Raw genomic sequence first — 57,671 nt, 5'->3', positions numbered from 1 at the left:
ACGAACTGCTGCCTCGCCTCTAGAAAAAGAATATGTATTTGCTCAAGGAGGAGGCAGCAGGCTGGCAGAGGAAATGAATGTGCCGCTTTTAGGCCAATTGCCTATAGTTCAACCTTATTGGGATGAAGAAAATTTCGCTCCTTCTATTTATCAAGAAGATCACGTGGCAGGCATTAAATATAAGGAGATAGTAGAAAAAATAATAAAAGAACTAGATTAATAGGTTGAGAAATTATCTTAAAATTGCAACAATTAATCAACTGAATGTATGTTAAAATTAACCAAAAAGAGAAAGGGAGTTTTGGCAAATGGAAAAGACAAGCGTTGACTGGGAAAACCTTGGATTTGCTTATAGAAAAACAAATCAGCGATATGTTTCTAATTTTAAAGACGGAAAATGGGATGAAGGCATCTTAACAGAGGATAGCAATATTGTAATCAATGAATGTGCTGGTGTTCTTCAGTATGCTCAGACATGTTTTGAAGGGATGAAAGCATATACCACGGAAGATGGAAAAATTGTTATTTTTCGACCGGAACTAAATGCACAGCGATTGGAATATTCTGCAAATAGACTACATATGGCTCCATTTCCAAAAGATAGATTTGTTGATGCTGTTGTACAGACAGTAAAAGCTAACGCTGAATATGTACCGCCTTATGGCTCTGGAGCTTCATTATATATACGTCCTTATCTATTTGGAACCAATCCAACCATTGGAGTTAAACCAGCTGAAGAATTCCAGTTTAGAATATTTACTACACCGGTTGGTCCTTATTTTAAGGGAGGTGCAAAGCCAATTACCATTTGTGTTAGTGATTTTGACCGAGCTGCCCCACATGGCACTGGAAATGCTAAGTTAGGACTGAACTATGCCATGAGTCTTCATGCTCTTATTACAGCACATGAAAATGGATTTGATGAAAATATGTATTTGGATTCTGCAACGAGAACGAAAGTAGAAGAAACAGGCGGCGCCAATTTCATATTTGTTACAAAGGACAACAAAGTGGTTACACCTAAGTCAGAAACAATTCTTCCTTCTATTACCCGCCGCTCACTGATGGTAATTGCGAAAGAATATCTTGGGCTTGAAGTAGAGGAAAGAGAAATATACTTTGAGGAAGTGAAAGATTTTGCAGAATGTGGTTTGTGTGGAACAGCAGCTGTTATTTCACCAGTCGGGAAAATAAACGACCATGGGAACGAAATATGCTTCCCAAGCGGCATGTCAGAAATGGGACCTATTTTGAAAAAGTTATATGATACACTTACTGGAATCCAGGTGGGACGCATTAAAGCACCTGAAGATTGGATAAAAGTGATTGAATAGTCAATACAGGCTGTCGACAAACACTCGCTTTCTTCGTTGTTCGCTTGCTCAGATGCTCATTACTGGGTAACAGAGGATGAATGACTAACTACGCCACGTCCTGTGGCAACGTCGTTCTGACCAACATCCTGTTGCCCGCCGCTCCTCCCAAGGCTTCACGCTGTGATGCGACAAACGTTTTCGATCAGCCTGAAGTTACTGCAAAAATGGGTTTGTCTACAATCTGAAAGGTGAATAATTTTTAGTAGCTTTTATACTTTGGATGATGGACAAAGGAGTCTGTCATCCATTTTTTTGCTAAATAAAATGAAAATATTTCACTCGACGCAATAATAGTTCCCTGTATATCTTCTATTTTAAAAACTTTCACCTAGATACTTGTTAATTAATACAAGGGGAATTGGAACCCAACCAACGGATATTTTATTTGCAAATTGGTAAAACTGTTGAATTTTTTATCTCTCTGAGAGCTAAACTTGTTTGAATTCTTGTGATGCCGAGTTTATATAATTTTCTAGTGAATATCTCTAAGTCACTTCGATTTTTGTTTACAATTTTTAAGAGATAATCAAATTCACCTGTTATACAATGACATTCCAATATCTCGGGCATAGACTCTAATGACTTTTCTAAGATTTCAAATTTCTCTTCTTGGTGTATATTTACGCTAATAAAAATGAAGCATGATAAATCAAAACCTAGATTTTGTTGGTTTAAAATAGCCACTTTCTTTTTGATAAAGCCTTCTTTTTCTAAACGTTTTACTCTTGAATGTATAGCTGGTGGAGACAAGTTGACATGCTTTGCAAGCTCTATATTACTTAATTGTGCTTGTTTTTGTAGTAAATCTAAAATTTGAATATCAATATTATCTAAAGTCTTGCTTACAATAGATTCCATGTATATCACTCCAATTAAAATTATTCAAAAAATAGCGTCCTTTTAAGAATAGAAATGAATTTAATTTTGTTTAATGATCGTAATTATTTATTTTATTTCAATTTTTAATGATTATAACGAATAATATATATCAACGTCAAACGTGATGTTAAAATAATTAAGTGGGTAATATTAAACTTCAAATGGTTGTGGTTCTAATGTGAAAAAGACTAATTTCAAATATAGTTTATTTAACATTACTAAACTTAAAACTATTTTTTTATTATTTATATTATTAATTGGAGGTAATACAAATGATCTTTAAATATGCCAGCCGTATTGAGAATGTAAAACCATCAGCAATTAGAGAGCTACTTACATTAGGTTCTCAACCTGATATTATTTCTTTTGGCGGGGGATATCCTGCTCCAGAATTATTCCCTATTGATAAACTTAATGCGGTGTTCTTGGATGTTATGAAAGAGAATGGAACAAAAGCTCTTCAATATTCGACATCCGAAGGTCTTCTATCATTGAGAGAAAAACTTGTTCAACGTATGGTGAATACAGGAATTTCTTGTGAATTAGATAATTTATTCATTGTTCAAGGCGGTCAGCAAGGATTAGATTTAGTTGCAAAATTGTTTATTAATAAAGGCGATATCGTTGTGACAGAAAATCCAACATTCTTGGGAGCTCTTATTGCTTTTAACCCTTATGAACCGGAATACAAAACAGTGCCAATGGATGAGGATGGTATGGACATGGATGCGTTAGAAGAAATATTGAAAGCTAACTCAAAAGTTAAATTTATTTATACCGTTCCTGAATTCCAAAATCCAACTGGTGTGACCATGAGTTTAGAACGACGCAAACGTTTAGTGGAATTAGCTAATAAATATAATGTCATGATACTAGAAGATAGTCCATATAGAGAGATTCGTTTTGAAGGCGAAGCTATTTTACCGATTAAAAGCTTTGATACAGAAGGACGTGTTATTCATCTAGGAAGCTTCTCGAAAATTCTCTGTCCTGGTGTGCGTTTAGGTTGGGTTGTAGCGGAAAAAGAAATTGCTTCTAAATTATGCCTGCTGAAATTGGCTGCAGATACTCAAAATAGTACGCTTAATATGTATCTGGCAGATAAATTTATGGAAAAGTATGATATTGATGAACATGTTCAATCCATTCGAGTGCTTTATAAAGAGAAAAAAGAAACCATGATTCAAGCTATTCAAGAATATCTTCCTTCATCAGTATCCTATACAAACCCTGAAGGTGGACTTTTCATCTGGATGACCTTCCCTAAGTACATGGATGCTGCAGTATTAATGCGTGATAGACTTGTTCCAGAGGCAAAAGTAGCCTATGTACCTGGTGCACCATTCTTCCCAGTGAAAGAAGAAATAAATCATTGCAGGATTAGTTATTCGAGTATGCCTAAAGAAAAGATAGTAAAAGGCATTGCCTCTTTAGGAAGAATCCTAAAGGAATATTGCTAGGTTAACCTTTAAAAAGCGGTTCAATAACGTATTGTTATGTTTAAATAAAATATTTCAAAAATAGGCTGTTTTCGTATAGATTGTTACTTTTAAATGTGCAGCCTGAATACACTTCGTCCGTTTAGCGAGCGTCGAGCCTCCTCTTCGCATACGCTTATGTGGGGTCTCGTCTTTCTCGCATTCCCACATGAGTCTACGTGTATTCAGTCTGCTGAGTACTTCTTCTCCCATTTATTTACGTAAAAAACAACAATCTTTGAGAAAACAGCAAAAAAATAAAAGAAAGACCGGTGTACAATGTCAGAAGTTCAATATTCTATTATTCAAGCGCAGAAATCAAAGCAGAAGTCTCTAATTTATATTCGATTACAAAATTTCTTTTTTTGGGCAAGTAATTGTATTATCTTATCCTATTTACCTCTTTATTTTCATGAAAATGGCTTAAACACAAAGGAAATTGGGTTTGTATTGGCCATTGGTCCACTGGTTTCCATTTTTGCTCAGCCTTTTTGGGGGATAGTTGCTGATCGTATAAATTCCATCAGACGAACGATTCTATTGTTGGCATCATGCAGTACGGTGTTATGTATAGGAGTGTTTATGGCAAATGGTTTTTATTCAATCTTTTTCTTAATGGCTCTACTTATGTTTTTCTTTACATCTATTATGCCATTGAATGATTCTATGAACGTTAAATTAAGTGTTTATCATAAGGTGAGTTATAGCACGATAAGGGCATGGGGATCCATTGGTTTTGCGGTTGCATCTTTGGGGTTAGGCTATCTGCTTATCATCATCGACCTATCCCAATTGATTTATGTGTATGTCGTCTTAATGGCACTCATTTTTTTCTCCGTCCATCGTACATTTGAACCGATGCAAAAAGGAAATAAATTTGAACTAAAAGATATTCATGCTTTACTTCATAATGGTAAATTCCTTCTATTTTTAGTTTTCGTTCTCATTATTTCCATTCCGCATCAGTTAAATCTAAACTTGCTAACCATCTACCTTTCAACATTGGGTGCATCAAAGCAGATCATTGGACTTGCTTGGATGACAGCAGCTGCGTTGGAGGGGTTTGTGTTTTTAATGTTTGGTAAAATATTAGATCGTTACAAACCACTTCCGTTATTGGTGGTTGCATCATGTTTATATTCACTAAGATGGTTATCCTATTTCTTTATGCCGGTTCCTGAAATTATTGCTATTTTGCAAATTTTTCAAGCAATTACCTTTACTCTTTTTCTTTCTGCTTCCGTTCGGTATATAGCTGATCTTATTCCTCCTAAATTGAGGGCAACAGGACAGGGATTGTTTTCAGCGGTATTCGTAGGAATTGCAGGTGTAATTGGAAATATGGTTGGTGGATGGGCAATGTATGTCTATGGTGGACCTACCGTATATAAATGGGCAGCTGTTATGTCTTTACTAGGTGGAATCTATGTTTTTCTGTATATGTTATATGTTAAGTCATCTAAGAAGACTTCATAATTTTCATGTAAAGTATTTTGTTATCGATGGTACAATTGCCTCAGGCTGTTGAAAAACGTTCGCTCTCTTCGTCACTCCCCGTTTTCTTCGGTGCTCATTACTCAAAAACGGTAACTCCGCTCCTCGAAAAGGGTTGTTCCTTGATAGACAAACGTTTTCAATCAGCCTGAAATTTTGCACCCTTCCTTTTTCGACACTCTGAGGCAAAAGACAATTGCCTTAGAAAATAAACATCAGTTTCCTTAAATAAGCATGTTTCCATTTATGAAAAATTATGCTGTAATAAGGGATAGAACAAAATGTTAATCCTGTTCTAAGTAGTGAGAGAATTGAGGGATTTGTGGTTGAAAAAGTTTAAGAAGTTTTACTTAGAGATTACTAGTGTATGTAATCTCGCATGCAGCTTCTGTCCGCCGACAGAACGACAAAAGCAATTTATTTCTGTGGAGGATTTTTCTAAGAGATTAGACCAAATTAAACCACATACAGACTATATTTATTTACACGTTAAGGGTGAGCCGCTGCTCCATCCTAAAATAGACCAATTGTTGGACTTAAGTCATGAAAAAGGGTTTAAAGTTAATATTACATCCAATGGAACATTAATTAATAAAAAAAGGCACAAATTATTAAATAAACCGGCATTAAGACAGATGAATTTTTCCCTTCACAGCTTTGATGGCCATGCTGGCTCTACTGATAAGGAAGGATATGTGAGGAGTATACTTTCCTTTATTAAAGAAGCAACGAGCCAATCAGAAATGATTGTTTCACTGAGGCTATGGAATCTCACACAAGATAATATGACGAATCTCGAAAGACAACGAAACAGACAATTGTTGGAAATTATTGAAAAAGAATTTGATTTAGACTACAAAATTGAAGAAAAGGTCACACCAGGAAGCGGCGTGAAAATTGCCGAACGCATCTTCATCAATCAAGATTACGAGTTTCAATGGCCTGCGCTGCATGAAGAAGAGGATGATGGGAAAGGCTTCTGTTATGGTCTTCGAAATCAAGCAGGTATACTAGCAAACGGAACCGTTATCCCCTGTTGCTTAGATGGAGAGGGGATAATCAACCTTGGAAATATTAATGATGTCTCCTTTTCTGATATTATCGAAGGAGATAGAGCAAAAAACATTGTAGAAGGATTTTCACGAAGAGTGGCAGTGGAAGAACTATGCAGGAAGTGCGGATATCGCAAAAGGTTTGGAAAATAGATGCGGGAATAGTTAAGGTTGAGTAGTTGGATAGATTTATTTCAACCTATAACCTGCGCTCCTGCAGTTGATATTTGCTTTTTTTGATAAGGATTAAATGGCAATTATTAATTAGTTTAGAAGTTATTAAAAGATTTTTCAATTAATGCAGGAGATCTCAATCTGCAATTGAACTTCAACAAAATGGTTGAATATTACGAACAAATACGTATAGGATTATAAACAAAAGCGATGAGAGTGGTTTCTCATCGCTTTTGTTTATCCCACTCTTAACGGGCAGTAAGACCCCCACCTCGGGGATGCTGAGAAATCGAGGAAGCTAGGTGGGGGATAATTGCCCATAAAGGTCCGATAAGTTCAACTAACAATCAGTGGGGGATGAAGAAAACCCTCACTGATAGAAAGGTTCACTTTATATGTGTATCTTAGTTGATGAAAAATAAAAAGCTTCTTTTTATTGAACCAAAAATAGTTCAGTGGCTCTTAAAAAATGCAGTTATGAATTTTAAGCACTCAAAAAGTGATGATAATATTCTTTCTCTATCTAGTCTAATTTAATGTTCTTATCCTGAATTTCAAGGGAAAGTGCTTTATTTCGATGGAAAACAAAAAAAAATTCCCCCTTATAAGGATCTATACAAAAGTAACTGTATAAATCCTTTCTTTTACCATTAATTCCTTTTTGAGTAAAAAATATTTTTTTGGTGCTTTATTTCAATTATTAAACAATAAATAAGAGGTTGATATTTTAGAGCGACAGTTACTAGAGAATAAAGTCCTTTAGTTCTCTCGCTCTATATTTTTTCTAAGAGTATTCATTCATTGAATTAATCTAGTCGTTCCCTTTTCTATAGAAAAAGAAAAGGAATTTGAGCTAAGGTCAATAGCCACGCTAGTTTATTCATCATTTAAGAATGGAAGAAAACATGTTTTTCCAATTTTGAGAGCGTGTTCAAAGAATCATAGGAATTTTTTCCGATTGTTCCAATTTGTTAGAATTGTTAATTTAAAAATGAGCCGAAGAGAACCGGTTTATTTGGGTAAAGATCGTTAGAGTGGGGGAATATAAAAAATCGATTTTGTGTTGTCGATCTAGATTTATGAGCTTGATCGTTTTTAAATCAAAATAGAGAAGGAGAGCATTTATGAAACTAACGGAAAGACCGCTAGATAAAAGCAATCTGCAAAAGCCAATGACGGTGCAAGGAATTGAAAAGCTTGATAATGGAGTTAAACTGAATTTGGGACAACAGGACGCTTATATTCGCTTGTTATCTTCTGATATGTCTAAAGTATCCATTTTAAATAAAGGCGATAAAGAATTTAACTCTGTGAGCATCGCCAAAACCAAATGGGATAATCCAAATTTCCAAATTAAAGAAGACAACAAGAAGATACTTTTGGTGTCTGACAGCTTAACCATTGATATTCAGAAGAGTCCGTTTGCGATCAAATATTTAGACAAATCTGGAAATGTGATTAATGAAGATGGGGATCAAGGTGTTGGCTACGAAAACGGAAAGCCATACATATTCAAGAAAACGGATAAGAATGAAGCTTTCTACGGCTTCGGTCAGAAAATGGACGGATTAAACCATCGAGGCCAGGACATACGAGTGTATAACCGAGAAAATGATCAGACTCCAACATCTCAATATACGTTTTCTTCCTTTCCATTTTTTATCGGTTTAAAAGGCGATAAAGCGTACGGAATGTTCTTCGACAATACATATCGTTCCTATTATAATATGGCAAAAGAAAGCGACGATTACTATTACTTCTGGGCTGATGGTGGAAAACTAACGTATTATTTTATTAATGGACCAGAGATTAAAGACGTTGTGGATCGTTATACTGATTTGACAGGAAAGATGCAAATGCCTCCAGAATGGGCAATGGGTTTCCATCAATCCGCTTGGGGCTATCATCAAAAAGACGTGGAGCAAGTAGCTAAAACGTATCGAGAAAAGAATATTCCAATCGATGGTGTAATGCTTGATATCGAATGGATGGACGATTATAAAGACTTTATGTGGGGCTCCAAATTCCCTGATCCAGATGGAATGCATAAACGATTGCACGATTCAGGATTTCATTCAACAGCAATCATCGATCCGGCTATTCGTGTACCTGATCCTGGCCAACCGGAATACTTCTATTACACGGATGGAACGAAGAAAGATCTTTGGGTTAAAAATCCTGATGGCACGGACTATTTGGGAAAAGTTTGGCCTTGGGGAGTACCATCGAAATCCGTATTCCCGAATTTCTTACAGCAGAAAACCCGCGATTGGTGGGCTCAGCAGCATTCAACGATGTTTGATAGAGGAGTGGACGGCATTTGGAATGATATGAATGAACCGGCTAATTTTAGTACGAAAGACTATTGGACTTTACCGTTAGATACGGTTTTTGAAACAGACGAAGGCGTAAAAATGACGCATGAAGAAGCTCATAACATTTATGCCCATACTGAGGCACAAGCTACAGATGAGGCATTCAACACCTTAAAGCCAAACACTCGTCCGTTTATTTTGACACGTGCTTCATTTGCAGGATCCCAGCGTTACGCAACAGCTACATGGACTGGTGATAACTGGAGCAGATGGGAATTCTTAAGAGCATCGATTTTCCAAGATATGAATGTTGGTTTGGCAGGTTTCCCAATGGTCGGAAACGATATCGGCGGATTTGCGAAAAATCCTTATATAGGAGCTGTCCCTACACCAGAATTGTTTGCACGCTGGGTTGAGGTAGGTGCTTTTTATCCATTCTCTCGCGACCACTACAATAATGATGGAAAAAGTCCAATGGAGACAGACGCTAATCATAGTTTAGCTTGGCAAAGACAAGAGCCATGGCAGTTTGGCAAAGAAGTAGAGGACATCAGCCGTAAATACATTAATATGCGTTATGAACTGATGCCTTACCTGTATAACGCGTTCCAACGTGCACATGAAGAGGCAAGCCCAATTATGCAGCCGCTTGTATACCAATTCCAAGAGGATGCAAAAACACATAATATCCAAGATCAATTCTTATTCGGCGATTCGCTTATGATGGCACCGATTGTTAATGAAGGTGCAACGTCCCGTGACGTATATTTACCAGCAGGCGTAAAATGGGTAGACTATTGGTCAGGCGAGGAGTTTGATGGTGGACAAACGATTAAAAAAGAAGCCGATCTTGCAACTCTTCCAATCTATGTGAAGAAAGACTCGATTATTCCGCGCCGAGAAGTTCAGCAGCACACTGGTGAAAAACCGCTTACGAACTTGACGCTCGACACGTATCTTGAAAATGAAGCGATGTACAGCTTCTATGAAGACGATGCCAGTACAGAGGATTACACTAAAGGCGAATTCAACGTGACAAAATTTGAAGTAGAAAAGAAACGAAACAAGATTACATTTAAACAAAAACAAGAAGTAAAGAACTACAAAGATTCTAAGATTGAGCAATATACATTGAAATTAAATAATGTAGAAAAACCTTCTAAAATTCAAGCTGGTCGCAATAAGTATCAAGAAGTTGGTTCATTAGCTGACACACAAGGGAAAACAAATACCTTCTTCTATAATGCAAACACGAAGGTACTTTATGTAAGCATCCCAGCTGATGAGAAAAAAGAAGTACAAATTCGTTAATTTACAAGCAGCATAGGTTGAAGAGGGAACTAATGGAAATATTAGTTCCTTCTTAATATGCAGTTGTAAAATTATTCTGAAGAAAAGAATTTAACAACAATAATATAGTGAAAATGTGGGGCGTATTTCAATATCATTGTAGTAAAAAACAATGTAAATATACGATTAGGAGTGTTTAATAGATGAAAAAATGGTTGGCAACCCTTGGATTAGCAGCTGGAGTTCTTTCTCTTTCGGCATGTAGCGCCAGCAACTCAGATACGATCGTTCAATCAAAGGCAGGTAACATAACGGAAGAGGAATTTTACAACGAATTAAAGGATAAGGCTGGTTCCCAGGTTTTAAAACAAATGATTGGCATGATGCTTCTTGAAAAAGAATATAAAGTGACTGATAAAGAAATTACAGACAAAATAGCAGATTATAAAAAACAATCCGGAGGGGAGGAGGGCTTTAAACAGAAACTCGAGCAAAATGGGTTTAAGGATGAAAAGGAATTGAAAAAGTATGTTAAACAAGAATTGTTGGCAGAAAAAGCAGCAATAGACGGGGTGAAAATTACCGAAGCTGATGTTAAAAAAGAATTCGAGGACAAGTATAAAGAGGATATAAAAGCAAGTCATATTCTTGTCGCAGACGAAAAAACTGCGAAGGAAGTAAAGGAAAAGCTTGTTAAAGGAGAAGACTTTGCCAGTCTTGCGAACAAATATTCCATCGATACAGGTACGAAAGCGAATGGTGGCGATCTTGGCTACTTTGTTAAAGGAAAAATGGTTCCTGAATTTGATGCAGCTGCATTTTCACTTAAAATCAATCAAATCAGTAATCCAATAAAAACACAATATGGTTATCACATTATTAAAGTAACAGATAAGAAAACAAACAAATTAGAAGACAAAAAAGCTGAAATTGAAAAGGAACTAAAATTAGCAAAAGCACAGCCGCTTGAAGCAACTATTTCAAATCTTCAAAAAGAAGCAGACGTTACAATTAAAGATAAAGAGTTAGAGGATGTATTGAAGTAACCATTTTTAATGAATGGTTATGTAAATAGGTTTAAAAAGACGAAATAGTCAAACGTGTTTTGATTTTCATCGAAATACATTGGCTATTTTTGTTTGAATTTGAGTGCCTGTCCCTTAATGCTTTAAAGAACTGAGGGACAGGTACCACAAATGGACAAGTGGTGCCAGATCCCTTTTGCAACCTTTAATTTACCATCTATTTACAAATAGAAAATAATTCCATAATACTTGTCCTTTATAGTAGAGAACGTAAATAAGTGATAGAGGAGAGGTTCACATGGAAAAAAGAAAATAATCGCGGCAACTGCAGCATTGTCCTTAGCAGCATTAACAGGATTGGGTTTTAGTTATAATAAGGATGCAACAGCATCAGCATCCAGCCAATATGGCAAAGCGAAGAATGTGATTGTTTTTGTAGGAGATGGCATGGGAGCTGCCCATCGTGAAGCGATTCGTTTAGCTACTGTTGGCCAGAATGGAGAACTTGCCATGAATGCAATGCCTGTTTCTGGTGAAGTACATACAAGCTCCACTTCTGTTGTAATCGATTCAGCAGCAGCAGCAACTGCCATGGCTTCCGGTGTGAAAACATATAACGGAGCAATTGGAGTAGATGCAAAGAAAAAATCAGTGAAAACCATCTTGGAAATGGCAGATAAAGCTGGAAAATCAACAGGATTGGTCACAACAAGCCAAATTACGGATGCGACGCCAGCGGCTTTTGGTGCACATGTAACCGACCGTTCGAAACAGAGTGATATTGCAAAACAATATTTAGAAAAGAGCAAAGTGGATGTATTGCTGGGTGGAGGCGAAGATTTCTGGTATCCTGCAGGCAAAGCTGGGAAATACGAGGATCAGCCAGCTAAGGATCCAACTGAAAAAAGCAAAGGAACACAAGGCAATCTAGTAGATAAAGCGAAGAAGCTTGGATATAACTATGTAACAAATAAAAAAGATCTTGAAAAAACGAACAGTGGCAAAATTTTAGGTTTATTTGCCAATGAAGAAATGTTTGAGCAAAGAGAAGAAGGACAAGGCGATTTATACAATCCAGTCGTTCCTTTGCCTGAAATGACGAAAAAAGCAATTGATACCCTATCAAAAAATAAAAAAGGCTTTTTCTTAATGGTAGAGGAAGAAGGAACAGATGAATTCTCCCATGAAAACAATGCCGGAAAAATGATTAAAGCAGGACAACAGCTGGACAAATCGGTAAAAATAGCAAAAGACTATGCAAAAAAACATCGTGATACATTAGTTCTCGTTGTAGCAGACCATGAATGCGGAGGCCTTGTGATAGAAGATGTAAGCAGCAGCGATGAATCGGGAGATGGAATATCCAAAGAAGACGGACCGTTCAAAGTAGCGAAAAGTAATAATCAATTTACGATTGACTGGACAACTAGCGGACACGGTGGGGTTACCGTTCCATTAACAGCAACAGGAGCAAATGCTGAATTATTGGCAGGAAGCTATGAAAATACTCATATTTTTGATGCAATGAAAAATGCAATGGGGTTAAAGAAATAAAGTAAACTAACCATCAGTGGGGGTTCCTCATCCCCCACTGATGGTTAGTTGCACTTATCGGACCTTTACGGGCAGTTATTCCCCACCTAGCTTCTTCGATTTCTCGGCATCTTGTGGTGGGGATCTTACTGCCCGTTAAGATGTGATAAAGTTTAGTGTCAGACACCGAAAGTGGATATTTATCCTTTTCCGGTGCCTGACACTTTTTGTTGTTTAAAATGTTTCATCCACAATTTGCAAATATCCGTTCTGAAAGGATGGTTGTTGAAACAAGTTTTCTTTTGGAAAAATAAAAGTCCAAGGCATACTTACATTTGGCGAAAGAAGGATGGACGGAAATGAAAATACATGTTCAGCAATAAGTGCTTCATCCTCAAAATATTTTAGTTTAGTATGATCAAAAGGTAGCTTTTGATTGTTTACATTATGAATAAGGACGGTTACGAGTAAATCTCCTTTGTGATTGATTGCTTGCCAAAGAGGAGTAAATGAAACATTAGTGGTTTGAACGATTTCTGCTCTTTGGAATATTTCTTCAATTGATTTGCGATCCTTTTGCGAGATGGTTTTGTTCCATGCAGGCTCAAAGATTAGTTTTTGCATATGATTGTCTCCTAAGTAAGATGGATGTAGTTGCGGAAGCAATTGCTTGTAAATTTGCTTTGTTACCTATTATAGATAAGTAAAAGAAATTCTTGGTTCAGAATGGACAATAACTCGTCCTTCTATTTCTTCAAGGCCAACTCGAAACGTATAAGGATTACCAGGAATCGTAATGTCTGCAACGGTTTGCAATTCAAGATCATGCTTAGTGAGAATTTTATGATGGATATACAGATGTGTACCTGCGTGAAAACGACGCAGTATTTTTTTATGCTTTTCTTCACAGAATACAGCTTCATGTAAATTTTGACTAGTCAGCTCTTTTCCAATTAACGATCTCAGTCTATCTAAAATATCTGCTTTTTTAATCATTTATAACAATCCTTTCTGATGTCTGCCTTTCTATTATAAATAGTTGGATGTTTATTTGGTAGCAGGTGAATAGTTTTCTTTAAATTAGAATGGGTTTTGAAAAGCATGTAAGTTCTCTTGCTAGCAGGATTTATCCTCTGCCTTTTGGTTAAATGTAACATAATGCAGCTAATGACAGCGCCTGTTCCTTTCGTTACAATGAAACTATAAATTTGACATGATGAAGGATGATAGAAGTGGATGTTACTAGGAAAAGAGTAGTGGAGGCCAGTTATTTAACTGCTGACTCTGCTGCACATTTTCGAACTATTTTACGATATTTTTATCACCAGCATGAAAGAATGCGTGATTTTATTGCTCCAGAGGAGATTTTCGAACATACACGATCGATTCCAGCGTTTGCCGATTATGCAGAAGAGCAGCTTCACCAACAATTGGGACAGCTTGTGAAATGGAATAATCTAATAGCGAGACAGTATATGACAAATGCGAAGACGGTGGAGGAATACAAAAAGAAGCGATTTCGTTATCAATCTACCCCTTATACGATTGAAATTGAAAGAATGCTTGTTGTTCTAGAGAAAAAATCAGCTGATAATTTCCAAGGTTCATTGGAAAAACCGCAATTCGATCGTTTATTATAAGCGTTGGTGAATTTACAACAAGATATAGAAAAAGACTTAACAAAGCATGCAGAAGAATACATGCGGATTTGGGAAGATGTTTTTCGCTATTTCCAAACAATACGTACTAGTACCGCAGACTATACTGCTTATATTAATAGCGAACAAACGGATCAACGGATGTAGACAGATGCATTCTTAATCTATAAAAATCAATTTACAACGTATTTGCGAGATTTTATTGTATCTTTACAAAAAACATCTCTTCAAATTAGAGAAAGATTAAACGAACTCACCCCAATAAAATTAGAAAGCTATTTTCAAAAATTAATAGAGTACCGTAAGTCGATTCCTCGCTTAGAGGATGTCACTTCCACAACAGAAGAGTGGAAAAAGGAGTATATAGAATATTGGGGATCGCTAAGACAATGGTTTTTAGGATCGAGCATACAGCAAAGTGAACTCGAGGTTCTTCAATGGCAAACAAATGAAATGATTAGACGAATGACTAGATATGTACAGAGAATTGGAGAGAGGCAGCAGCATTTTAGAAGCAGGAAAAATGATTATTTGAAGCTTTCACAATGGTTTGCTAATTGTAAGCGGAATACGGAATTATTCGCGATGATTTATGGAATTTTGTTACTTGCCAAGGCTTGCTTGCTGCAAATTCGAAACATTCTATCCATCCCGTTTGGAAGACGGCTGTAGAGGAAAATACCGTCTTAAATATTCCGATGAAAGAGTTGGCAAAAGTAACAGAAGCTTTGCCAGCAACAGGCAATAAAGTGTGGATTGTAGAGAACTCCAGTGTGTGCTCAACCATTATGGACACTGTCTCCGACGCGCCAATCATCTGTACACATGGACAACTTCGAGCAGCAAGCTGGAGATTATTAGACCTGTTAACAGATGCCCATTGCACCTTATACTATTCAGGCGACTTAGATCCAGAAGGCATCCTAATCGCCGACCGGTATCATGCTCCTCCTTAAGGGGGAGTTCTTCATCATATTAGCAATCAAGTTCTCTTCAAGGGAAAGTGAAGGAGCGGTTCTTTAGCTTCCAATAGATACGAGTGCCAGGCACATTATATGGACAAAAGTAGGGGATTTCTTTGGGAATACCATTAACCTTATTCATCAATCCTTTCCTTTTATTATGGTATAGTAGGTCTAGAATAAAATTAATAGGAGGCTTTTCATGACAACATTAAATGAATGGTATGACAAGGGCATAACGATTGATGCATACATAGATGCCATGACAACAAACAAAGAGAACTTGCAAAAGATTTACGAAGGATTTGAGCTTCCAAGTGATGAAGCATTCTTCGATGAGCTGCGCCGAAAAGAACTGCGTGTCATTGTGCTTACAGAAGATTGGTGCGGAGATGCAATGATGAACGTGCCGATTTTATCAAAGCTGGCAGACAAAACGGGGATTCGAGCAAGTGTGCTTTTAAGAGATAGCAACTTAGAACTTATGGATAAATACTTAACAAACGGGACGGCACGCGCTATTCCAATCTTTGTCTTTATTGATAAGGAAGGAGAAGAGCAAGCAGTGTGGGGACCACGCGCACGTGAAGTACAAGCCTTTGTAACGGAACTTCGTGCAGATCTACCTGCCAAAGATGATCCAACATTTGAAGAAAAGCAACAAGCCGTTCATAAGAAAATCGTTGACGCTTATGTGAATAACAAGGATATGTGGTCATATGTATATACAAGTCTAAAAAGTAAATTATAATGGTAAGTGGGGGCAGAGCAACGAATGGTTGCTCTGCTCTATTACGTTCCTATCATTTAATTGATGCATTCTTCAGGGGTTGGTTCCAGTGCCTGTCACCATGTTTGCCTGTCTACCCCCTTATGGACAAAAGTAGGGAAAATGTCTTTTTGAGGTGCCTGTCACTTTTTTGAGAGGATTGTTGGTAGTAGGATAAATTTATTGCTTTTCATTTAAGTATTCTAGTACACTTTGATGTTGTTTTTGAATTGTAGAAACTTGTATAATTTCACTGCTTAATTCTGTTTTTGTTTCATCCAGTTTTTTCATTATGCTTCCGTAATAGAATCCAACCTCTTTTCGCATTTCATTCTGCTCAGCCATTAGCGCTTTTTGACCTTCATCCAAAGAACCAACTTTATCTTCCAATGAATCAAACTTACTTTCCAAAGAACTAAACCGATTGTCCAATGAATTTAATTGATTTACGATTTGCTTTAAGATCTCTTCCATCATACACACCTCCTTTATTTTAGTTTATCCCACTCTTAACGGGCAGTAAGACCCCCACTGATGGAAAGGTTCACTTTATTATAATCCTCGATTTCATTTATGTCTATCATGTCCGCCTTCGCAAAACTACTATATTTTATATAAGAAAAATATGAAAAAGTTAATCGTCAATTTATCCATAAAGAGGCAAGAAACGACATAAAGTCGGCTTTTTTTTATTCGAAATTGCAAAGGAACGGCTTGAGTAGCAGCAGTTAATCTTTTTTGCAAAGTTAAGTGCTTGTTCACCCCCATATGGACCAAAAAGTAGTTGAGGGAGTCAATCATTGGATAAAAAGATTACCAGAAGAGTACAACTCTATGTCTGAAAAAGAAATTTCTAATCGACCATTACCAAATAAATGGTCTAAAAAAGAGATTTTAGGACATCTATGTGACTCTGCCATAAATAATATGGAAAGATTTATAAAAATTCAATATGAAGAACCATTGTATGTTATTCAATCGTATAATCAAGACCAATGGGTAATCGTTCAGAATTATCAAAATAGACCACTTCATGAAATAGTAAACCTTTTTCAGACATTAAATAAGCAAATTGTTAATATTGTTAAGAATATTTCTAACGAGAAGTTATCCAACCTATGTGATATAGGAAATAATCAACATAAAACACTAGAGTGGCTTATACAAGATTATCTTGAGCATATGGAACACCATATTCATAATCAAATCTTAATTGAAAATAACGACTTATAAATTCAGTTCTTAGTAAAGGCGCGATTGTGAAACAAAAAGTAAAAAGGATGATACATATTAGTAAAATATGTATTACCCCTTATTTTTTATGACTTTTTACGATTTAGGTCTTGATAATTCTTTAAACAACTTCAGTTCTTTGTCACAGGGACGACCCGAAGGCACAACAAAACATAAAAAATTGGGAATTTTGTTTTCTACATTTTACACATTGTGAAGCGGTCGCGTGGTTGGAGCTGGTATAATAGAAAAGCAGTTGATATAGAAAAAACTATACCATCTGCTTTTTTGTTTATCCCACTCTTAACGGGCAGTAAGACCTCCACCTCAAGATGCTGAAGAATCGAGGAAGCTAGGTGGGGGACAACTGCCCGTAAAAGTCCGATAAGTTCAACTAACCATCAGTGGGGGATGAAGAAAACCCCCACTGATGGAAAGGTTCACTTTATAAAAATACCATTCAGGACCGATTTCGTTAAAATAAACATTGCCGATTTTCACAATAGTTTTTCACAAATTATAAATGTCCAAATGTACTTGTGTTTGATAATAAGTTATTAAGCATGATATAAGTATAAAAGAAGTGGAACATTTGGCTTTATCCCACTCTTAACGGGCAGTAAGACCCCCGCATCAAGTTTCCAAAAATCGAGGAAGATAGGTGGGGGATAACTGCCCGTAAAGATCCGATAAGTGCAACTAACCATCAGTGGGGTATGAAGAAAACCCCCACTGATGGAAGTTTACTTTATATTTTTTGTCCGAGAGTTTGAAGTTGTATCCATATTGAGAGGATTTGAGTTTGAAATGATAGATAATTTTTGGAGTGATTTACCACGACCATTTTTTGTACTTGCACCAATGGAAGATGTGACAGATGTTGTTTTTCGTCACGTAGTAAGTGAAGCCGGTCGACCGGATGTATTTTTCACAGAGTTTACAAACTCGGATAGCTATTGTCATCCAGAGGGCATGAAAAGTGTGCGTGGCCGTTTGATTTTTACAGAAGATGAACAGCCAATGGTGGCACATATTTGGGGGGATAATCCCGAATATTTCCGTCAAATGAGTATTGGCATGGCAGAGTTAGGATTTAAAGGCATCGATATTAATATGGGCTGCCCTGTACCTAATGTGGCATCGAGAGGGAAGGGTAGTGGCCTTATTCTGCGTCCAGACGTTGCGGCAGAACTTATTCAAGCAGCAAAAGCGGGCGGACTGCCTGTCAGCGTGAAAACACGACTTGGCTATAAGGATGTAAGTGAGTGGGAGGAGTGGCTAACGCATATTTTAAAACAGGATATTGCGAACCTATCTATTCATTTACGTACAAGAAAGGAAATGAGCGAAGTAGATGCGCATTGGGAGTTAATTCCGGAAATCAAAAAATTACGTGACCGTATCGCACCAAGTACGCTGCTAACAATCAATGGAGACATTCCTGACCGTCAAACTGGGCTGCAGCTTGCAAAACAATACGGTATTGATGGCGTTATGATCGGGCGAGGTATTTTTAAAAATCCTTTTGCTTTTGAAAAAGAGCCAAAAGAGCATAGCAGTAAAGAATACCTTGATCTTTTAAGACTGCAGCTTGATCTTCAAGATCAATACGCGGAAGCACTGCCACGTTCAATCACAGGGCTTCATCGCTTTTTCAAAATTTATGTCAAAGGATTCCGTGGAGCTGGTGAATTAAGAAATCAATTGATGAACACGAAATCAACAGATGAAGTGCGTGCATTGCTTGATAACTTTGGAAAAGAATGTTGATGGGACGGGGACAGTGAAATGATGTAACTCTCAAAAAGTTAGAGAAAAAATGAATCACATCAACTCATGTGTACTTATTTTATTCAGTTACAAGTTCCTTTGCAGCCTGCAACTTTTGTTTTGATAAAGTCTGTTTTCTGAAAAAAAAGGTCTTTTGTTATCATTCAACGTTGTTCTACCAGAATGTGCCGCTTGAGTCTATTTCTAAAAGGGTGGTGTTTTCACCAGTTCAGCGACAGCAACTAATTGAAAAAACGGCTTGATTGAAGTGGAAGGTGCGAGACTCCTGTGGGATTAGCGGGTAAGATGAGACCCCGCAGGCGCAAGCACCGAGGAGGCTCATCGCACGCCCCACGGAAAGCGAGTATCCTGAAACGGAAAGCAAGCCCCTATTCCTATGGGCGAAAATAATGTATTTTATTTTCCCTCTACTCGATTCGGAAAAATCGGCTTTTAAATTTGTGAAAGCGCCTACAACCGAAGAGAATCTGTCCAGATAGGATTATTTTATAGTATATAGCGAAGATCATTTGGAATGATTACCCATAATTTCATAAAATCTTAACATAGTTTTAACAACATCATCATGTAAGCGCGTTATGATAGATTGATGACATTATTAGATAGAGAAGGTCGGGGGTCGTTGTATGAGTTATACAATTATTGACATTGCTTCAAGGGCAGGGGTTTCTAAATCGACCGTTTCACGAGTGATCTCTGGCAACGGATATACGAGTGAACAAGCTCGGGAGAAGGTTTTGAAGGCGATTGAAGAGCTCCAATATAAACCGAATGGAGTAGCAAGGGCGATGGTTTCGCAAAAGACAAACAATATAGGCGTCATTATCTACCGGCAGCATCATCCTATCGCATCTCACCCTTTTTATGGAAAAATACTAGATGCGATTCTACTTAAGGCGGAAAGTCTGAACTACTCAGTATTTGTCACAACTGATAGGGAAATGTCTTTAAGGTCTGCTGATTTCATGCATGAAAAAAGGGTTGATGGACTTATATTAATCAGCCGGCTGAGTCAAGAAGTGATAGGCCACATTGAAAGCTTTCAGGTTCCTTATTTAATTGTGAATGGAACGACTGACAAGAGTGACGTCATCCAAATCGTCAATCAAGACTATAAAGGTGGAGCGATGGTTGCAGAGTATTTGTATCAATTAGGTCATCGCAATGTTTTTGTGATCGCTGGTCCTCAAGCTCACCGAAGTCACTTGCTCCGATTGCAAGGCTTTTGTGAGAGGTTCAAGGAACTGGGTGTTGAGGTTTTATCAAAAAATATTTATTATTCTCCGACTTCGGCTTATGAAGATGGCTATAAGGGACTCCATCAAATTTGGCCGCAATTCATCGGACAAAGACCAACAGCTATTTTTGCAACAAACGATATGCTAGCGATGGGTGCTGTGAGAGTCTTATTAGAAAAAGGAATAAAAATCCCTGATGAAATAGCAGTAGCTGGCTTTGATAACATCGATTATGCGAGCATGTGCTATCCTCCTTTAACAACAGTTCATGTTGAGAAAATGAAAATGGGAGAGGATGCAGTTACCTTGCTTGATCGTCTTATTAAAAAAGACACGGTAGAACCTTTGTGTATGGAATACGAACCTAAGCTGTTCGTTCGATCATCGACTCAAGGTGGGTGATTTCTAATTTCTTTTTATCTTCTCCCTCTATAAATTAGTAAGCTCTAAAAATTAAGAAAGTTAATATTTCAAATACATACTTTTACATGAACTTAAAATTCTCATAATAAGAGCTAAACATATCTTCTGTACATTTATACATATAACGGGGACAAGCAAGACATAAAACAAATTGAGAAAGTTTTGGTGTGGGAACGTTCCCTTAATTTTCAATTCCCCCCTTTCTTTTATGGGAACGTTCCCTTTTTTTACAAAATAACACAGAGGTGAGAAGGATGAAGAAAAAGGCAGTTGGTATCTTATCTACAGTTGTTCTAGGTATAGGAGTTCTTGCAGGATGTGCTCAAGAAAGTAAGCCTGCTGAAAGTGAATCGAAAGAACCAGAAACAGTGATTATTGAGGCACAAACAGCTGGTCAAGAATTAACTCGTGTAGAAAATCTAGTAAAAGCAGCTGACAAATTAAATGCAGAGCTTAAGGAAGATGGGAAAAATACACAAGTAAAAGTCGAAACAAAATCCTTTGATGGTAGCTGGGAAGATTATGCTAAGCAATTTATCCTTGCGTTTAAAGCAAAAAAAGAGCCGGATATTTATGCAACAGGTCATGAAAATCTTGGTTGGCTAGCAGATGGAAACTACATTCTTCCTTTAGATGATCTAAAGAAATCAAAGGAATATAAGGATGTATTCCCTACTCTTTGGAAAGCTGTTTCTTATAAAGATAAAGTTTGGGGTGCTTTGCAGGATACGGAAGCTCGTCCGGTTTTCTACAATAAAGATATTCTAAAGGAGCTTGGATGGAGCGAAGAGCAAATTAATAAGCTTCCGGAAATGGTTAAAAAGGGAGAATTTACCCTTGAAGACATGACCAAAACAGCTGAAGAAGCGGAGAAAAAAGGGCTAGTGGAAAATGGAATTGGTCACCGTCCAGTAGATGGTCCTGACTTTCAATATATCGCCTATAATTTTGGCGGAAAAGTTTATGATGAAAAAGACAATAAAATAGTTTTTGATAAAGATGCCGTTTCAAAACAATTAAACTACTATGATGAACTTGCACAGAAAAAATTACTTCCTGAAAATTTAACAACGATGGAATGGAACAATGTGCATAAACTGATCGTCAATGGAAAAATCCTATTTTACTATGGCGGGATTTGGAACGTATTTAACTGGAGCCAAGATAATTTCCATGAGCAACTTGGAAAAGTAGATGCAAAATGGTCAAATGAGCATTTCGGGATGATGCTAATTCCAGCTGCTGAAAAAGGTGGAAAACCACTAACATTATCTCACCCGTTTGCTTATACAGTTTCTTCACAAACGGAACATCCAGAGTTAGTAAAACGTTTATTAGAACTAGTTTCAAATCCAGCTCTTCAAACAGAGCATAACGTAAAAACCATGCATCTTCCTGTAACAAAAGCAGGTGCTGAGGATCCAAATTTCAAAGCAGATATCACTTTAGGTAGTGTTGCTTATATGTCTGACTATACAACATTCCTTCCGAATCATGAAGCATACCCTAAGTATTCAAAAGCGGTATTTAACGCGATTCAAGCTGTTGAGTTAGGAAAGAAAAAACCTGAAGATGCTATGAAGGATTTAGAAACTCAATTGAAAAACGATCTTGGTGATCAATTGAAAATCCAAGAATAAGGATCGTTTGCTTCAAAAAAAGATACTTAACAAAAACAGCTGGCTCTTAGCATATGTCTGCTAGGGGCTGCTTTTTCAAGGAGGGTTAGCATTTGGGAACCTTTATTCATAAATGGAAGCTGCCTGCCATCATGTTGGGACCTTTCTTCCTTTTAATTACCCTGTTCTTTTTTATTCCTGTTCTTTTAATCGCTATTTTGGCGTTTACTGGGATGGATTCTGCCATGCGATGGGAATTTAACGGTTTATTGAATTTTAAAAAGTTAATAAGCGACCCGAATATTTGGCTTGTTTTAAAAAATACGATCGTTTATGTGGGATTTACCTTATTAATTAATGTGTTTTTTGGTTTAGCTTTAGGGATCTTGACAACTTATTTTATTCAGAAGGATTCTGTGGGTCTTATTTTTCGGACGATTTGGATGCTGCCTCGTATTTCTCCGCCGGTAGTGTATATTTTGCTTTGGTTATGGTTTTTTGACCCAAGTGAATACGGAGTATTAAATAGCTTGAGAGCCCTTTTTGACATGGCGCCAGCTGAATGGCTGATTTCTCATCCGATGGAGGCGATTATTGTAGCTAATGGATTCATTGGAGCTTCATTCGGAATGATTATTTTTTCATCGGCGATCAAATCCATTCCACAGGATTTGTTTCAAGCGGCAAGAGTGGACGGTGCTTCACAATGGTCAATCATTAAAGATATTATTATTCCGTCGATTCGCTGGCCTCTTATGTTTGTAACGATTTGGCAGTTTTTATCCTTATTAACATCGTATGAATATATCATCTTACTGACAAAGGGCGGTCCATTATTTGAAAGTGAAGTACTGGCTTTGTACTCCTATCATAAAGCCTTTCAAAATTTTGAGTTTGGCTATGGTTCGGCTGTTTCGTTAGTACTTGTGATCCTTGCTTTACTCTTTACTTTTATTATGTGGAGATGGTTTGGGCTGAAAAAAATGCTTGGTTCTTCAAGAATTGAGTAGGAAAGGAGACTTAAAAATGGATGTAACTAGTTCTCATAAAGAAACAAAAGCTGTAAAGCCCTTTGCACTTAAATGGAAGCAGCGTCTTCCTTATTTCATTGCTTACGGAGTGCTTGGCATTACGACCATGCCAATTATTCTTATGTATTTATGGCTGTTAATGCGTTCTTTTTCTGAACAAATGAAATTTGGTTTTATTCCTGTTTCATTTACGCTTGAAAATTGGACGTTTTTATGGACAGCTGTAGAGCAGGGTGGGACTGTTCTCCCAAGTATTTGGCTCGCTACGTGGAACTCTTTTCTATTTGCGGGAAGTTTAACTGTTCTTGAAGTAATCATCGGTGTGATGGCTGGATATGCATTAGCCCGTATCGAATTTCCTGGGCGCCAAGCGTTGATGAAAACGACTTTGATTTTACATGCATTTCCTAGTGTAGCTCTTCTGATTGCCGTATTTTATATCCTCAATTTTATGGGATTATTCGATTCGCTTTGGGGAGTCGTATTAGTAAAAACAGCGATGCAGATTCCGATGACAGCATGGATTGTGAAAGGGTTTTTTGATGACATACCATGGGATGTAGAATGGGCAGGGATGCTTGACGGCTGCAGCCGGATTAAGGTTTGGTATACGATTGTTCTTCCACTTGTTAAGCCTGGAATTGCAGCAATCAGTATTTTTTCATTTCTATCTGGCTGGTCTGAATTTTTATTGCTATATACCTTTATTTTAAACGATCAAAATGTGACCTTGTCCGCATATCTTCATAAATTAATGAGTGATCCAAATATGGTGGACTATGGGCTTTTGTGTGCTGTTTCCTTGTTTTATATGCTGCCAGTCTTACTATTTTTCATTTTTACGCAAAAATCATTAATGCAAGTAAGTAGCGGAGGAGGTAAACGTGTATGATCATTGAAATGAAAAATATTTGTAAATCCTTTAATCATCAAACGAACACCATCAATGATTTAAACTTAACGATTCATGATGGAGAACTTGTTGCGTTACTTGGACCAAGCGGCTGTGGTAAGTCTACAACCATGTTAATGATCGCTGGTATTTATAAACAGAATAGTGGTGACTTATATTTTGACGGTCAGCTAGTGAATGGTGTAGAGCCAAAGGATCGTAATATTGGCATGGTGTTTCAAAGCTATGCTTTATATCCTCATATGACTGTATTAGATAATATTGCTTTTCCGTTAAAACAACAAAAAGTAAGCAAGGAAAAACGATATGAAAGAGCCAAAGAAGCAGCTGAAATGGTACAGCTAGAGCACTTACTAGATAGAAAGCCAAGTCAATTATCAGGAGGCCAGCAGCAGCGTGTGGCTTTAGCTCGTGCGATTGTAAAAAAACCAAAGGTTCTTCTATTAGATGAACCATTATCGAATCTAGATGCCAGATTGAAAATTGAAATGAGAAAGGAAATTTCTCGAATTCAAAAAGAACTTGGCATTACAACGATTTTAGTTACCCATGACCAAGAAGAAGCCATGACGATGGCTGATCGAATTGCGGTTATGAATGAGGGAGAAGTCATTCAATACAGCACGCCGATGGATTTATATAAAAATCCAAAGGACTATTTTGTCGCTCAGTTTATTGGCACACCACCAATGAATTTTATCCAAGGAAAACTAACTTCAACGGATCAAAAAGCTGAGCTCACATTCTCAAAATCAACGCTTTATTTTGATCGGTCACTACTTGATATAAGTACGAATCAATTGGATGTCACGATTGGGCTACGTCCACATGATCTTAAATTAGGATTAGAAGGGGAAATTCGGATGAATGGGACGGTTCAACTTATTGAACCGATTGGGCATTCTCAAATGATCAATGTCAATATTGGTCATGAACAGGTTCATTTTTTTGTCGAACCTAATATGAGATTAAATATTGGGCAAGAATTGGTCCTATCAACCAATGTTGAGTCCCTGCATATTTTTGAAAAAACTACTGGAAAAAATGTAAGGAAAGATCTTGTGAAGGAACTTGTCCGAAATTAATAGAGAGAAAATAGAGGATAAAAAAATGACATTAGAAATGAAACAGGATTTAGAATACACCTTGTATCATATGGCCATTGAGTATGCGAAGCAGGCTGGGAGCTTGATTAAAGAACATATTGGAAACATGGGAGAGGTTGTCCAAAAAAAGAATGCTTCAGATCTAGTCACAGAAGTTGATCAAATGACGGAAAAGATGCTTCGTCATAAGATTAAACAAAATTTTCCGGATCACTGGATCCTCTCTGAAGAGGATTGCGGTCAAGCAAATGCTTATCAAGCTTTTCAACAATTTGATTCTGGTTACGGATGGATAATAGATCCGATTGATGGTACAACCAATTTTATTCATGGTATTCCATATTATTCAGTGTCAATAGGAATTGTAAACAATAAAGAACCAGTGATTGGTGTTGTTTTGAATCCAATGACAGGTGAATTATATACGGCGAGGAAATCAATGGGTTCATTTTTAAATGAGCAGCCGCTTCGTGTCGGACAAGAAATGAAATTAACAGAAGCCGTTGTGTCGACTGGATTTCAGGCTAATGACTTTAAAGTTGGTTCGCGCGTTCTTCAGCAAATGGATAAGCTAGCAGGGAATAGCCGAAATATTCGGATGTTTGGAGCTTCTAGTCTAGATTTGTGCCAAGTAGCCTCTGGCAGATTAACAGGATTCTGGCATGAAGGTTTAAATCCGTGGGATACAGCGGCAGGAATTTTGATCGTAACGGAGGCTGGAGGAACAGTTACAGATAAAGATGGAAACCCATACAAGCTCTTTCATGAATCGCTCGTAGCCTCTAATCGTAATATCCATAAGGATCTTTTGAATACGATCAAACTTAAATAAAGACAGGTGGTTAAATTGAGAAAACCATTGATTACAGCTCATACTGGCTGTATGAAGACACCCCCCAATTCCATTCAATCCGTCATCGAAGGGATAAAATCTGGGGCAGATGTGATTGAAGTAGATGTAAGATCTACAAAAGATGGAAGTGTTGTTCTGCTGCATGATGAACATTTTCATACACAACACGGAATGATTCGCGTCCAAGATGTAACATTCCAGGAATTGAATGATCTAACTCAATCGGATAAGGTGGTTCGCCTAGAAGAGGTTTTGCCGCTCATTAAAGAAAGTAATCGAGTGATCAATTTAGATGTAAAAGAAGATCATGCGATCGATCCAATGATTAAGACAGTCGAAAAATTTAAGATGAGAGAATCTTCTATTATAAGCGGATGTGAAAAGGATCGAGCTGCTTTTCTAAAGGGAAACTATCGACCTTATCAAGTTCTCTTAAATGCTAGTAAAAGCTTATTTGAAGCTAATAAGGAAGATTATGAATCTTTTATTAAGGAAACTTTTCAGGATGCGATTGCAGCATCATGCTGTGGAATCAATATTGACTACCGCATTTGTCGTGAAGAGTTAATAGCTGCTTCCGCATTACGCTGTTTGCCCGTTTTAGTTTGGACGATTAACGAAACGCATGAAATGGAAAAGTACGTGAAACTGGGTGTTCACTCGATAACGAGTCATGAAGTTGAAACACTAGTGGAGTTAACGAACAAGCAGAAAACTTAGGGGGAATCCATTTTGATCGATACTTTTCTTGACGAGTGGAAGAAAAGAAATGAAAAAATCTCGGAATTAATGAACAATAAGAAGATTGCAGAACTTGATTTTTATGAGCACGCGATTTATCAGCTGGAGCTTTTAAAAAAGGCAGACCCAAACCAAGTGAGCTATGTATCTAAACAAGCAGAGTTTTACCATTTAGATGGACAGCTTCGAAAAGCTGGCGATTTGTACCGCAAAGTACTAGAAATGGAGCCGTTTATTCCTTTAACTGAAAAGGATGAACGCCTCATTCACAAGTTTTGCCCAATTTTAATGATTAATCCAAAAGAATGCTTCCCACTTAAGGATATAGTCGTTGTTCATCATCCTTCTAAGCCTGTGATTGGCTATCATTTATTTTGGGAAGATGACTATGATTTTCCAGATGACTATGAACCTTGTGATCATGAAGAGGTTTGGGTCGAATATGATCCTGAAACGGAATCGGTAACAAATGTGATGTGCTGGTTCCATTCCCGTGTATTAGAGTCAGAGGATGCGGTAAAAGAGGCACATAATAACAATCAGAGGGCAATCATTCAAATCGAGTGGGGGAAGCATGGCTCACTTTTATGTGGATGGCAGCAGATGAACGAACCATTGACAGGAATTCCAATTCAAGAATGGCTTCAAGACACCTATGAACATGTGAAAAATGGCGGTCGTGTTCCTCTTCACCCGTTAAAAAGATTTTGGACAAAAGGGTTCGAAGGAAGCTTTGAGGAATATATTGATTTTTCCGTTCCCATCGATCCTTTGGCATGGCTTCATAAAAAACCGCTCATGTTTAAAACAGAATGGGTGAATGCTGTCATATTCACTCAATCATTGTTGTACAATTTTCACCCTAAGATGGAATGGCCGGAACGATTCTATCGTTCTATCGAATAGCAGGGAAATCTATTGGGATTTTTGATCAAAAAAAGCTAGGTTTTACTCGTAAAGAGAAGAAGACCTAGCTTCTGTATTTAATAATTCGATCGCTCAAGCTTATGGATATTTCTCGTCAAAAGACCTGCTATAAACTCTAGGTCACAGGGACACCCCGAAGTGCCTCGAGATTTGTCGAATATTGATAGATTAGAAGTGAGAAAGTTTACTTGTTGTGCCTTTTTTTCTTGGTTCATTTTTATGATGGTAATACCGTTTGAAATGCATCTAATTTTAATTCAAACGAATAACGCTTATAACTTCTTTGTTTAGACATGGAAATCACTCTTTTATTGTAATGTAATAATAGTCAATTAAGTGTCCACAATGCCTTTCCCTGTATAAGTATGGATAAAACAATAATAAAATCATCCTTCCCTAAAGCAACAAAACCCCTCTTTCTCTCTGTTACATACTGTTACAATACTGTAAAATTCGGTCCACATTTTTCTACAAGAGAATGTTTTTGGAATTTTTAAGGATGTGGATAATAATTCCTTTAATTTTTACTTCCTTTATTTTCATAGGTTGGAGCTAGCAATCTTGCATTTACCATGTTTTGTATCATGAATGGAAATATTACATCTGATAGCCTAATAGTAGAGCAAATGAAAGACCGCTAGGAGGCGCAAGGAATGAAAAAAGTAAAAAAACTAATAGTAGCCGCTGGGTTAATCGTATCTCTTTCCGCATTTACGTTAACCAATGAAACAGAGGCAGCAACAAATCACACGATACATAATGGGGAGACATATTGGAAAATAGCAAAGGGATTCGGCATTCCATTAAATAGTTTAATGAATGCTAACAATAGTAAACCACTTATTGCAGGTGAAACAATGATACTGCCAAACGCTACTATTTCCGCTGCAGATAAAGATTTAATGGCACGTTTAGTGCATGCAGAGGCAGTTGGTGAGCCTTATGCTGGAAAAGTAGCTGTTGCTGTTGTTGTATTGAACCGTGTAAAAAGTGATCAATTCCCTAATACAATCCGTGAAGTCATCTACCAAATCTCAAATGGGCATTATGCATTCACTCCTGTACAAAATGGACAAATCAATCAGCCAGCTGATGCTGCTTCCAAAAGAGCAGTAAACGAAGCGATTGCTTTAGGTGAATCAGGGAAGGGATCTTTATTTTTCTTCAATCCTAAAACTTCAAGCAGCAAGTGGATTTTATCACGTCCCGTTATAGTTGAAATTGGGAATCATCGTTTTGCAAAATAAAAAGGATGTCTTTTAAAGGGGCTGCCTCTTTGAAGACGTCCTTTTATTCTATCTTCCATACCTTTCAATATATTGGAACAATGAAACAGCCCCACAATGCGAGAAATAATTTTATATATATAATTTAATTATTCATTCAACATATTATGACAATCATTCTATATAATAAAAATAATTATCCAAGTTCCAGATATATACTATCTATCAATCTCTCAAAGGTGAATCAACAAACCGTGCCTGACCCCCAGTAGATTAATGCGTTAATCTACTGGGGGTCAGGCACGGTATCATCCGGTTCCTTCATCACGCAACCATCCAGTTGCTTGTTTTTTGACAAGCAACCACAGAGTTGCTTATAATCGATATATGAATTGGGACAAAGACGCTATATTCAAAGCACTTGGCGACTCGACTCGGCGGCTCATAATAGACGAACTATCCGAACGCAATGAGATGACGTTGTATGAACTTACGGTACGTCTCATTATGAAGCACGACCTTGCTATTTCGCGACAAGCGATAGCTAAACATCTTTCTGTATTGGAAGATGCAGGGCTCGTAAAATCAAAACGAAAGGGAAAATATCGAGTGGTAATATTCAATAACGAACCACTTAAAAATTTGCTGAAAGGATGGATAGAGTAATTGTATAAAGTGAACCTTCCATCAGTGAGGGTTTTACTGCCCGTTAAGTGTGGGATAAAATCGGAACAGGACTTCTGAGAAATGTATGGTGTTTTGCTTGCAGCCAGATAGTTAGCACAGCATCAAGCGTCAAAAATATCAAAGGAGGCAATAACAGTATGAAAATCATTGTTACTAGTATATTCGTACAAGATCAAGACAAGGCACTGGAGTTTTATTCAGAAAAACTGGGGTTTGTAAAAAAGGAGGACGTTCCCGTCGGAGAATTTAGGTGGATAACGCTTGTTTCTCCAGATGCTCAAGATGGTACCGAGCTATTACTCGAACCGAATAACCATCCTGCCGCCAAGGAGTATCAAAAGAAGATATCCGACGAGGGCATCCCAGCAACAATGTTTGGCGTTGCAGATATTCGAAAAGAGTACAAACGATTAATGGAAAAAGGCGTGAAGTTTACGATGGAACCAACTGAAATGGGCGCAGTCACAATAGCTGTCTTCGACGATACATGCGGCAACCTTATTCAGATAGTGCAGAAGTAACTTCATGATGAAGTAACGTAATTCTTAACGACTTTATTGGTAAGTTTTAAGTTCGGTGAAGTGTTTTTTATCAAAAATTAATCAAATTTATGTTAACCCTGTCCTAATTTAGGACGGGGTTATACATATATAAGAGAACGCTTTGATTGACATCAAGCAGAAACGCTATTATTAATTTGTTAAAATTATAATAGGTTGAATTGAATTTTCAGCAAAGGAGTAAAAATATGACTGTTAAAGTAAAATTACAAGATATAATAGACGTGCTGGACTTTGATAGCGAAGAATGGCTGTCATTGATAGATACACGAACGGGTGAAATTGTAAATATATCTTTAGAAGATGTGAGAGCGGAAAAAAAAGAAGTTCAGACCAAAATAGAATACTTGAATAGAGTACAGTGTTAAAATAAAGAGTAAAGGAAGTATCAAATTACATAAATAAGGCTGAAACGGGGAAAAGAAAATCAAATGAGTACAATAACAAAGAAAAAAAGCAATAAACTTTTTAAGTTTTCACGTGCATTATTGGTGATTATTGGAGGGATTATTACTGCTTATGGATTAGAAGCTGTTTTAATTCCAAACTCTGTATCCGATGGTGGTGTAACAGGTCTGAGTATCGTTGGTTCGCAATTTGGCTTACCATTAGGACTTCTAATTGCTGTATTAAATATCCCATTTGTTTTTTTAGGATATAAACAAATTGGGAAAAGTTTTGCTATTTATTCCGTAATTGGAATTGCTTCACTAGCGGTTAGTACAAGTCTTATGCACCAAGTACCAACAATTATAGATGGGGATACGCTGCTCGTAACCGTTGTTGGTGGGATTATTATCGGTTTTGGAATGGGTCTAGCTTTGCGTAATGGGGGCGCATTAGACGGAATTGATATGTTAGCCGTATTACTTTCTCGGAAATTACCGTTTGGGACAAGTGATCTTATTTTATTTTTAAATATGTTTATTTTTATTGTTGTATCAACGGTGTTTGGTCTTCAAGGGGCTATTTTATCCGCAATTGCTTATTATATTGCATCCAAAGTGATACATATTGTAGAAGAAGGTTTAAGTGGTTCGAAAACCTTTAATATTATTACCGATCATCCTGAATTAATGGTGGAGACAATCCGTGATCGATTAGGCCGTGGAGCTACGTATAAACTAGCACAAGGTGGTTATACACAAGAACAATTTAAGGAAATTACCTGTGTCATTAACCGTTTGGAAGAAAGTAAAATGAAAGAAATTATCCGTGAAATTGATCCGCGCGCTTTTGTCGCGATTTACGATGTATCCGAAGTAAAGGGCGGGAACTTCCAAAAGAAAAATATTCATTAATCTATCCGAATAGCATTTAGCCTTTGTTTAGAGTGTTGTGGTTGATCTGTCTAATATTAAGAAAACCTTATATAGCCTAGCCACCAAATATTGCTAAAAGCCTGCCCTCTCATGGGACAGGCTTTTGTTTTGAGAGACATAGCAACTTTTGATGAATGTTTTTAGAGGACTCTCCTTTGCTACCCTTTGCTCGCGGTGAAAGGGGAACCTGTATGTTTCAAGTGGCCATAAGCACTGCATTTTATACCTTATTTAATTTTTTTCCATAATTCGCCTTTTTGTGCTCAATAAGAGCCAGTTGTGCTTCAATCTCCTGTTTTTGGGCTAAAAGTATTGTTTCCTGATTTAAGACAATCGAGTATTTTTCTTTCAACTCCATTGTAACATCAGTGGAGAGGTCAATGTAATGACGAATCATGTCAATTCCCATTCCTGTGCTTCTCATACATTGGATCATTCTTAATCTCATAATTTGATCATCAGAAAACAGGCGGATATTATTCCGATTCCGCGCTATATTTTGCAATAAGCCGATTTCCTCATAATAGCGGATTGTAGGTTTGGGCAGGTTCGTTATTTTTGATACTTCCTTGATGGAGTATTTCGGCTCAGTGCCGTAAATAAATTCTTCCATAATTTTCTCCTATTTCACTTGATTCAAGTTACTTGAAGTGTTTGGAAATTATTATAGCATCCGATTCAAGGGAAAACAAATCATAGTTTGTATTGTTGAACCAGCAGATTCCATAAAAAGTTCTTTTTCAATATTTTATATTTTTTATTGACTTCAAGTTACTTGAACAGAGTACAGTGATCCTAGAAGCATTAATCATAAATATCGCATAGGAGGTAAAGAAATGAAAAGTGACGTTAAAATCAAACTTATTGACAAGGTATATATCAATGGAGAATTTGTAAAACCTGACGGGACAGAAAGGATGGACATTATCAACCCGTCAACAGAAGAAGTAATCGGACAGGTGGTTTTGGGAAATGAGTCAGATGCCCGAAAGGCGATTGGAGCTGCGAAAGAAGCATTTAAGTCTTTCTCGAAAACTTCCATTGCGGAACGGGGACAAATGCTTGAAAGGATACATGATGCAATCTTATCAAGGGCTGCTGATTTAAACCAGGCGTGCATGGAGGAATATGGCGCTACAGCTAAGGCAGGAGATTTTAGAACCCGAATCTCAGCTGACAGCTTCCTTTTGGCAAAAGAAGCGATGGAAGCCTTTGAATTTACAAAATGCATCGGGAAAGCCAAGGTTGTTCTTGAACCCGTGGGTGTCATCGCTGCGCTCACACCCTGGAACGCAAATAATTCCCAGATCGCTATAAAGGTTGCTACAGCCATATCAGCAGGCTGTACGATTGTTGTAAAGGCCAGTGAATTTTCCTCCATTCAGACTCAAATACTGGCCGAGTGCTTCCATGACGCTGGATTGCCTGCAGGGGTAGTCAATATTGTATACGGGCTAGGTACTACCGTCGGCGCCGAATTATCCCGCAATCCGGACATTGCAATGATTTCGTTTACGGGCTCTGTGAATACAGCAAAAGCCATACACCATAGTGCTGTTGACACAATGAAAAGAGTCGTTCTTGAATTGGGCGGTAAATCAGCAAATATTATTCTGGATGATGCAGACTTTACAAAAGCGATTCCTCGTGCCGTTACAAGTTGCTTTGGAAATCACGGACAGATGTGTATTGCCGGCAGCAGATTACTGGTTCCGGAGCATCGGTTTGATGAAGTGAAAGAACTAATAATACAGGCGGTTGTAAATACTAAGGTGGGCTATCCCTGGGAAGAAGATACATTTATTGGCCCCATGATGAATGAGAATCAATACAAAAGGGTTCAACGATATATCAAAATCGGTATGGAAGAAGGTGCGGATTTAATCATAGGCGGAGAAGGACACCCAAAAGGTCTGGAAAATGGGTATTTTGTAAAGCCGACCGTTTTTGCAAATGTAACCAGAGATATGACGATTGCGAAAGAAGAAATATTTGGACCCGTCCTGTCTATTTTAACGTATAGAACAGAGGAAGAAGCGGTAGAAATTGCAAACGATACAGAGTATGGGTTAGGCGCATATATAAGTTCCTCTAATTTGGAAAAAGCCAGCCTTATTGCCTCCCAGCTTATTGCCGGAACCGTGTACATTAATGATGTCATTCTTGAAATGAGGGCTCCTTATGGTGGGTTTAAGCAATCAGGAATCGGTAGAGAATGTGGCATATATGGTCTTGAAGAATATCTTGAACCCAAAACCATACTGATCTCTAATTGATATATTTCACTGATAAACTCTGAAAGCTGTTTGTCAGTATTGAAAAGGATAGATCTAAGCCATCGTAAAGGAGCGGTAAAAGTTGCTGCTATCCCAAGTGAAAACGAGATAGAAATAGTGAATGATTCCATTAACAAGGCGACTGGATATTCGTTGAAGGTGATGGTGTAGGGAGGGACTGATAATAGGCCCGATTCGAAAGGAAAATAAGGTAGGCAGAAATGACCCATGTCAATGTGGAAGCGGAAAAAAATATAAAAAATGCTGTGGGAAATAAGGTGAAATTACTAATCAGTTAGGACCTTGAAATATTTGTATAACTATCTCATAGTAGAAATAGTAATTAATCAGGTGTTCAGCTGTATTTTCTAAAGAATAGTGTTAGACTATTCTTAATGATGGAGGTGTCTCATATGAGTGTAAATCAGCCTTATTCAAAGAAAGTGATATATGCTGAATATTTAACTTGGCCAGATGAGCCGCGATACGAAATCATTGATGGCATTTCTTTTTTGCAAGCTGCGCCATCGAGGTAGCATCAGGCGATTGTAACGAAATTAACTGGTGAACTATATACTTTTCTTCAAGGAAAAACTGGTGAAAATAATTAATGGAAGGAAAAAGAGGGACTAAAAATGGTTCCTCTTTTTTCGATGTTAGGGAAGAAGGTTGGGGAAAAACAGGGTAGTTCTTTGCTTTTTGCTCGAAGGAAAGGGGAGAGCATGAAATTGTTGATGCTCTACTCCAGGCATAGGGTTAGTTGAACTTATCGGACCTTTACGGGCAAGTTTCAACTCCTAGATTCCTCGATTCCTCAACATCTTGAGGTGGGGGTCTTACTGCCCGTTAAGAGTGGGATAAATGTTTTTTAATAATAAAATTTAATTAAGATAATACTAGTGAAATGAACTAGATTTATTCTTTGCATTTATAAGAAAATATAATTCTACTTTCCCTGTTAATTCATCTTTGCAAATCTCTTTACACATAGTGGCAAGCCACGAAATGACGATTCCCCGTATTGCGATATGGTGGAATTTCTTTTGCGCATAGTTCGGTGGCAATTGGACATCTTGTTCGGAACTTGCAGCCTGAAGGGGGATTTACCGGACTAGGAATATCCCCTTTTAGAATGATTCGATCTCGCTTAGCTGTTGGATCGGGAATTGGTACAGCAGAAAGTAGTGCTTTTGTATATGGATGTAAGGGATTATCAAATAATTCCTCTTTTGTCGCAAGTTCTACAATATTCCCTAAATACATTATCGCAATTCTTGTACATAGATGTTCCACAACACTTAAGTCATGAGAGATGAATAAATAAGATAGTCCATGTTCTCTTTGTAGCTCACTAAATAAATTTATTATTTGAGCTTGGATAGATACATCAAGTGCAGCAACCGGTTCATCCATTACAATAAATTCTGGGTTTAAAGCCATTGCACGAGCAATAACAATCCGCTGACGCTGACCGCCAGAAAATTCATGTGGATAACGATCAATATGGAAAGGAGAAAGTCCACAAATTTCCATTATTTCTAACACCTTTGTTCGTACCTCTTGTTTGGAGACAAGACCATGTTCTAACATTGCTTCCCCAATTGCATCCCCTATACGAATTCTAGGGTTTAATGAACTGAATGGATCCTGAAAAACGAGCTGTGTTTGTGTACGCAGCCTTTGAACTTCCTTTTTAGATAAAGAAAAGATATCTTTTCCCTTGAATTTCACTTCTCCGTCTGTTTTATCATGTAATCGCAAAATTGTCTTTCCAATTGTAGATTTCCCACTTCCAGATTCACCGACAAGACCAAAAACCTCTCCCTTTTCGATTGTAAAACTTACTCCATCTACTGCTTTAACCGAATCGCCGAATTTTTTAAATATCCCTTTTGAACTAGAATAATATTTTTTTAGATTGGTTACTTCTAATATGGCTTCACTCATAAACTGCACCTTCCTCATATAACCAGCAGGCGACATCATGTTGTTTCGATGTCTTTGTATAATTAGGCTGTATAGAACGGCATATATCCATTGCATGTTCACAGCGATCAGCAAAATAACACGAATCCTTCAGTCCAACCAAATTAGGGACTTGACCGGCGATTGTGTAGAGTTTATCTTTTCGTTCTCCAATAACTGGTTTTGCTTTTAATAAACCTTGTGTATATGGATGTTTTGGTTCAGCAAAAAGCTTTAGAACTGGCCCTTGCTCTACCACTTTTCCGGCATACATTACTACTACATAATCCGCCATTTCTGCCACAACCCCAAGATCATGTGTAATGAGTAAAATGGATGTTTTTAAATCCTTTTTTATATCACGTAATAAATCTAAAATTTGCGCTTGAATGGTAACGTCTAATGCAGTTGTTGGTTCATCGGCAATGATTAGCTTTGGGTTGCAGCTGATAGCAATGGCGATCATAATCCGTTGAAGCATGCCGCCGCTTAGCTCATGTGGATACATCGAGATGATTTTTTCTGCATTGGGAATGCCCAGCATCGTAATTAATTCGGACGCTTTTTTATAAGCATCTTTTTTGCTTAATAATAAATGCTCTTGCAATGGTTCGATCATTTGCTCCCCAATGGTAAATACAGGGTTTAAAGAAGTCATTGGCTCTTGAAATATGATGCTAATATCATTGCCGCGCAATCGGCGCAAATCCTTTTTATTTAGCTTTAAAATATTTTTTCCTTCAAAAAATACCTCGCCGCCCTCAATTTTTCCGTTTTCCGGAATAAGCTGCATAAGCGATAATGCTGTTATGCTTTTTCCACAGCCTGATTCTCCGACTATACATACTGTTTCTCCTTCACGTATTCCGAAGCTTACATTATTTACAGCCTTCACGGTGCCGCTTTCCGTCTCAAAATGAGTTTGTAGCTGATTTATTTCCAGTAAAACATTGCTGCTCATACCGCACTCTCCTATCTTCTCATTTTTGGATCAAGAGCATCCCTTAAACCATCTCCAAGTAAATTAATGGATACCACGGTCAAAAAAATCGCTACTCCTGGAGGAATCCATAGCCATGGCCGTTTTCTAAAATCCATAAAGTTATTGGCAGCATCCATCATATTTCCCCATGAAGGAGTCGGTGGCACAACCCCAAGTCCAAGAAAACTTAACGCGGATTCACTCAAAATGGACCCAGCAACATTTAAGGTTGCAACAACAAGTAAAAGGGGGACCGTATTCGGAATAAGATGATGTAAAATTTTTCTCCGGTCAGATAAACCGAGAACCTCTGTTGCCTGCATAAAAAGCTGTTCCTTTAAGGACAGTATTTGCCCGCGAACCAATCTTGCCAAACTTGGCCATCCAACAAAACTAAGCATAATCATGATGATATAAAGTCGATATTCCGCAGGAACTTTCAATTCCGATAAAATCGCTCCCATAATAAGAAGCAGCGGCAAACCGGGTATAGACATCAGAACATCAGCCAATCGCATAATAATCATATCTACAAGCCCGCGATAATATCCGGAAATTGCTCCTAATAAGGAACCAATTAAAATAGATAGAAACATCGAGGCTAAACCTATTGTTAAAGAGATTTGCCCTGCCATCATCAGTCTTGTCAACACGTCGCGACCATACTCATCTGTTCCAAGCCAATGCTTTCCACTTGGAGGCTGGTTCATAAACGACACATCTGTACGATCTAATAGATAAGGAGAAAAATTTGGACCAATAAAGCTTATCAAAAACATAAATAGTAGAAAGAAAAAGCTTATCATTGCTAGCTTGTTCTTTTTTAAACGTCGATAGGTTAGTCTGCTCAATGAAGGTGATTTGACTGCAACGCTTGTTCTTTTTTTCGTTTTAATGGATTTTGCTGTTTCCATTCTTTATCCCCTCTTTATTTCAATCTAATTCTTGGATCAACTGCTGCATATGTTACATCCGCTAAAAAGTTTCCGATAATTGTTAAGCAGGATAGAAACAAGGTAAAAGCCATTAAAACCGGATAATCACGAAAACTAACCGATTCCATCTGTATTTTGCCAACACCGGGCCAATTGAAGATTTGTTCCATAATAATGGCTCCAGAGAATAGACCTGGCAATTCAAAAGCAAGCAGTGTAATCGCTGGAAGGATAGCATTTTTCAAAGCATGTTTGAAAATAACTACTCGTTCTTTTAACCCTTTAGCACGTGCTGTTCTAATAAAATCTTGCCGAATTACCTCCAACATCCCTGTTCTAAAGTATCTTGTTAATGATCCGATGCTTAGCAGTGTTAAAATGAGAACAGGTAATATCATATGCTTGCTTACCTCAAGAATATGGGAAATGCCAGTGCTGTTGCTGCCAGTATCTATCATTCCACCTATGGGTAGGATTTGAAGGTCTACACCGAACCATTTAATAAATAACAAGCTGATAAAAAAAGATGGGAAGGACATAGCCGCAAATACAAAAAAGGTAATCAAGCCATCAAACCAAGAATATTGTTTAATGGCAGAGAATACACCCGTTAATAAAGCAATGGACCACGTTAAAAATAATGCGAGCACTGCTACAATAAATGAATTCCAAACGTATTTATTAAGCAGGGAAGTAACTTTTTCCTGGTGCTTTAAAGAGTAGCCAAAATCCCCTTGAAGTGCATGTCCAAGCCAAGTGAAGTAGCGCTTTAATACTGGCTGATCCAATCCATAAAGCGCTTTTAGTTCTTGAGCCCTTTGTGGTGTTAAGCTAATATTCGAATCGATGTAATCTCCTGGAAGCATCGCAAATAAGAAGAAAATAATAAAGGATGTTCCAAATAAAATGATAATCATTTGAATAAACCGTTCTAAAACATACTGTTTCATTTGCTTTCCTCCATAAGAAAATGCCTAGCTTTTATGCTAGGCATTCAAATCATTACTTGCTAATCGAAATGTTTGGAAGGCTAGCTCCAATCCCGGTATAATTGTCAGGAACTAATCCCTGTATTTGGCCGCTTACTGCTCTTGCACTTTGTCGATAATGGATAAGAATAATTGGTGGATCATCAGTAAATTCTTTATAAAGATCATGATAAATTACTTTACGTTTCTCTATATCTAACGTATTAAGACCTTTTTGAACCAACTCATCTACTTTAGCGTTTGAATATCCCGCAGCATTGTTTGGATTATTTGTTGTAAATTCTTCTACAGGATCACTTGGATCAAGTATTTGCGACGTAGAAACCGCAGCAAAGTCATAATCTTTATCATTCAGTTTTGCCACTAAAGCATTAAAATCCATAATTTCTGGTTCGAATTTAATTCCAATATCTGCATAGTTTTCTTTTGCGATTGGAATAATTGGATCATCAGCAGTTCTTGTTAAATAATGAATAACAAACTGCTTTCCATCTTTTTCACGGATGCCTTTTTTCCCAGGCTTCCAGCCGGCTTTATCAAGTAATTCCTTCGCTTTTTCAGCATCAAATCCATATTGATGAACACCCTCATTGTTATAAGCCCAAGAAATTGGAGATACTGGAATATCTGCAACTTGTCCGTATCCTTTAAATTTTACATCCACGATTTTTTGTCGATCTAAACCGTAAATAAGAGCTTGTCGTACTTCTTTATCCTTAAATTGTGGACGCTTATTATTCACATAAATAAAGCCAAAGTCATTTACAGGTCCTACATTAATATTAGCGAATCCCAAGCTTTTCAACTGTTCTACCGTATCGTCATCAGCTGAGAACCCTGCATAATCAAGTTCGCCAGTTTCAAATAATTGCAGAGAAGTAGTCGTGTCAATAACTTTGTAGATAAGATTTTTCGTTTTCGGTTCACCTGCGTAATAATTTTCATTTGCTGCATATCGAATTTCTTGTTCAGGAACATATTTTTCAAATTTATATGGTCCAGCACCAAGTGGTTTTGAATACAATTCTTTTAAATAATCGAGTTTGCCATATTGATAGTCTTTTCCATAATATGCTTTAGATAATACTTGACCGCCCAACAGCAGCAAAGATTTAGCATTTACTTTCTCCGTAGTGATTGCAATCGTATCTTTATCAATTACCTTAATTCCTTCAATCGTTTTTGCTTTTCCTTCTTTATACTCTTTCCCCCCTTTTATCGCAGCTAAAGAGATGTCCTGGTATCCAGCATAAGCAGGATCATGTAATAGGGTTAAGGTAAAGGCAACATCATCAGCAGTTAATGGTGAACCATCACTGAATGTCAGATTCTTTCTTAAATGAAACGTATATGTAAGTTGATCATCTGTAACATCCCAGCTCTCTGCAAGAATCCCTACAGGCTTTCCATCCTTATTCAAATCAACTAATGGGGCAAATATAGGAGTTGTTGCATTTCCGTCCCATCCATTTTCATAGAAATAAGGCAAGAATACTCCTCCAGGCGCGGATATTCCGGCAATAAACGTATCTTTTCTTTGTTTTGTCTTAGCAGGAAGCTTCGTTAAATCTGTTGCTTTGTAGCTTGTATTTTCAGCGTTTTTAACATTTGTACTTTCTGATTTGCCTTTATTCGTACTGGATGATGATGTATCTTTTTCGGTATTGCTGTTTAATGCACAGCCGGTAAGAATCACCGTTAACAAGATAGTGCTTAATAAGCTGATTACAATTTTTTTCACTTTATTTCCCCCTTTTTATTATGTATAGTCCCATCTTTGTTTGTCATAGTTTAAGTATATATTTCCCATTTTGTTTAAAACCGATAAAACCGATAAGAATTATTATCTATTAAAATATACTATCACATTGCAAATTATTGTCAAATACTTTTTGAGAAAAAATTGGTTTTTTTTCACAGGTATTTTTTTCTATAAAATTGTTTCAATATTTTCATTATTCTTGTTGGAGAGGATCGTCATTCTTTGCGTGCAAAACTGTAAAAAAGTCAATTAATAGAATGGATTGAGTCTCTATAAAGCTATTAAAAGCATATTAAATGGATTCTTGTATATAGGATGAGCAGCTTTTTCCATTCATTCTGTCTGCGATATGAAAGGAAGTGTCATGATGGTGGAAAATAGTGAACAATTAAGTTGGGTTTAATTATTCTGATATATCAGAATAATTAAATTTCTAGATGAGAGGGTACTTACTAAAAATAGCAATGGCTAAATTGGTTTAGAACCACCATATTATGACTACTATTCTGTATAATAAAAATATCCAGTTTAGTGGAATTTCAGTTCCAGCTATTTTCCATACGTCAATCTCTCAAGGGTGAATTTATCCCACTCTTAACGGGCAGTAAAACCCCCACTTCGAGATGCTTGTTAAGTATTACTGTTATTGTATTATTTAGAGGCAACTATGGATTAGCTAGCTTTATATCAGGGGTAACAGGTTTGATTACTGCCTTTTTGAGACTATTTCATTACACGAAGTACCTTGAGTATTATACATTCTGTTCCCAGCCTCTGTTTACAGCTGACAAAAATAGCATAATGGAGAGAATTGCTCACAGGATGAATAGATGGAATGGAAGCGAAAGAAGTAACTAACAAGCTAACTCGAAAAAAAGTTTTATCTTATTAAGGTTCTAAGACTATCTTCATGAAGATTTGATTTTATTAAGTTAGGAAAACAAAGGGAACATGGAGTGAAAAAATAATGAGGATGGTACTGGTTATTTTTATGCTACTGCTTTCAGTTGTTAGTAAAAAAGAGACGATAAAAATGGAAAAGGTAGATGATGTTGTTATAAATCCTTTTATGGGTTGTGCTCCCCCTGCAGAAGGAGGGCCATACTCACAGCCTCATTCACTCGTTTATGCAAATCTTACCTGGGAGGATCTAGAGCCAGAGAAGGGATTTTATGATTTCGAACAAATAGAGGAAAAATTCAAATTTGACTATTGGAAGAAGAAGAATAAGAGACTGATTGTTCGGGTTGTATTGGATTATCCCGGGGAAGCCGGCCACAAAGATATTCCTGACTGGCTATATAATGAAATAAATCAGGAAGGTAGTTGGTATGAGCATGAGTGGGGCAGCGGTTTTAGTCCTAATTACATTAATTCAAAGCTGATTGATTACCACGAAAAACTAATAGAAGCACTGGCTGATAGATATAATAAGGATCCCTTTATATCGTTTATAGAATTAGGAAGCATAGGCCATTGGGGAGAATGGCACACTTTGCAGCAAGATGGTATTTTTATCCCTTTTCCATTACTGCCAGTTGCAGAAACACTATCTTGAAAGATTTACAGATAAAATATTATTGATTAGGCGTCCCCACCAGATTGCACTGGATAATAATATAGGATTATACAATGATATGTTTGGAAAAACAGACCATACTGTTCAAGAATTTTATAGCTGGGTAACCAATGGCTATAACTTTTGGCAAACAGGTGAATATCATCCTGCTATGGCTGATGCCTGGAAGTCTTCGCCTATTGGGGGAGAGTTTGCACCAACAAATGAATGGGGAGATTATTTCTCTCCCATGACCAATTCTTCCATCATGGAATATTTGCAATTAACTCATGTCAGTTGGTTAGGTCCAAGCTCGCCAGTAAATTATAGTCCCAATGGACAATACCAAAACGAAATAAATCGTTTTTAAAAGAAAATTGGTTACCATTTTCGATTAATGGAGGCAAAATATCAGAAGGATGTTAGGTCAGGTTCAAAACTATCATTAGAGATGACATGGGAAAATAGTGGCGTAGCTCCTTTTTATTCTATTAACTTATTTTATTTCATGTTTTTAAATTAATAAATCGAAATTCGGTTTATTTTTTTTTGAAAATTAAGAACAACAATAAATAGCGTTATGAATAGTTAAGGGAGAAAAATGGATGATTTTCAACCCCTTGATCCAGAAAAATATGTGATATTATTAGATAGTATAAGTGGAGATTTTAAAAAGATAAAGGTGATAATCATGCAAAATATTGTTCAGCAAAAGGATGGGATTTTTCCGTCTGTATGTTCACTCGATTGTCCGGATCAATGCGGGTTGCTCGTTCATAAACAAAATGGAAAAATAATCAAGGTGGAAGGAGATCCTAATCATCCGATTACAAAGGGGAATATTTGTAATAAAGTTCGTCATATGACGGAAAGGATATATGATCCGAAACGCCTTAAAACTCCGATGAAAAGAGTAGGAGAAAAAGGGGAGGGGAACTTTGAACCAATTAGCTGGGATGAAGCGATCTTAACCATTACAAACCATTGGAAAGAATTAATCGAGCAATATGGTCCGGAGAGTATCCTCCCATATAGCTTTTATGGAAATATGGGGAGATTAAATGCAGAAGGAATGGATCGACGCTTTTTTCATCGTCTAGGAGCAAGCAGATTGGATCAAACGATTTGCCAAGTTGCGGGTTCAACAGGCTACAAATACACAATGGGTGACAGCATTGGGATTGACCCAGAAGAAACGATTGACACAAAACTCTTTTTGTTTTGGGGCATTAATGCTGTTAGTACAAATATGCATCAATTGACAATTGCTCAAAAAGCAAGGAAAAAAGGAGCAAAGATCGTCGTTATTGATGTGCATAAAAATCAAACAGGACGTATGGCAGATTGGTTTATTCCAATTTTGCCAGGAACGGATAGTGCACTTGCATTAGGAATCATGCATATTCTCTTTGAGGAAAATATCGTGGATTGGGATTTTTTACAAGAATATACGATTGGACATCAGGAATTGCAAAAACATGTTCAAGCATATGATCCTCAAACCGTATCAGGCATAACAGGAGTACCGGTTGATGATATTTATAAGCTTGCGCGGATGTATGGAAAAACATCTCCTTCTTTCATCAGAATAGGAAATGGCCTGCAGCATCATGATAATGGAGGAATGTGTGTACGAACGATTTCTTGTCTGCCTGCATTAATGGGACAGTGGAGTGTAAAGGGAGGCGGGGCAATAAAATCAAATTCAGGTTTTTTAGCTACAAATTCAAAGGCTTTGCAAAGACCAGATTTATTGTTTGATCAAAAAACTCGCATTATTAACATGAATTCTATTGGACATGCATTATTGGACTCTGATCCACCAATTCGATCTATGTTTGTATATAGCTGTAATCCTGCTGTTGTAGCACCAAATGCAAATAAAGTAAAAGAAGGATTAAAGAGGAAGGACCTTTTTACAGTTGTCCACGACTTGTTTTTAACAGAGACAGCTGCATATGCCGATATCGTTTTACCTGCGGCGTCAGCATTTGAAAATATGGATTTCTACGCTTCATATTGGCATCAGTATATGCAAATCCACTTGCCAGTCATTGAGAAATATGGTGAATCGAAATCAAATGTTGAGGTTATGCGCCTTTTAGCAAAAGGGATGGGCTTCACTGATTTGATTTTCCAAGATTCAGAGGAGGATATGATTGAACAAGCGCTTGATAATGAAAATAATCCTTATTTAGAAGGTATCACTCTTCAATCACTTTTAGATAATCAATATGTAAAAGCGAGCCCAAAATCCTTATTTCCACTGAAAACACCAAGTGGAAAAATTGAGCTTTATTCGAAAAAAATGGAGGAAGACGGATATTATCCACTTCCAACCTATATTCCGCTTGAACATGAAGTAGATGGCGGTTTTCTATATATTCCAGCACCAAATCACAATTTTCTAAATTCAACCTTTTCAAACAATGAAAAGCATGTTTCGATGGAGAAATATCCAAAGCTTTTTATGAACGTTCTAGATGCAAAAGAAAATGGCATTGAAAATGGGGATCTTGTTAAAGTGTGGAATAAACGAGGAGAATGTGAAATAATTGCATCTGTAGGTGAACAAGTTTTGCCTGGAGTGGTAGTATCGCAGGGATTGTGGGCAGATGAAAAAGATAAGAAGCAATTAGTAAACAGTCTTACTCCTGATCGGATTGCGGATATGGGTGGAGGAGCAACCTTTTTTTCAGGAAAAGTTCATGTGAAAAAAGTGGAGAAAATTTACTAGAAACTTCATTATATTAGAATAAAACCAATTGTAGAGAAAAGGAAGCTTCCTACAATTGGTTTTTTGTTCTTTCATCGGTATATACGTCTTTTTCAAAGCAGTTCATGATAAGGGTGCCTGACCCCCAGTGAGGAAAAGAGACAGTTTTATCTTGCATTAAAATCTGGTGATTATGTAGTCTGTTTCCATTATCCTGTTAATTCGTTTTGGACAGAAGAGAATGTGCAGCGCTTTAAAGTTGATATTATGCGTGATATAATGGAAACTGAACCAGCACTTTTTCGCGATTTTGTGATGCAATTACTAGGAGGGATTAAGCAATGAATAAAAAGGTAATGCGTTTTGATAATGCCAAAGTTATCCATGTAGCCTCTGGTAATGTAAATGCTGATAGAAAATATATTGATGCGAAAGCAAAAAGGTTTGATGAAACAAATCGACGTTTACAAGAAGCTTTTGGTAAAAATAAAAAACGTAAAAGTTACAGCTGCTAAGACATTAGCATTAAATTTTTAGTAGTTTTTTATATTTTCCTTTATAAATAAATCAATGAAGTTATCAAATAGCAAGTTCGGAAAAACTCTTCCCTTAAATATTTATACAAATTATTAAATATCACACTTCTTCCTCAAAAATGGGATAAATTTATTTAGGAAACTTCATATCCTCCTTGATTAGTTTTGTATCCCCTTACATTAGCAACAGCACTTTTAAAATTTTATCAAACACTGAAAAGACTTCTTGAAGACTTAATTTTAGAAGAACATATGGACAGCCTCCATGATTCTGTCATTTCGCAAACAAAAGCAGAAGAGGAACTATCCCTGTGTTATCCACGCTCTCCTTTTTTTTTAAAAACTCCGTAATTAACTATGATTAGAGGTATAGTAAAAAAGACATTATTTGTAAGGGGGAAGATAGTATGCCATTAGAAATTTTTCGCCATGAAATTACAAGAATGGAAGTAGAAGGGATTGTGAATGCCGAAAATACAGCACTAAAAATGGGTGATGGTATATGTGGTGCAATATTTCATTTTGTGCGGCAGGTGCCAGTGAACTGAAAGAAGCGTGCGCTGCATTTATATCCCACTACGTTCAGATAAAAGCATAGTTATATGTGCCGCTACTACTAATTCTTCCTTGATTTATATCCCACTACGTTCAGATAAAAGTGCTTGTAAACTGCCGAATGGTGAAGTTGCTACTTCGATTTATATCCCACTACGTTCAGATAAAAGCAACTTTATATCCATTCAGCTCACCACTTTCTTTGCATTTATATCCCACTACGTTCAGATAAAAGCATGGTTAGATGGGGGATTTACATTTTTCTTGTCCACATTTATATCCCACTACGTTCAGATAAAAGTTTATCTAATTCAGCTAATTTGTACTTTCCTAACAAATTTATATCCCACTACGTTCAGATAAAAGAACATAACAAGGAGCAATTTAGAAAAGATTACACTTATTTATATCCCACTACGTTCAGATAAAAGGAACAATGCCTATACAGCGACAAAAGTCTTCTGGAATTTATATCCCACTACGTTCAGATAAAAGTGAAACGTTCCTGACATTACCAAAAGCAAATCCGAATTTATATCCCACTACGTTCAGATAAAAGAAAAGCCAGCGAAAGCGGCAATATACAAGGTTAAGCCATTTATATCCCACTACGTTCAGATAAAAGCTCAAGCAGAACTTGCAAAAAAAGCAAAGTTATCACGATTTATATCCCACTACGTTCAGATAAAAGTCTATTTCATATTCCTGACCATCATTATACTTTTCATTTATATCCCACTACGTTCAGATAAAAGTAGACACGACGATAAGGGCGAATCTGACCGTTTCTAATTTATATCCCACTACGTTCAGATAAAAGGCAATTCTTCTAGCGACTTATTGCTCGTATAAACCGTATTTATATCCCACTACGTTCAGATAAAAGCAAAATAATCAATAGCCCAATCTATACGAGTAACCTTATTTATATCCCACTACGTTCAGATAAAAGATAATGCTTTCCATGCACATATCTATCAGCATTCCTCATTTATATCCCACTACGTTCAGATAAAAGGAATCGAAAATTTAAAAGCGGAGGCGGTTAATTGAATTTATATCCCACTACGTTCAGATAAAAGCGAGAAGTCTGTATATACTTCTATATTCTTCACCCAATTTATATCCCACTACGTTCAGATAAAAGAAAGGAGAGATATGAATGAGAGACATTAGAAACGAATTTATATCCCACTACGTTCAGATAAAAGAAACGCAGATGCAAAGATATCGTTTAGGCTTCCGAGATTTATATCCCACTACGTTCAGATAAAAGGCAAATAGACGTATTAAATCACTGTGTGAATATCGATTTATATCCCACTACGTTCAGATAAAAGCCTCTGAAAAATTGCATGGAAAACCTTTATATACCAAGGCTTGGAGAGCATTCTAGTTTTATTAATGTTTCTCCGTTTTGCAGCGAACCGATGATTGTGTTTTTCAATATTTAATAAAAAGAAGGCTAACCCCTTGTCGCTTCTGTGTTTGTAGCTGTTTTTTATGAATATAGGTTTACTGCAAAATATGATTGAGATTATAATTATTATAAAATAGATACTCCTTTTTTGGATAATTAATTATTTAACTGATAGAGTAATTGTAATTATTAACAGTATATTATATTTAGTTGTAAAAACGAAATAGTATATTATTATCTTTCGGTATAATAGGTAAAAGGAAATTATTCAATCCATTTATTTAGGAGTTGTTTTCTAGTTGAGAATGAATAAGGTGGAGCGGCTTTTTAAAATTATTGACTATCTTAGTGTTGGAGACTTTGTAAATGCGAAGGAATTAGCTCATATTACAAAAACATCAATACGCAATATTTATCGAGATATAAGTGAGTTAGAAAAGGTTGGTTTTTACTTTCATTCAGAGAAAAAAGGCTACCTTTTAATTGAAAAGCCAATCAACCAAAACACTGGATTAACGGATAGAGAGTGGTTATCTCTGTTATTAACGCAAGCACTGCCAAAGCAGTATGTAATTAAAGAAAACTCGAAGAAAATAGAATATAAATTTGAGCGAAATAAAATGGATAAAGAAATAAGGTGGAATCAGGTAGTTAGTAATCATATATTGCATCATTTTCTTTATCATGATACATATGATGAAAATTTAATGATTGCCCTTGTAAATGCAATGGAAAAGAACAGGAATGTCTTGATTACATATTATAGTCCTGCAAATGCAGCAGAAACAAAGCGAATTATTCATCCTTATTATATTATTGATAGAGACGATCATTATTACGTTGTTGCTTATTGTAATGAAAGAAAAGAAATTCGGAATTTTCGTATAGATAGAATTAGAAACTGGCAATTACAAAAAGAAAATTTTATCGTTCAAAATGATTTTTCCATTGCAAATCATCTTGCAGCCTGGAAAATGGATAGTACAGATGAAATAAATAAATTTGTTATACGATTTAGTAATAAAAGTAGGAAAATATATAAAAGAAAAAAAGTTTTATGATAAGAATGCTATAATAGAAGAGGAAGAGGATGGTTCGATTCTATTAACTATCGAGACGATGAGTAAATTATTTCTGCGATGGATTAGAAAGTATGGAATGGATGCAGAAGTACTTGAACCCCATCATGTAAGAGAGCAGTTAAGGGAAGAATACAAAAAGCTGCTGAAAAGCTATGAGTAATAAATTGTATTTGAACAAATGTGGGATGTAAATGTTTATTATTATTTTATTAAGGATTATTTTATTATTTGAACGCAGCGGTTAAAAATTTTAAATTGTGTAATTGTCATAGAAAAAAGCTGAGTAGGAACACTAATTTTCCTGCTCAGTTTTTTTGTTTTTTGACAGAAAGTTTGTTCGCTGACTGTTTTTGTCAGTTTAAACTTTAGAATAGTTGTATAATAGAATATAGCAAAAAATGCTAAAAAGGTTGTTTGTTTCCAATGATTGGTATAAAATGGTAATTATAAAATAATATTAAACTGGAGGAATAAAATGCGATGTGTTTTTAGTTTTCAGATTGAAAGTTTTACTCTGCGGTATCGTCTATTATTATTGTCATACTTAAAGGAAATTGTTCGATCACAATCAGAGGATTTTTATCAATCATTTTTTGTTGATAGGGAAAAAGAAACAAAGGAATTTTGTTTTGCGCCTTATTTTCCGAATATTCAAATTGAAGGCGATGAAATTGTTTCCAATACGCTGAATTTAACTGTATCTAGCTCTAATTATGAGATGATCATTCACCTTATTAACGGGGCTCAACAAAAAAAGGAATACTACTATAAAGGAAGTACAATGAAATTTATTGGAGTGAAAATGATGAAGGAAAAGCCAATTATTCAATCACCAATTTGGTTTAAGACTTTATCACCTATGTTAATTGAATCGAAAGATAAAAAACCTTTGCTTGCTGGTGATGAAAATTTTGAAAAAGAATTAAATATTATCTGTTCAAAAATGATAGAAAGCAAGTATGGAAGGTCATTATATCAACCAATTAAAATACTAAAGCATCATTTGAAAAAAACGGTTATAAAAGAAAATTTACATCAAAAATCAGGTGATTTATTTTTCACAGGAAATATAGGACAAGTATTATTAGACGGGGATCCACGAGATTTAAACGTATTTTATATGGAGGGAATATCACTTCGTAGTAATCAGGGGTTTGGTTGTTTAGACGTGGTATAGGTATAACTTGAAAGGAGGTGAAGATTATGACAATGGTAAGAGTGGAGACAGGCGATGCCCTCTTAAATGCCGGAATAACTGGTTTTGTGAATATATTAGAGGAGGCAAATATATTCTATGAATCTACTAGCAATTATGTAGAGTTTGACCTCTACGTTTTAGAAGATTTTCACCATTATTATTTTGAATATTTCGAAAATAGATACAAAGATCTTTTATCCCTTACCTATATTGTATCAAAGGGAAAGGAATTCCTTCATAAAAAGGAATGGGATGATAAGGCAATAGAGGATTGGAATAAATATATTGAAAGAGCAAAAAAAAATCTTAAAAGTAACAGTTATGCAGCTGCCTATAAAATGATTAATCGTAATGAAGTAGATTTATTAGAGATGGAAAAAAAGTTAAAAAAGTTCAAGTTAAAAAAGAATCAAACTATTCCTGATATTCAAAGTGAAATTGATGAAGGAAAACAATTCCTTCATGTAATTATTGAGTATTTAGATAAATCAGAAGTAAAAAAATATATTTTAGCAAAAAATACTGCCTATACAATTATTGATAATTTTTGGAGTGGTGTATCTTTTCTACATAAGTCATCTACAACATTAGATATATTTGAAGAATATAAAAAATATTTTATTGATCCCATTAATATTTATTTCGAAGAAGATCATTCAAAAGATAAGTATGTGTGTTTTATTAGCAATCAACCAATTAAAAAGCTATCAAAACCACATGCTTATGATATGGCTTGGCTAACCAAAATGGGGGTAGATATGAGTAGGAAAACCTCCCATTTTTGGAATTTACAATCTAATGTATGTTATATCTCACCGCTCATAAATTTTATCTATTCTTGTATTCCTGCAGGTTTTACTTTTATTAACAATCAAGGCTACTTTGTGAATTGTAATAGTTCAATTGATGGTTTAATTACATTAAATAAAAATTATGAAATGGAAGCTATTAAAGCAGATAACAGTATCCAATTATTAGAAGCGAAAACGTATTATCAGTTAATAGATTTTATGGAAGCACAAAAAAATAAGCAATCAAAAAATGAAATAGATAATATTCAAATCATTAAATTTAGCAATTTAGATAATAAAACAGATAATTTCCGACCATACACTTATAATGTCTTATCAAAAGATAAATTAGATGTGATAAAAAGACATCAAACAACATTAAGCAACATGATTAGCAAGGTTGTTAAAACAAGTGATAATACCTATCTGAATATTTATCAACATGTAATGGATCGTCTGTATAAAAATAAAAATCAATTTGATTTAATAAGTTTGTTATGTCGAACAAACTTACCGAACAGGGCGGATGAACCTATCCGAAGTAATCGTTTAATACTAGATATTGTTTACTTGAATAATCGTTTTATTGGAACGATTATTCAACATCAAAAAAAGAAGGGGGATGATTTGATGAGTGAATATTATTCTTATGTATCAAGAGATAAAATTGCAAGTGTTGAAAATGCAGGCAGAAAATTAGCGCAAAACTATAAGTTTAAAAATGCAAGCAATAAATTAGGGGGGATTACCTACCGTTTGCTTAATGCTTTAAAAACCAAAGACAAGGGGAAGTTTATGGATACTTTTGTTAATGCACATATGTATGCAGGAAAAGAGGGAGATATAACCATCCCACCACAAATGATTGAGGCGCTTACAGATGAAGATAAATTGCAAACACTTGGTTACGCATTTGTGTTAGGTCTACGTTCTGGCCTTAACCCAAAAGGAGAGAAAAAGGAGGGAGCAGAAAATGAATAAAAAAGGTTTAACTTTATCAGTTGTTTTTGAGGCGGAAAGTGGAAATTACGGAGAAGGTGTTGGCAACGTTACTTCATTAAAAAAACTAACGAGAGGTACTGGGGATAGCTTTACCTATATTTCTAGACAAGCGCTGCGTTACAATATTATTCAACAAATGGGGGAAGATCGCACGCCACTTGAATTAGATAAATCTGTTATTCAGTTTGCACCAGATGCACTAATTTCTGATTATCCTGAAATCGACTTATTTGGTTATATGAAAACAAATAAAGTAACAAAAACTCGTCCAGCTGTTGTTCGTTTATCCAATGCTATTGCATTAGAAAGTTTTCAAGCAGATACTGATTTTTTAACGAATAAAGGGTTGTTAGACCGCTATCAATTAGCTAGTGGAAATGACGGAAAAGAACAATTGAAAGGGGGAAACATTGCTCAAAGTGAAATTCATCATTCTTATTATACGTATACAATCACCATTGATTTAGATCAAGTTGGTATTGATCATAATGAGAAAGAAATCTCTGTCTCTAATGAAGAAAAAGTAAAAAGAGTGAACTCTTTGTTACAAACTTTAAAGTTTTTATACCGTGATATAAAAGGAAGAAGAGAAAATTTTTCTCCAATTTTTGTAATTGGTGGAGTATATGATGTCAAAAATCCATTTTTTGAAAACCGCATTAAAGTGAAAAATAATCGATTAAATGTAGAAACTTTACAAGGAGTTTTATCTTTAGACACACAAGTCGCTGAAAAAACAAAATGTGGACTAATAGAAGGAATATTTGATAATGATAAACAAATCCAAACAAATATATCTCCACTGTCGATAGCAACCTTCTTCGACTTTATCCAAAAAGAAGTAAGTAATTATTACTTAGATTAAGCGGTGATTTTATGAAAGCTCTTAGAATAAAACTATATCAAAACATGGTCAATTATAAATTACCATCAAGTTTTCAATTAAAAGAAACCTATCCACTTCCACCATACTCCACTGTATCTGGAATGGTACACCGAGTATGTGGCTTTACTGAATACCATCCGCTGAAAATTAGTATTGCAGGGGATTACTATTCGAAAGTAAATGATTTAGCAACAAGATATGAATTTGCTGCTGCATCATATGAACAAGTTAGACATACACATAAATTACATTCTTCAGATGAAAATAGAGATTATGGATTAATACGAGGAATTAGCACTACTGAACTCTTAATTGATGTAGAATTAGTGATTCATATTTTACCAGAGAAAGAAGAAGATTTAGAAGTGATTTTTGAATCATTTATAAATCCGATCGAGTATATATCACTTGGTCGTCGAGAAGATTTAGCAAGGGTGGAAGAGGTTAGGATAGTGGAAATAGTAGAGCAGGAATTAGAAGAAGATTTTATATTAAAATACTCTTCCTATATACCTGTAGAGTTATTTGATAATTATAGTGCCGAAAATGTGGAGTTTGCGACTGTATATAAATTGAATCGTTATTATGAAAAAGTACAAATTAAAAAAGGTGTAGAGCAGCGAAGATGGAAACAAGTTTCTGCATTCTATGGAGCAAAAGGTAGAGAATTGATCTATGATACGTATGAATTTGATGAAGATGGAAATATTGTATTCTTTTCATAAATGATAAGATTGTGAAGTTAAAGAGACTAGGAATTAAACAAATTTCCTAGTCTTGTTAGAAAGGAGCAAAGAAAGATTGCCTAATTTATTTCTTGCAAAATCAGATGAAAATTTAGAAGAAACGATCGTAAAGCATACGGAATCGTTATTACAAGAGCTAGAAAATCTAAAAGGCATTTATTCCAACATACCATTTCTTAGATGGGATTTATTAAAATTATCGTGTATTTATCATGATGTAGGAAAAATGAATACAAAATTTCAAAATAAATTATTGGTAGCTTTAAAAAAAACAGATTGTTTATTAAATGATAGAATACCAAATGTTAAGGAAATTCCGCATGGCTACTTAAGTTGCGCTTTTATTCCTTATGATCTGATAGAGGGCGATGATGAGCGGAAAATTGTTGCACAAGCTGTTTATTTTCATCATAATCGACCAGCAGCAACTCCTCAAGATTTAGAGGCAACGATTAATCAAGATTTGCCCCAGTATTTTCAACGGTTTAAAGAGGTGTTTCCGTATTCTTTAGCCGAACCCAAAAGAAGATTTAAAAAATATATTCATAGAAGAATAAGAAAAAACAACAACCTCGAATTAGCCAAACAATTTGTCCTTGTCAAAGGGTTGCTAAATAAAATAGACCATGCTGCTAGTGCCAACATACAAGTGGAAATTGCGAATCCAGGTTTAATTAACTATGTGGATGAGTTTCTTACTAGAAAATATGATAGCGGAAGAAACGAATTACAAAACTATTTAATGGAGCATCAAGAGGAAAATAATATTGTCATTGCTTCGACTGGTATAGGAAAAACAGAAGCAGCACTATATTGGATTGGAAATAGCAAAGGATTTTTTACATTGCCGCTTCGAGTTTCTATAAATAGTATTTATAAGCGTATAGAGAGTGAAATTAATTTTAAAGAAGTTGCACTTCTGCACTCAGAAACAGAAAGTGAATATGTAAAGAATGATCTTTATTCGATTGATTATTTTGAAAAAACAAAGCGATGGTCCATGCCACTTACTATTTCTACTCTTGACCAGCTAGTAGATTTTGTCTTTAAAGAAGAAGGATTTGAAAAGAAATTAGCAACTTTAGCTTATTCAAAATTAATTATTGATGAGATTCAAATGTATTCACCAAAAATGGTAGCATGCCTTTTAGCTGCATTAAAAGAAATAACGGAAATTGGTGGGAAATTTACTATTATGACAGCAACATTTGCTCCTTTTTTAAACGATTTATTAAATGAATTGCGAATTCCTTGTAATCAGCCAGCTGCACCCTTCTTTAAAAAGGTAAATGGACAAGTTGCAGTCCGCCATTGTCTTATAGTAAAAAATGAACAGATAAATTTAGAAGATATTAAGAAAAATAAGGAAGATAAAAAAATATTAATTATCGTAAATACAGTTAAAAAAGCACAAGAAATATATGATGTTTTGATAAAGGATCGGACGGATGTATTCTTATTTCACAGTAGATTTACAAAAAATGATCGAAAAGAAAAGGAACACGCGATTCAGGAAATGGGGAAATTAAAGAACCAAAGCAGTGGAATTTGGATCACAACGCAAGTGGTAGAAGCAAGTGTAGATATTGACTTTGATGTGCTTTATACAGAATTATCTGATTTGAACGGCTTATTTCAAAGGATGGGAAGAGTATATAGGAATAGAGTATTAGATCATAAAAGAGTAAATGTATTTGTTTATGATGGTGGTAATGATTACACATCTGGTATAAGTTTTCAAGAGAAGTATAGTGTAGTAGATACCAGTATTTTCGAAATATCTAAAAAGGCATTACAAAAATATAGAGTGCCAATCATTTTTACAGAAGAATTAAAAATGAAATTAATAGAGAGCAACTATACAACGCTACATCTAAAGGAAAGCAGTTATTATAAAGAAATTTGCGAGTTTTTGAAAATTTTAAGAAGTATACGAGAATATGAAGATTTAGATCCAAGAATAACCAATTTAAGAGAAATATTTAATGAAACGATTATCCCATATTTTGTTTACCAAAATAATCAAGAAGAAATCGACAGCGTACTTTTTAGCTATAATAAAACGTTAAGAAAAAAAGCAACAAATGAAGTAAAAGCAAATCGTGCAAAATTGCGGGATGAGCTATATGGGTTTACAGTAGATATCCCACAATATCGAGTAGCGATTGCAAAATCATTAAATAGAGTTGAAAAACTACTGAATATAGGTAACTATACGTCTATCAAAATAGTTGACTATGAATATGATCAACAAATGGGTCTAAAATATACGAATGATATGAAATTATTTTCTGACAGCCAATTTACATAGTATTAGAGAGGAGGAGAAATGAATGCTGCAAACGAAAACAGTTGGCGGTGTAGATTTAGCCTATAATGTTGTCTGTAAAAGAAAACTCTGGCTGTATAAAAAAGGAATAGGAATGGAAAGTGAATCAGATAGAGTGCTACAAGGTTCTATTCTTCATGAATCTTCCTATCCTCGACTCGATAAAAAAGAAATTCTAATTGACGGTGCTTTTAAGATTGATGCTATTGATGGCGAATTTGTTAGAGAAATTAAATTGTCTAGTAAAATGGTAGAGTCGGATACTATGCAAATGTTGTTTTATCTATACCAGCTTTTTTTGAGAGGAATTAACAAAAAAAATTTTAATTAGCTATACGAAAGAAAAGAAAACAGTTGAAGTATTTTTAACAGAGGAAAAAGAACAAGCTGTGAAAAAATCAATTGCAGAAGTATACAAAATAATAGATCGAGAAACTCCGCCACCTTTAAAGAAGCTGCGATATTGTAAAAGCTGTGCTTATTACAATTTTTGTTTTTCAAGGGAGGATGATGACGATGATGCGTGATCATTATGTTTTTTCGAATGGTCGTTTAAAAAGGAAGGATAATACAATATATTTTGAAAATGAAGAAGGACAGAGGAAACCGCTCCCAATTGAAAAAATACAAACTTTGCATTTATTTGGAGAAATTGATGTCAATACAAAATTATTAACCTATTTAAGTCAGTATGGCATCACTTTGCAGTTTTATAATTATTATGGTTTTTTCACGGGAGCTTTTAATCCTCGTGATGCTAAAGAATCAGGTCATGTGATTGTGAAGCAAAGTGAACATTATTCGGATAAGTACAAGCGGTTGTATATAGCGTATCAATTTTTAAATGGTGCTGTTCATCATATGCTGCGGAATTTGCGAAATTATAAAGAAGGAACAGGGGAATATATAGAAGGTATTCAGTTGTTATTTAGTCAATTGCATACTTCTACAACAATTCCTGAATTAATGGGGAGAGAGGGACAAATTCGTCATCTTTATTATCAATCGTTTAACCACATTATTAAACAAGATTTTGTTTTTGAAAAACGAGAAAAAAACCCGCCAAGAGATCCAATTAATGCGCTCATTTCTTTTGGAAACACGTTAATGTATCGAGTTGTATTAACAGAAATATATAAAACTTCTTTGAATCCTACTATTAGTTATCTTCATGAACCTTCAACAAAGAGATTTTCCTTAAGTTTAGATATTGCAGAGATTTTTAAACCATTAATCGTAGATCCAATTATATTTTCACTTATTAATAGAAGACAAATTTCCAAGAAACATTTCGATTATTTAGAAGGAGAAATTTGTTATTTAAATGAAGAAGGAAAGAAAAAATTTATTACCGCATGGGAGGAAAAACTGAATCAATCTGTCAAACATCGCATGTTAAAAAGAAATACAACCTATCGTTATTTCATTCGGTTGGAATGTTATAAATTAATTAAGCATGTAATTGGTGATGATGTATATAAGCCATTGAAAGCGTGGTGGTAACAAGTGTTTGTTATTATCACGTATGATGTTAGTGAGAAAAGAGTAGGGAAAGTATGTAAGAAACTGCGTGAATATCTCGATTGGACACAGAATTCCGTGTTTGAAGGGGAAATAACAATTGGTAAATATACTCAATGTATGGCAGAATTAAGTAATATCGTAAATAAAGAAACGGATTCTATCTATGTGTATCAGGTGAAAAATCCGAGAAACATTAAAAAGGTAGTACATGGTAGAGAAAAGAATCCATTTGATTTATTTATATAGTAAAATAGCATGAGAATTATTATAATTATTCTAAATAATCATCTGATTTGCAGTAAACCTATTTTTTAACAAAAGTGCATTAATCCCTTGTTGCTAAAGGGATCAAAGCGTATTTTGGGGAAAATGCAAAAACACGACTAACGATTCACTGCAAAAAGGCAAAATATTAGTGTATCAATCATCTGCTTAAACCCTTGATATATAAGGGTTTTCGTCGATATAATTTTGAGGATTTTATCTGAACGTAGTGGGATATAAAGGTGATATTGTATCCTTCTTGGACATAATGGAATAAATCATTTTATCTGAACGTAGTGGGATATAAAGGTTGTTAATGCAGGAACGGCAGACATACTAAGATCATATTTTATCTGAACGTAGTGGGATATAAAGGTCGATAATAATTGCATAATCATACGCTCTGGTTGAACATTTTATCTGAACGTAGTGGGATATAAAGGAGATTAGAACATTAATTGCATTTTCTGTTTCTTGCTG

At 35.9% G+C, this 57,671-nt stretch carries 57 protein-coding genes, 3 pseudogenes and 1 CRISPR repeat array (1 of these 61 running past the window's edge); of the genes and pseudogenes, 49 read left to right on the top strand and 11 right to left on the bottom strand.

The window, feature by feature from the left end:
• Positions 1 to 18, bottom strand: a pseudogene (locus tag ACTYBU_RS20215) (ATP-binding protein) (its annotated part extends 564 nt beyond the left edge of the window); the annotation flags it as partial.
• A gap of 79 nt (positions 19 to 97) precedes the next feature.
• Between ACTYBU_RS20215 and ACTYBU_RS20210 the strand changes: the two are divergent.
• Positions 98 to 220, top strand: coding sequence for a hypothetical protein (locus ACTYBU_RS20210; RefSeq protein ID WP_445492545.1), 123 nt, complete (start codon positions 98 to 100; stop codon positions 218 to 220).
• A gap of 85 nt (positions 221 to 305) precedes the next feature.
• Positions 306 to 1,334, top strand: a pseudogene (locus ACTYBU_RS20205) (branched-chain amino acid aminotransferase); the annotation flags it as partial.
• 423 nt (positions 1,335 to 1,757) lie between these two features.
• Here the strand turns inward: ACTYBU_RS20205 and ACTYBU_RS20200 are convergent.
• Positions 1,758 to 2,234, bottom strand: a complete 477-nt coding sequence (locus ACTYBU_RS20200; RefSeq protein ID WP_445492544.1) for an Lrp/AsnC family transcriptional regulator — start codon at positions 2,232 to 2,234, stop codon at positions 1,758 to 1,760.
• A gap of 293 nt (positions 2,235 to 2,527) precedes the next feature.
• Between ACTYBU_RS20200 and ACTYBU_RS20195 the strand changes: the two genes are divergently transcribed.
• From ACTYBU_RS20195 to ACTYBU_RS20170, 6 genes are all read left to right on the top strand, one after another.
• Complete coding sequence (locus ACTYBU_RS20195) at positions 2,528 to 3,715, top strand: aminotransferase-like domain-containing protein (protein WP_445492542.1); 1,188 nt, start codon at positions 2,528 to 2,530, stop codon at positions 3,713 to 3,715.
• 297 nt (positions 3,716 to 4,012) lie between these two features.
• Positions 4,013 to 5,209, top strand: a complete 1,197-nt coding sequence (locus ACTYBU_RS20190; RefSeq protein ID WP_445492540.1) for an MFS transporter — start codon at positions 4,013 to 4,015, stop codon at positions 5,207 to 5,209.
• A gap of 344 nt (positions 5,210 to 5,553) precedes the next feature.
• Positions 5,554 to 6,432: a radical SAM/SPASM domain-containing protein gene (locus tag ACTYBU_RS20185; protein WP_445492539.1), complete on the top strand. Its 879-nt coding sequence runs from the start codon at positions 5,554 to 5,556 to the stop codon at positions 6,430 to 6,432.
• A 1,145-nt stretch (positions 6,433 to 7,577) separates the two neighbouring features.
• Positions 7,578 to 10,079, top strand: coding sequence for a glycoside hydrolase family 31 protein (locus tag ACTYBU_RS20180; RefSeq protein WP_445492537.1), 2,502 nt, complete (start codon positions 7,578 to 7,580; stop codon positions 10,077 to 10,079).
• 182 nt (positions 10,080 to 10,261) lie between these two features.
• On the top strand, positions 10,262 to 11,104 hold the full coding sequence (locus ACTYBU_RS20175; RefSeq protein ID WP_445492535.1) for a peptidylprolyl isomerase: 843 nt from the start codon (positions 10,262 to 10,264) through the stop codon (positions 11,102 to 11,104).
• A 312-nt stretch (positions 11,105 to 11,416) separates the two neighbouring features.
• The gene (locus tag ACTYBU_RS20170; RefSeq protein ID WP_445492534.1) at positions 11,417 to 12,637 is read left to right on the top strand and encodes an alkaline phosphatase; all 1,221 of its coding nucleotides are present in this window, start codon (positions 11,417 to 11,419) and stop codon (positions 12,635 to 12,637) included.
• Positions 12,638 to 12,850: 213 nt separating this feature from the next.
• Here the strand turns inward: ACTYBU_RS20170 and ACTYBU_RS20165 are convergent, their stop codons facing one another.
• Together ACTYBU_RS20165 and ACTYBU_RS20160 are read right to left on the bottom strand one after the other, a co-directional pair.
• Positions 12,851 to 13,240: an SLAP domain-containing protein gene (locus tag ACTYBU_RS20165; protein WP_445492533.1), complete on the bottom strand. Its 390-nt coding sequence runs from the start codon at positions 13,238 to 13,240 to the stop codon at positions 12,851 to 12,853.
• A gap of 69 nt (positions 13,241 to 13,309) precedes the next feature.
• Positions 13,310 to 13,612 carry a hypothetical protein gene (locus tag ACTYBU_RS20160; RefSeq protein WP_445492532.1) on the bottom strand — a complete coding sequence of 101 codons (303 nt, stop codon included), beginning with the start codon at positions 13,610 to 13,612 and terminating at the stop codon, positions 13,310 to 13,312.
• Between the two features lie 236 nt (positions 13,613 to 13,848).
• Between ACTYBU_RS20160 and ACTYBU_RS20155 the strand changes: the two genes are divergently transcribed.
• The 5 genes from ACTYBU_RS20155 to ACTYBU_RS20135 all read left to right on the top strand — a co-directional run bounded on the left by ACTYBU_RS20155 (position 13,849) and on the right by ACTYBU_RS20135 (position 15,987).
• The gene (locus tag ACTYBU_RS20155) at positions 13,849 to 14,256 is read left to right on the top strand and encodes a DUF2397 family protein (protein WP_445492530.1); all 408 of its coding nucleotides are present in this window, start codon (positions 13,849 to 13,851) and stop codon (positions 14,254 to 14,256) included.
• Positions 14,257 to 14,262: 6 nt separating this feature from the next.
• Positions 14,263 to 14,421: a hypothetical protein gene (locus ACTYBU_RS20150; RefSeq protein ID WP_445492529.1), complete on the top strand. Its 159-nt coding sequence runs from the start codon at positions 14,263 to 14,265 to the stop codon at positions 14,419 to 14,421.
• A gap of 42 nt (positions 14,422 to 14,463) precedes the next feature.
• The gene (locus ACTYBU_RS20145; protein WP_445492528.1) at positions 14,464 to 14,946 is read left to right on the top strand and encodes a DUF2397 family protein; all 483 of its coding nucleotides are present in this window, start codon (positions 14,464 to 14,466) and stop codon (positions 14,944 to 14,946) included.
• A gap of 26 nt (positions 14,947 to 14,972) precedes the next feature.
• A complete protein-coding gene (locus ACTYBU_RS20140) occupies positions 14,973 to 15,230 on the top strand; it encodes a DUF2399 domain-containing protein (RefSeq protein ID WP_445492526.1) in 258 nt (85 codons plus the stop codon).
• A gap of 208 nt (positions 15,231 to 15,438) precedes the next feature.
• Complete coding sequence (locus ACTYBU_RS20135; RefSeq protein ID WP_445492524.1) at positions 15,439 to 15,987, top strand: thioredoxin family protein; 549 nt, start codon at positions 15,439 to 15,441, stop codon at positions 15,985 to 15,987.
• Between the two features lie 198 nt (positions 15,988 to 16,185).
• Here ACTYBU_RS20135 and ACTYBU_RS20130 read toward each other — a convergent pair whose 3' ends face one another.
• On the bottom strand, positions 16,186 to 16,482 hold the full coding sequence (locus ACTYBU_RS20130; protein WP_445492523.1) for a hypothetical protein: 297 nt from the start codon (positions 16,480 to 16,482) through the stop codon (positions 16,186 to 16,188).
• A gap of 273 nt (positions 16,483 to 16,755) precedes the next feature.
• Here ACTYBU_RS20130 and ACTYBU_RS20125 point away from each other — a divergent pair, with 273 nt between their 5' ends.
• The 15 genes from ACTYBU_RS20125 (at position 16,756) to ACTYBU_RS20055 (ending at position 31,654) form a co-directional block, all read left to right on the top strand.
• Positions 16,756 to 17,238 carry a DinB family protein gene (locus tag ACTYBU_RS20125; protein WP_445492521.1) on the top strand — a complete coding sequence of 161 codons (483 nt, stop codon included), beginning with the start codon at positions 16,756 to 16,758 and terminating at the stop codon, positions 17,236 to 17,238.
• Positions 17,239 to 18,045: 807 nt separating this feature from the next.
• Positions 18,046 to 19,008, top strand: coding sequence for a tRNA dihydrouridine synthase (locus ACTYBU_RS20120; protein WP_445492519.1), 963 nt, complete (start codon positions 18,046 to 18,048; stop codon positions 19,006 to 19,008).
• A 647-nt stretch (positions 19,009 to 19,655) separates the two neighbouring features.
• Entirely contained in the window at positions 19,656 to 20,669 is a 1,014-nt protein-coding gene (locus tag ACTYBU_RS20115; RefSeq protein ID WP_445492518.1) for a LacI family DNA-binding transcriptional regulator, read from the top strand.
• A 275-nt stretch (positions 20,670 to 20,944) separates the two neighbouring features.
• On the top strand, positions 20,945 to 22,330 hold the full coding sequence (locus ACTYBU_RS20110; RefSeq protein ID WP_445492516.1) for a sugar ABC transporter substrate-binding protein: 1,386 nt from the start codon (positions 20,945 to 20,947) through the stop codon (positions 22,328 to 22,330).
• A gap of 131 nt (positions 22,331 to 22,461) precedes the next feature.
• On the top strand, positions 22,462 to 23,319 hold the full coding sequence (locus ACTYBU_RS20105) for a carbohydrate ABC transporter permease (RefSeq protein WP_445492597.1): 858 nt from the start codon (positions 22,462 to 22,464) through the stop codon (positions 23,317 to 23,319).
• A gap of 16 nt (positions 23,320 to 23,335) precedes the next feature.
• On the top strand, positions 23,336 to 24,232 hold the full coding sequence (locus tag ACTYBU_RS20100) for a carbohydrate ABC transporter permease (protein ID WP_445492514.1): 897 nt from the start codon (positions 23,336 to 23,338) through the stop codon (positions 24,230 to 24,232).
• The gene (locus tag ACTYBU_RS20095; RefSeq protein ID WP_445492512.1) at positions 24,229 to 25,338 is read left to right on the top strand and encodes an ABC transporter ATP-binding protein; all 1,110 of its coding nucleotides are present in this window, start codon (positions 24,229 to 24,231) and stop codon (positions 25,336 to 25,338) included. Before ACTYBU_RS20100 ends, ACTYBU_RS20095 begins: the two co-directional genes overlap by 4 nt.
• Entirely contained in the window at positions 25,325 to 26,191 is an 867-nt protein-coding gene (locus ACTYBU_RS20090; RefSeq protein WP_445492510.1) for an inositol monophosphatase family protein, read from the top strand. Before ACTYBU_RS20095 ends, ACTYBU_RS20090 begins: the two co-directional genes overlap by 14 nt.
• 15 nt (positions 26,192 to 26,206) lie before the next feature.
• On the top strand, positions 26,207 to 26,932 hold the full coding sequence (locus tag ACTYBU_RS20085) for a glycerophosphodiester phosphodiesterase (RefSeq protein ID WP_445492508.1): 726 nt from the start codon (positions 26,207 to 26,209) through the stop codon (positions 26,930 to 26,932).
• 12 nt (positions 26,933 to 26,944) lie between these two features.
• Entirely contained in the window at positions 26,945 to 27,859 is a 915-nt protein-coding gene (locus tag ACTYBU_RS20080) for a hypothetical protein (protein WP_445492506.1), read from the top strand.
• A gap of 674 nt (positions 27,860 to 28,533) precedes the next feature.
• Complete coding sequence (locus ACTYBU_RS20075) at positions 28,534 to 29,127, top strand: cell wall hydrolase (protein WP_445492505.1); 594 nt, start codon at positions 28,534 to 28,536, stop codon at positions 29,125 to 29,127.
• A 366-nt stretch (positions 29,128 to 29,493) separates the two neighbouring features.
• Positions 29,494 to 29,772, top strand: a complete 279-nt coding sequence (locus ACTYBU_RS20070) for an ArsR/SmtB family transcription factor (RefSeq protein WP_445492504.1) — start codon at positions 29,494 to 29,496, stop codon at positions 29,770 to 29,772.
• A gap of 158 nt (positions 29,773 to 29,930) precedes the next feature.
• Positions 29,931 to 30,314: a VOC family protein gene (locus ACTYBU_RS20065; protein WP_445492502.1), complete on the top strand. Its 384-nt coding sequence runs from the start codon at positions 29,931 to 29,933 to the stop codon at positions 30,312 to 30,314.
• A gap of 227 nt (positions 30,315 to 30,541) precedes the next feature.
• Positions 30,542 to 30,721 (top strand): hypothetical protein, encoded by a 180-nt coding sequence (locus ACTYBU_RS20060; protein WP_445492500.1) that lies wholly within the window; start codon positions 30,542 to 30,544, stop codon positions 30,719 to 30,721.
• Between the two features lie 63 nt (positions 30,722 to 30,784).
• Positions 30,785 to 31,654, top strand: coding sequence for a YitT family protein (locus ACTYBU_RS20055; protein ID WP_445492499.1), 870 nt, complete (start codon positions 30,785 to 30,787; stop codon positions 31,652 to 31,654).
• A gap of 241 nt (positions 31,655 to 31,895) precedes the next feature.
• On the opposite strand, the gene ACTYBU_RS20050 is transcribed toward ACTYBU_RS20055, so the two are convergent.
• On the bottom strand, positions 31,896 to 32,288 hold the full coding sequence (locus ACTYBU_RS20050; protein ID WP_445492497.1) for a MerR family transcriptional regulator: 393 nt from the start codon (positions 32,286 to 32,288) through the stop codon (positions 31,896 to 31,898).
• Positions 32,289 to 32,511: 223 nt separating this feature from the next.
• On the opposite strand from ACTYBU_RS20050, the gene ACTYBU_RS20045 reads away from it, so the two are divergent.
• The 4 genes and pseudogenes from ACTYBU_RS20045 to ACTYBU_RS20030 all read left to right on the top strand — a co-directional run bounded on the left by ACTYBU_RS20045 (position 32,512) and on the right by ACTYBU_RS20030 (position 34,487).
• The gene (locus ACTYBU_RS20045) at positions 32,512 to 33,951 is read left to right on the top strand and encodes an aldehyde dehydrogenase family protein (RefSeq protein WP_445492496.1); all 1,440 of its coding nucleotides are present in this window, start codon (positions 32,512 to 32,514) and stop codon (positions 33,949 to 33,951) included.
• A gap of 39 nt (positions 33,952 to 33,990) precedes the next feature.
• Entirely contained in the window at positions 33,991 to 34,122 is a 132-nt protein-coding gene (locus tag ACTYBU_RS20040) for a hypothetical protein (RefSeq protein ID WP_445492494.1), read from the top strand.
• A gap of 19 nt (positions 34,123 to 34,141) precedes the next feature.
• A pseudogene (locus tag ACTYBU_RS20035) lies at positions 34,142 to 34,228 on the top strand (SEC-C metal-binding domain-containing protein); the annotation flags it as partial.
• Between the two features lie 136 nt (positions 34,229 to 34,364).
• Positions 34,365 to 34,487 carry a hypothetical protein gene (locus tag ACTYBU_RS20030; RefSeq protein WP_445492492.1) on the top strand — a complete coding sequence of 41 codons (123 nt, stop codon included), beginning with the start codon at positions 34,365 to 34,367 and terminating at the stop codon, positions 34,485 to 34,487.
• Positions 34,488 to 34,932: 445 nt separating this feature from the next.
• Here ACTYBU_RS20030 and ACTYBU_RS20025 read toward each other — a convergent pair whose 3' ends face one another.
• From ACTYBU_RS20025 to ACTYBU_RS20005, 5 genes are read right to left on the bottom strand one after another with little or no spacing between them, the layout of a single operon-like run.
• Entirely contained in the window at positions 34,933 to 35,898 is a 966-nt protein-coding gene (locus ACTYBU_RS20025) for an ABC transporter ATP-binding protein (protein WP_445492491.1), read from the bottom strand.
• Complete coding sequence (locus tag ACTYBU_RS20020) at positions 35,891 to 36,877, bottom strand: ABC transporter ATP-binding protein (protein WP_445492489.1); 987 nt, start codon at positions 36,875 to 36,877, stop codon at positions 35,891 to 35,893. Before ACTYBU_RS20020 ends, ACTYBU_RS20025 begins: the two co-directional genes overlap by 8 nt.
• An 11-nt stretch (positions 36,878 to 36,888) precedes the next feature.
• The gene (gene opp4C / locus ACTYBU_RS20015; RefSeq protein WP_445492488.1) at positions 36,889 to 37,812 is read right to left on the bottom strand and encodes an oligopeptide ABC transporter permease; all 924 of its coding nucleotides are present in this window, start codon (positions 37,810 to 37,812) and stop codon (positions 36,889 to 36,891) included.
• 14 nt (positions 37,813 to 37,826) lie between these two features.
• On the bottom strand, positions 37,827 to 38,783 hold the full coding sequence (locus ACTYBU_RS20010) for an ABC transporter permease (protein WP_445492486.1): 957 nt from the start codon (positions 38,781 to 38,783) through the stop codon (positions 37,827 to 37,829).
• A gap of 52 nt (positions 38,784 to 38,835) precedes the next feature.
• The gene (locus tag ACTYBU_RS20005; RefSeq protein ID WP_445492484.1) at positions 38,836 to 40,563 is read right to left on the bottom strand and encodes an ABC transporter substrate-binding protein; all 1,728 of its coding nucleotides are present in this window, start codon (positions 40,561 to 40,563) and stop codon (positions 38,836 to 38,838) included.
• Between the two features lie 988 nt (positions 40,564 to 41,551).
• On the opposite strand from ACTYBU_RS20005, the gene ACTYBU_RS20000 reads away from it, so the two are divergent.
• The 17 genes from ACTYBU_RS20000 (at position 41,552) to cas2 (ending at position 57,173) form a co-directional block, all read left to right on the top strand.
• The gene (locus ACTYBU_RS20000) at positions 41,552 to 42,142 is read left to right on the top strand and encodes a hypothetical protein (protein ID WP_445492483.1); all 591 of its coding nucleotides are present in this window, start codon (positions 41,552 to 41,554) and stop codon (positions 42,140 to 42,142) included.
• Between the two features lie 22 nt (positions 42,143 to 42,164).
• The gene (locus ACTYBU_RS19995) at positions 42,165 to 42,512 is read left to right on the top strand and encodes a hypothetical protein (RefSeq protein ID WP_445492481.1); all 348 of its coding nucleotides are present in this window, start codon (positions 42,165 to 42,167) and stop codon (positions 42,510 to 42,512) included.
• A gap of 6 nt (positions 42,513 to 42,518) precedes the next feature.
• Positions 42,519 to 42,665, top strand: coding sequence for a DUF4832 domain-containing protein (locus tag ACTYBU_RS19990; RefSeq protein ID WP_445492595.1), 147 nt, complete (start codon positions 42,519 to 42,521; stop codon positions 42,663 to 42,665).
• Between the two features lie 168 nt (positions 42,666 to 42,833).
• On the top strand, positions 42,834 to 44,879 hold the full coding sequence (locus ACTYBU_RS19985) for a molybdopterin-dependent oxidoreductase (RefSeq protein ID WP_445492594.1): 2,046 nt from the start codon (positions 42,834 to 42,836) through the stop codon (positions 44,877 to 44,879).
• 320 nt (positions 44,880 to 45,199) lie between these two features.
• Positions 45,200 to 45,373 (top strand): hypothetical protein, encoded by a 174-nt coding sequence (locus ACTYBU_RS19980; RefSeq protein ID WP_445492480.1) that lies wholly within the window; start codon positions 45,200 to 45,202, stop codon positions 45,371 to 45,373.
• Between the two features lie 428 nt (positions 45,374 to 45,801).
• Positions 45,802 to 45,942 carry a hypothetical protein gene (locus ACTYBU_RS19975; protein ID WP_445492479.1) on the top strand — a complete coding sequence of 47 codons (141 nt, stop codon included), beginning with the start codon at positions 45,802 to 45,804 and terminating at the stop codon, positions 45,940 to 45,942.
• 16 nt (positions 45,943 to 45,958) lie between these two features.
• A CRISPR array of direct repeats spans positions 45,959 to 47,289; the repeat unit is 29 nt; unit sequence ATTTATATCCCACTACGTTCAGATAAAAG.
• 385 nt (positions 47,290 to 47,674) lie between these two features.
• On the top strand, positions 47,675 to 48,430 hold the full coding sequence (locus ACTYBU_RS19970) for a helix-turn-helix transcriptional regulator (protein ID WP_445492592.1): 756 nt from the start codon (positions 47,675 to 47,677) through the stop codon (positions 48,428 to 48,430).
• On the top strand, positions 48,372 to 48,611 hold the full coding sequence (locus ACTYBU_RS19965) for a hypothetical protein (RefSeq protein ID WP_445492477.1): 240 nt from the start codon (positions 48,372 to 48,374) through the stop codon (positions 48,609 to 48,611). The genes ACTYBU_RS19970 and ACTYBU_RS19965 overlap by 59 nt, the downstream gene beginning before the upstream one ends.
• A 315-nt stretch (positions 48,612 to 48,926) precedes the next feature.
• Positions 48,927 to 49,628 carry a CRISPR-associated endoribonuclease Cas6 gene (gene cas6, locus ACTYBU_RS19960; protein ID WP_445492476.1) on the top strand — a complete coding sequence of 234 codons (702 nt, stop codon included), beginning with the start codon at positions 48,927 to 48,929 and terminating at the stop codon, positions 49,626 to 49,628.
• 26 nt (positions 49,629 to 49,654) lie between these two features.
• Positions 49,655 to 51,421 carry a type I-B CRISPR-associated protein Cas8b1/Cst1 gene (gene cas8a1 / locus ACTYBU_RS19955; RefSeq protein ID WP_445492475.1) on the top strand — a complete coding sequence of 589 codons (1,767 nt, stop codon included), beginning with the start codon at positions 49,655 to 49,657 and terminating at the stop codon, positions 51,419 to 51,421.
• Positions 51,414 to 52,307 (top strand): type I-B CRISPR-associated protein Cas7/Cst2/DevR, encoded by an 894-nt coding sequence (cas7i, locus tag ACTYBU_RS19950; protein ID WP_445492474.1) that lies wholly within the window; start codon positions 51,414 to 51,416, stop codon positions 52,305 to 52,307. The genes cas8a1 and cas7i overlap by 8 nt, the downstream gene beginning before the upstream one ends.
• An 11-nt stretch (positions 52,308 to 52,318) precedes the next feature.
• Complete coding sequence (cas5b, locus tag ACTYBU_RS19945; protein ID WP_445492472.1) at positions 52,319 to 53,053, top strand: type I-B CRISPR-associated protein Cas5b; 735 nt, start codon at positions 52,319 to 52,321, stop codon at positions 53,051 to 53,053.
• Positions 53,054 to 53,129: 76 nt separating this feature from the next.
• The gene (gene cas3 / locus ACTYBU_RS19940; protein ID WP_445492470.1) at positions 53,130 to 55,385 is read left to right on the top strand and encodes a CRISPR-associated helicase Cas3'; all 2,256 of its coding nucleotides are present in this window, start codon (positions 53,130 to 53,132) and stop codon (positions 55,383 to 55,385) included.
• A gap of 22 nt (positions 55,386 to 55,407) precedes the next feature.
• Complete coding sequence (locus tag ACTYBU_RS19935; protein WP_445492469.1) at positions 55,408 to 55,734, top strand: Dna2/Cas4 domain-containing protein; 327 nt, start codon at positions 55,408 to 55,410, stop codon at positions 55,732 to 55,734.
• Positions 55,724 to 55,930, top strand: coding sequence for a Dna2/Cas4 domain-containing protein (locus tag ACTYBU_RS19930; protein ID WP_445492590.1), 207 nt, complete (start codon positions 55,724 to 55,726; stop codon positions 55,928 to 55,930). The genes ACTYBU_RS19935 and ACTYBU_RS19930 overlap by 11 nt, the downstream gene beginning before the upstream one ends.
• Positions 55,920 to 56,906: a type I-B CRISPR-associated endonuclease Cas1b gene (gene cas1b / locus ACTYBU_RS19925; protein WP_445492467.1), complete on the top strand. Its 987-nt coding sequence runs from the start codon at positions 55,920 to 55,922 to the stop codon at positions 56,904 to 56,906. The genes ACTYBU_RS19930 and cas1b overlap by 11 nt, the downstream gene beginning before the upstream one ends.
• 3 nt (positions 56,907 to 56,909) lie before the next feature.
• Positions 56,910 to 57,173 carry a CRISPR-associated endonuclease Cas2 gene (gene cas2, locus ACTYBU_RS19920; protein WP_445492466.1) on the top strand — a complete coding sequence of 88 codons (264 nt, stop codon included), beginning with the start codon at positions 56,910 to 56,912 and terminating at the stop codon, positions 57,171 to 57,173.
• Positions 57,174 to 57,671: the final 498 nt, after the last annotated feature.

Source organism: Niallia sp. 03133 (assembly GCF_052663225.1).
This window is presented reverse-complemented; position numbering and strand designations above follow the sequence as displayed.

Coding starts and splice junctions, on each gene's coding strand:
- ACTYBU_RS20200 (WP_445492544.1), bottom strand. CDS start 2,234: ATGGAATCTATTGTAAGCAAGACTTTAGATAATATTGATATTCAAATT.
- ACTYBU_RS20195 (WP_445492542.1), top strand. CDS start 2,528: ATGATCTTTAAATATGCCAGCCGTATTGAGAATGTAAAACCATCAGCA.
- ACTYBU_RS20190 (WP_445492540.1), top strand. CDS start 4,013: ATGTCAGAAGTTCAATATTCTATTATTCAAGCGCAGAAATCAAAGCAG.
- ACTYBU_RS20180 (WP_445492537.1), top strand. CDS start 7,578: ATGAAACTAACGGAAAGACCGCTAGATAAAAGCAATCTGCAAAAGCCA.
- ACTYBU_RS20175 (WP_445492535.1), top strand. CDS start 10,262: ATGAAAAAATGGTTGGCAACCCTTGGATTAGCAGCTGGAGTTCTTTCT.
- ACTYBU_RS20165 (WP_445492533.1), bottom strand. CDS start 13,240: ATGCAAAAACTAATCTTTGAGCCTGCATGGAACAAAACCATCTCGCAA.
- ACTYBU_RS20160 (WP_445492532.1), bottom strand. CDS start 13,612: ATGATTAAAAAAGCAGATATTTTAGATAGACTGAGATCGTTAATTGGA.
- ACTYBU_RS20140 (WP_445492526.1), top strand. CDS start 14,973: ATGAAAGAGTTGGCAAAAGTAACAGAAGCTTTGCCAGCAACAGGCAAT.
- ACTYBU_RS20135 (WP_445492524.1), top strand. CDS start 15,439: ATGACAACATTAAATGAATGGTATGACAAGGGCATAACGATTGATGCA.
- ACTYBU_RS20130 (WP_445492523.1), bottom strand. CDS start 16,482: ATGATGGAAGAGATCTTAAAGCAAATCGTAAATCAATTAAATTCATTG.
- ACTYBU_RS20120 (WP_445492519.1), top strand. CDS start 18,046: ATGATAGATAATTTTTGGAGTGATTTACCACGACCATTTTTTGTACTT.
- ACTYBU_RS20115 (WP_445492518.1), top strand. CDS start 19,656: ATGAGTTATACAATTATTGACATTGCTTCAAGGGCAGGGGTTTCTAAA.
- ACTYBU_RS20110 (WP_445492516.1), top strand. CDS start 20,945: ATGAAGAAAAAGGCAGTTGGTATCTTATCTACAGTTGTTCTAGGTATA.
- ACTYBU_RS20105 (WP_445492597.1), top strand. CDS start 22,462: ATGTTGGGACCTTTCTTCCTTTTAATTACCCTGTTCTTTTTTATTCCT.
- ACTYBU_RS20100 (WP_445492514.1), top strand. CDS start 23,336: ATGGATGTAACTAGTTCTCATAAAGAAACAAAAGCTGTAAAGCCCTTT.
- ACTYBU_RS20095 (WP_445492512.1), top strand. CDS start 24,229: ATGATCATTGAAATGAAAAATATTTGTAAATCCTTTAATCATCAAACG.
- ACTYBU_RS20075 (WP_445492505.1), top strand. CDS start 28,534: ATGAAAAAAGTAAAAAAACTAATAGTAGCCGCTGGGTTAATCGTATCT.
- ACTYBU_RS20070 (WP_445492504.1), top strand. CDS start 29,494: ATGAATTGGGACAAAGACGCTATATTCAAAGCACTTGGCGACTCGACT.
- ACTYBU_RS20065 (WP_445492502.1), top strand. CDS start 29,931: ATGAAAATCATTGTTACTAGTATATTCGTACAAGATCAAGACAAGGCA.
- ACTYBU_RS20060 (WP_445492500.1), top strand. CDS start 30,542: ATGACTGTTAAAGTAAAATTACAAGATATAATAGACGTGCTGGACTTT.
- ACTYBU_RS20055 (WP_445492499.1), top strand. CDS start 30,785: ATGAGTACAATAACAAAGAAAAAAAGCAATAAACTTTTTAAGTTTTCA.
- ACTYBU_RS20050 (WP_445492497.1), bottom strand. CDS start 32,288: ATGGAAGAATTTATTTACGGCACTGAGCCGAAATACTCCATCAAGGAA.
- ACTYBU_RS20045 (WP_445492496.1), top strand. CDS start 32,512: ATGAAAAGTGACGTTAAAATCAAACTTATTGACAAGGTATATATCAAT.
- ACTYBU_RS20030 (WP_445492492.1), top strand. CDS start 34,365: ATGAGTGTAAATCAGCCTTATTCAAAGAAAGTGATATATGCTGAATAT.
- ACTYBU_RS20025 (WP_445492491.1), bottom strand. CDS start 35,898: ATGAGTGAAGCCATATTAGAAGTAACCAATCTAAAAAAATATTATTCT.
- ACTYBU_RS20020 (WP_445492489.1), bottom strand. CDS start 36,877: ATGAGCAGCAATGTTTTACTGGAAATAAATCAGCTACAAACTCATTTT.
- opp4C (WP_445492488.1), bottom strand. CDS start 37,812: ATGGAAACAGCAAAATCCATTAAAACGAAAAAAAGAACAAGCGTTGCA.
- ACTYBU_RS20010 (WP_445492486.1), bottom strand. CDS start 38,783: ATGAAACAGTATGTTTTAGAACGGTTTATTCAAATGATTATCATTTTA.
- ACTYBU_RS20000 (WP_445492483.1), top strand. CDS start 41,552: ATGAGGATGGTACTGGTTATTTTTATGCTACTGCTTTCAGTTGTTAGT.
- ACTYBU_RS19985 (WP_445492594.1), top strand. CDS start 42,834: ATGCAAAATATTGTTCAGCAAAAGGATGGGATTTTTCCGTCTGTATGT.
- ACTYBU_RS19980 (WP_445492480.1), top strand. CDS start 45,200: ATGAATAAAAAGGTAATGCGTTTTGATAATGCCAAAGTTATCCATGTA.
- ACTYBU_RS19975 (WP_445492479.1), top strand. CDS start 45,802: ATGCCATTAGAAATTTTTCGCCATGAAATTACAAGAATGGAAGTAGAA.
- ACTYBU_RS19970 (WP_445492592.1), top strand. CDS start 47,675: ATGAATAAGGTGGAGCGGCTTTTTAAAATTATTGACTATCTTAGTGTT.
- cas6 (WP_445492476.1), top strand. CDS start 48,927: ATGCGATGTGTTTTTAGTTTTCAGATTGAAAGTTTTACTCTGCGGTAT.
- cas8a1 (WP_445492475.1), top strand. CDS start 49,655: ATGACAATGGTAAGAGTGGAGACAGGCGATGCCCTCTTAAATGCCGGA.
- cas7i (WP_445492474.1), top strand. CDS start 51,414: ATGAATAAAAAAGGTTTAACTTTATCAGTTGTTTTTGAGGCGGAAAGT.
- cas5b (WP_445492472.1), top strand. CDS start 52,319: ATGAAAGCTCTTAGAATAAAACTATATCAAAACATGGTCAATTATAAA.
- ACTYBU_RS19935 (WP_445492469.1), top strand. CDS start 55,408: ATGCTGCAAACGAAAACAGTTGGCGGTGTAGATTTAGCCTATAATGTT.
- cas1b (WP_445492467.1), top strand. CDS start 55,920: ATGATGCGTGATCATTATGTTTTTTCGAATGGTCGTTTAAAAAGGAAG.